The organism is Paractinoplanes tereljensis (assembly GCF_016862435.1).
GTDB classification, from domain to species: Bacteria; Actinomycetota; Actinomycetes; order Mycobacteriales; family Micromonosporaceae; genus Actinoplanes; species Actinoplanes tereljensis.
Genome location: NZ_BOMY01000032.1, coordinates 1 through 55,641 on the forward strand (window position 1 = coordinate 1; position 55,641 = coordinate 55,641).

A 55,641-nucleotide genomic window follows, 5' to 3' on the forward strand; every position below is an offset into this window, starting at 1 on the left:
GGCAGGTGCGCACCGCGCCCGCCGCTACCTTCGGACCGCTGCTGCTGCGGTTGCACTTCTACGCCGGGATCCTGGTTGCGCCATTCCTGTTGCTGGCGGCGCTGACCGGGCTCGCGTACGCGTTCTCCCCGCAACTCGACCGGGCCGTCTATGCCGACGAACTCGTCGTCGCCGACCCGGGTGGCTCGGTCAAGCCGCTCGCCGAGCAGATCGCCGCGGCCCGCGCCACCCACCCGGCCGGGGCCGTGACCGCCGTCCGGCCCGGCGGCGGTGCCGCCACCACCCAGGTCGACTTCTCGTCCCCGGAACTCGACTTCGAACACCAGCACACCGTGTACGTCGACCAGTACACCGGCGCGGTCACCGGCCAGCTCACCACCTGGTGGACCAGCACGCCGATGCAGACCTGGCTGGACGACATGCACACCAGCCTGCATCTCGGTCCGGTCGGCAACCTCTACTCCGAGCTGGCCGCCAGCTGGCTGGCCGTCATCGCCCTGGGCGGGCTCATTCTTTGGTGGCGCCGCCAGCGCGGACGCCGCATGCTGACCCCAGATCTAAAGGCCAAGAAGGGGGTACGCCGAACGCGCGGTTTCCACGCCGCGACCGGCGTGTGGCTGACCCTGGGACTGTTGTTCCTGGCGTTGACCGGTCTGACCTGGTCGCAGTACGCGGGCGCCAACTTCGGCGCGGCGGTGGACGCCCTGCACGGCAGCCGGCCGGCCGTGTCCACCGCGCTGGCCGGTGAACCGGCGGCATCCGGCGGCGGCCACCACGACATGGGCGCCGGCCCGGCGACCGCCACCACCGTCGATCTCGCGATGGTCGACGCGGTCATGAAGGTGGCGCAGGACAACGGCATCGACGGGCCGGTCTCCATCGCCGTCCCGGCCGACGCCACCACCGCCTGGTCGGTGACCGAGACCGGAGCCCACTGGCCAGTACAGCGGGACGCGGTCGCCATCGACTCCGCCTCCGGCGCGGTGACCGACCGGAGCGACTTCGCCGACTGGCCGTTCATGGCCAAGCTGACCCAGTGGGGCATCTACGCCCACATGGGCCAGCTGTTCGGCCTGGTCAACCAGCTGCTGCTGGCGGCCCTGGCGGTCGGCCTGATCTGCGTGATCGTCTGGGGGTACCGGATGTGGTGGCAGCGTCGCCCCACCCGAGCCGACCGCCGGGCACCGGTCGGCGCGCCACCGGCCCGCGGCGCCTGGCAGCAGCTGCCACCGTGGGGCATCGCGGTCGGCGTCCCGTTGGTGTTCGGGGTGGCTTGGGCGGTGCCGCTGTTCGGCATCCCGCTGGCCGCGTTCCTGCTGATCGACTTCGCCGTCGCCGCGATCCGCTCCCGTCGCCGGGAACCGGCCGTTCCGGTCTCCCCGGCGCCCGCCGGCCGCTGACCGGGCCCGGCAGCGCGAGTGGCAGGCGCTCATTACTGCTGCTCGCGCTGCCGCGCCCCGGGCTCAGATCCTGGTGCTGACCATGCTCGCGACCTCCCGCATGGTGGTCACCGGTCTCGGATTCTGGTTCGGCGTACCGCATCGCGGCGCCGTTCCTGCATTGTGGACAGCGCTTCCGCATTGCGAGCGCATCGCAGAGCGAAGAGCGCGATATTCCGTATATGTCCCCCGCTGTTGAGTCAGCTCAGCTGGATCTTGCGGACTTGCCGTGAGGAGATAACAGCAAGTCCGCAAGATCTGAAGCGGGCGCGAAAAGGCGCAGATCCGCGCCCGGTCAGCTGGCAGTTGCCCACGTCGGCCAGGGCTGCACGCATCGGTAGGCCGAGCGAAGCGAGTTAGTTGCGGTTGGCCTTTGGGCCGGGCGCGGGCGCGAGTAGCCGGGCTGGCTACGGCTGGGGTGGGCCGGCGGGGTCGCGGTGGTCGGGCTGGCTGCGGCTGGGGTTGAGCGGCGGGGTCGCGGTGGTCGGGCTGGCTGCGGCTGGGGTTGGGCCGGCGGGGCTGTGGGTGGTCGAGTCGGGTGCGGGCGCGGGTGATCGGGCTGCCTGCGGCTGATGTTCGGAGCGGCGGCGGTCGCGGTGGTCCGGCCGGCTGCGGTTGGCGTTTTGGCCGACGGTGGGTGAACCGGGCTGGCTAGGCGACGGGCTCGCTTTGGGGCGCGGTGCGCCGCTTCGCCGACAAATACAGGTAGACCGCAGCTGCGGCTAGCAGCAGTCCGGCGGCGCCCAGGCCGATCAGGACGCCGGTCGGCATGCCGCTGCTGGAGTCGGCCTCGGACGACGGCGGGGCGGCTGCCGCCGACGTTGCCGCTGCGGTGGTGGGCGTGGGCGTGGCCGAGGGGGACGGTTGGGCCGGGTCGGTGACGGTGAACGTGTAGGAGCCCTGCACGGTGTGGCCGTCGTTTGACACCACTCGGTAGGCGACCGTGTAGGTGCCGTTGGTCAGCGGCTGGCTGAACTCGAGGGTGCTGGTCGCCCGGTCGATGGCCGGGGGAGCGGCGGGGATGCGCTGCTTCGCGGCGTCGCTGACGACGATCGTGGTGAAGTCGGGGTTGAGACGCTGGCTGAAGGTCAGCGAGACCGCGGTGGGTGCTTTCGTGAGGGCCGCGCCCTTGGCCGGCACCGACGAGACCAGCGAGGTGTGCGCCCACGCGGGAACGCCGGGCAGCAGTACGACCGCCAACGCCACCACGGCCAGCAGCACTCTCCCGGCGCCGCCGACTCTCGCGCCGGCGACCCTCGTGCCGTCGGCCGGGGTTGCGTTGGCGGGCCGGGCTGCGCTGGTGAGTCGGATCCCGCTGGGGACTCGGGGTGTGGTGCGGGCCGACGGTGTGTGGGCTGGGTGGGTCAAGCCAGCAGGGTGGCGCCTATCCAGCTGCCGTCGGTGCAGCCGGGTGGGACGGCGAAGACGGCGGAACCAATTGGGGTTATCCATTCGTTCAGCAGGTCCTTGTCGGCTAGGCGTTGCTGGATGGGTACGTACTGGCGGGCTATGTCTTTCTGGTACGAAGCGAAGATCAAACCCGCATCGGGATGGCCGGCGGCGTCCGGCATGCCGTCATAGTTGTACGGGCGGCGCAGGATCTTCAGCGTCGGATCCGTTACGTGGGCTCGGGTCACGTGGGAGAAGTCCGGCATGGACGGCAGGCCGGAGGCGTCGACGGCGGTGAAGTTGGGCTCGTCGTGTTCCTGCTGGCCGCTCAGCGGGGCGCCGGACTCCAGGCGGCGGCCCACCGCGTTCTCCTTGTCCGAGACCGCGAGGATGTCCCACTTCTCGATCTCGGCGCGGATCCGGCGCACCACCAACGTCGTGGAGCCGTCCTCGTTCCACACGGCCGGGTCGATCTCGGCGGTCCCGCGCGGATTGGCGGTGCCGTCGAGCTGGCCCAGCACATTGCGCTGGGTGTGCTCGGGGGCCTGGACGCCGGGGCTGCGCCGGAAGCCCTGCTGCACCCAGCGGATCGCGGCGAACGGCCTCGCGTCCTTGATCAGCATGCGCTGGGTGTGCGCGACGGTCAGCGGGTCGTCGGCGCAGATCTGCAGCAGCAGGTCGCCGCCGGACCAGCGCCGTTCCAGCCGGTCGATCTTGAAGGCGGGCAGGTCCGCGACCGGCGACTTCAGGCCGGCGGCGCGGTAGAGGCCGGGACCGAAGCCGAACGTCACGGTCAGCCGGGCCGGCAACCCGGCCAGGGTGGCGTCGGTGTCGCCCAGCGCCGGCTCGCCCCGGGTGAGCCGGGCCGCGTCGTCGGAGAGCAACCGCAGCATCCGGCCCAGCGCGCGCCGGTCGGTGCCGGCCGCGAGGGTGAACGCCACGAACGCGGCGTGCGCGGGCGGATCCTCGGACACGCCCGCCTGGCGTGGGCCGTGGAACGCGACGGTGGCCGTACCGGTATCCAGATCGGTGGTGGCCGCGACCGGTGTCGCCGGGCCGGAAGGGCCGGAAGGGTGGGAAAGGCCGGAACGGCCGGAAGGGCCGGAAGAGCCGGAGCTGTCGGGAAGGGCGGCGACCGCCCCGGCTCCGGCCGCGGCGCCGAGGCCGGCGATACCGGCCCCGGCGAGCAGACGACGGCGGGTCGTCACGGCGTGGCGCTCCCCATCGGCATGCCGGGGGTCGGCATGCCGGAGGCGGGCATGCCGGAGGCCGGCATCGACATGTCCGGGGCGTAGCTCTCGCCGGCTCCGGCGAACGGCTTCGCGATCGCGGTGAACGGGACGGTCGTGCCGTCGGCGAGCTTCAGCGTGAACGTCACCTCGTCGCCGGCCTCGATCGCCTTGGCCGGGCTCATCAACATCAGGTGGTCGCCGCCGGGGGAGAGCTCGTGCGTGCCGCCGGCCTTGATCAGGAAGCCGCCCTCCTTGGGCTGCATGACCATCTTCCCGTCCTTCATGGTCATCTCGTGCAGCTCCATCGGCGACGCGGGCGACTCGGCCGAGACCACCGTGACGTCGGCGCCGGTGCCGTTGGTCAGCACCCCGAAAGCAGCGGTCATCTCACCGGCCGGGGCCGCCTTGACCCACGGGTCCTTGATCGTCAGGGAGGTGGCGGCGGCGGAGGGTGTTGCGGTCGGCGTACTCCCGGTGGCGGCATCGTTGCCGCAGCCGGCCAGACCGAGAGTGACCAGCAGCCCGGCCGTGGCCGCGATGCGCGTAAGCGTATTTTTCGTGATATCCACGGTCATTGGTCCTACGGTGTCGCCGAATAGTTCCCGCCAGTTTCTAGATAGTCGTCGAAACCGGCGGCCCGGTTCCCGGGTGAACCTTTCGGCCGGTCGGCGCGTACCTCGGGGTGTGACCGACGCCGACCCCCTGGCCGACCTGGCGTACGCGGCCGGGCGTGGCGACCGGGCCGCGCTCACCGACCTGATCCGCCTCACCCAGCGTGACGTGATGCGCTTCCTGTCCCCGCTGACCTCGCCGGGTGAGGTGGAGGATCTCGCGCAGGAGACCTACCTGCGGGCGGTGGGTGCGCTGCCGCGGTTCGCCGGGCGCTCGTCGGTGCGTACCTGGCTGTTTTCGATCGCCCGCCGGGTCGCCGCCGATCACGTCCGGTACGCGACCCGCCGGCCCCGCACCGCGCCGTTGCCGGACGGTGAGGCGCCGGCCGTGCCGGCCCGCTTCGAGGAACACCACGCCTTGACCGAGTTGGTCCGGGGCCTGGCCGCCGACCGCCGGGAGGCGTTCCTGCTGACCCAGGTGGCCGGCCTCTCGTACGCCGAGGCGGCCGAGATCTGCGACTGCCCGGTCGGCACGATCCGCTCCCGGATCGCCCGCGCCCGCGAGGACCTGGTCATCGCGATGCGCGTCCAGGAGTCCCGCAACGCGGGTTGATCAGCTCGTCTCCCGGAGTTGAACGGTGGCCCACCAGGACAGCGTGCCGGAATCGACGAGGGTGACGCCGCCGCGTGCGGCGGCCTGCAGCACCGGCTGGGTGAGCGGCTGGTCGGTCACCAGCACGGTCAGGTCGCCGCGCCGGAGGTAGCGGTTGGTCTCGGCGAAGCGGTGCACATCGGACGGCGCGAGCGGGGTCTGGTCGTGATGGCACCGGATCAGCCAGCGCCGGCCGTCGGCGCCGACACCGATCACGTCGGTGCCGAGATGGCCGAGGCCGGCGGTGATCGTCACCCGGCGCCAGCCGCCGGCCCGCATCAGCTCGGCGACACGTCCGGCCGACATCATCGGCGCCGGGTCTGACTTCCGGGTCCGTACAGATTGCCGCATGCCGATCACAGTGGCGCGACCGCGCCGGTTCCGCATCGGCCTCCGGCCGCGATCACCTGGCGAGTACGGGGTCTACGCAGCGATTTCATGCGATCGGGTACGGCCGATGGGGTTCACTGCGGCAGGACGCAGATGATGAAATCGGCGAAGGCGTGCGGGCCGGGGCGCCCGTCCACCTCGCCGACCGCCGTGCGGAGGTCGCGCAACTGCGATGTGGTCATCTGCAGCGGCGGCTCGTCGGGCTGGTACGTGGTGAAGACCGGATAGTCCACGCCCGGCTTGGTGGTCATCTCGATGTGGCAGCCGAGCACGTGGGTCACCGGCCGTGACTCGGCCAACTCGACCAGGCGGTCGACGGTGCGCCGGAAGGCCGGCCAGTCGGAGACGTAGAGCCGCCCCGGATAGACCGTGTCGCCGGTGAACAGCAGCCCGGTGTACCGGTCGTAGAAGGTGACCGCCGCCTCGTGGTGGCCGGGCGTGGCCACGCACTCCAGCACGCGCCCGCCGAGATCGACCTCGCCCGCGTCGCCGGGCTTGTCGAGGCCCAGGTAGGCCCACGCGGCCGCGCGGTTCGCCGCCACGACGCGGGTGTCGGGCCGGTCGGCGAACTGGCCGTCACCCGCGACGTGGTCGCCGTGCGCGTGGGTGTGCAGGACGAGCAGCTCGTAGCCTTCGCGCGGGTGGGTGACCAGCCAGCGCTCTACCAGCTCGTCGACGGTTCGCCGCAGCGGGAAGTGCTCGGCGGAGGCGGTGGCACCGGTATCGAGCAGCACGACCCGCTCGTCCCCGAACAGCAGGAACAGGAACGGCGCCTCGTAGTTGACCGCCTTGTTCTGACGCAGGGCGAATGTGTGCTCGTTGTAGGAGTGCACCTGGATGTCGGGATCGGTGTTGTGCTTGGCCGAGGACGACCCGTGGATCCACGTGACGTCCATCGTGCCGGGCACCGGCGTCGAGGTGGTGAAGTCGATGTGTGTGCCGATCATGATGCTCCCCGTGAGCCCGCGTTCCGCCGCTGACCGCGGCCGTTTCGAGGGTACGGGCTGCCCACCTGACTCAGGCGGCCGGTTTGTCACTCGCGGCGCGATGGCTACCAGAACGTGTGACCCCGGGTCCGGGGCGGCTCGGCGCGCCTAGCCTGGCCGTATGTCGTACGTTGCCGCAAGAGATGGGCGACGGCGCCGGAGCGCCGCCGACCGTGCCCCCGTGGTTCCCGCTCAGCTCGCCGATCTGCACGGCCACAGCGTGGGCCTGCTCGAGGTGCCGCATCACATGATCACCGGGCGTCGGAGCCGGCGCCGGTTCAACCTCGACGACCCGGCCGAGCAGCGCACCGCCTACCAGACCGTGCTGTGCCAGGCCGCCGACTGCTGCGAGGTCAACGACCTGCTCAACCCGAGCGTGCTGCGCCGGCTGTGGCGCAGCCTGCACCTGCCGCAGCGGGTCCGGGAGGCGTGGGAGACCCGCCACCCGGCCCTCTCCCGGCCGCCGTCGGCCGACGACATCAGCCTGACCGGCGCCCAGATGATCGCGGCGCGTACCGCCTCAGCCCGCTGACCCCACCGGCGTGGACAGGCCCAGGTTGTCGCGCAGCGTGGTGCCCTCGTAGTCGGTGCGGAGGGAGCCTCGCTCCTGCAGCAGCGGGACCACCCGGTCGACGAACTCGTCCAGGCCGGTGGGGGTCAGGTGGGAGCCGATGATGAACCCGTCGGAGCCCTCGTTCTGGACGAAATCGTGCAGGCGGTCGGCGATCTGGGTGGGCGTGCCGACGAACTCGACGTGGCCGAAGACGTGGATGGCCAGTTCGCGCAGGGAGTACTTGTTCTCCTCGGCGATGGACCGCCACTGCGCGATGGTGTCGGCCGGGTTCTGGTGGATGCGGGCGCGGCCCTGAATGATCGGCGGGCCGTCCGGGTCGGGGTCCACGTCCGGCAGCGGGCCGTCGGGGTCGTAACCGGAGAGGTCGCGGTTCCAGACGGTCTCCAGCAGGATCTGGGCGCCGCGGCCGGTGATCTGGGCGTGCGCGATCTCCCGGTGCCGTTCGATCGCCTCGGTCTCGGTGTCGGCCAGCACGAACGCCGCGCCGGGCAGGACCTTCACCGAGCCGGGCGGCTTTCCGTGGGCGGCCGCGCGCTGCTGGATCTCGCGGTAGAACGGCTGGGCCTCGGCGAGGGTGTGGTACGGCGAGAAGATCGCGTCGGGGCCACCGCCCGCGGCGAACTCGCGGCCCTCGCTGGACACACCGGCCTGCAGGATCACCGGCTGGCCCTGCGGGCTGCGCGGCACCGTGAAGCGGCCGCTGACGTCGAACTGCTTGCCGCTGAAGGCGAACTCGCCGGCGTCGGGGCGGCTCAGGAACCGGCCGGACTCCTTGTCGGCGGTGATGTCGCCGGCCGACCACGAGTCCCACAGCTGGCGGGCGACGGTGAGGAACTCCTGGGCCCGGACGTAGCGGTCCTCGCGGGCCAGGAAGCCGCCGCGGCGGAAGTTCCGGCCGGTGAAGGCGTCCGACGAGGTGACGATGTTCCAGCCGGCCCGGCCGCCGGACAGGTGGTCCAGAGTGGCCAGTTGGCGGGCCAGCTCGTACGGCTCGTTGAAGGTGGCGTTCAGGGTGGCCACCAGGCCGAGGTGCTCGGTCACCTCGGCCAGCGCGGCCAGGACGGTGAGCGTGTCGGGCCGGCCGATGACGTCCTGGTCGAAGATCTGGCCCTGCCGTTCGCGCAGGACCAGGCCCTCGGCCAGGAAGAAGAAGTCGAACTTGCCGCGCTCGGCGGTCTGCGCGGCGTGCTTGAACGAGGCGAAGTCGATCTGGCTGCCGGCGGCCGGGTCGGACCAGAGGGTCTGGTGGTTCAAGCCGCCGAGGTAGTGGCCGAGGATGATCTGCTTGGTCATCGGAGGGCTCCGGTCGTGAGGGGAGCGAGGCCGAGCCGCTCGCGCAGGGTCGATTCGGCGTACGAGGTGCGGAACAGGCCGCGGCGCTGGAGCTCCGGCACGAGCTGGTCGGTGATCGCGGTCAGGTCGGTGGGCAGCACGCCCGGCCGCAGCCGCACCCCGGCGTAGCCGAGCTGGTGAAGTTCCTCGATCTGGTCGGCGATCTGGCCGGCGGTGCCGGCGACGATCTTCGCGTCCGAGAAGAACGCCGGATCATGGCCGCCGAACAGCACGATCAGGTCGGCGAAGACCAGAGACGGCCGCCCGTCGACCTCGGCCAGGATGTCCCGGGCGCCCGCCGGGTCGTGCGGCGTCACGAACAGGACGTCGGCGGCGCGGGCCGCCAGCTGGTACGGCACGGTGCCGTGGCCGAGGGCGGTGACCACCGGCTGGCCCTGCGGCGGGCGCGGGGTGATGGACGGGCCGCGCACCGAGAACCAGCGGCCCTCGAAGTCGATGTAGTGCAACTTCTCCCGGTCGATGAACCGCCCGGTCGCGGCGTCGCGGATCTCGGCGTCGTCGTCCCAGCTGTCCCACAGCCGGCGGACCACCTCGACGAAGTCGGCGGCCTCGTCGAACCGCTCGGCGATCAGCTGCTGGATCGCCGGATCCTGCAGGTTGTCCAGGCTGATCGCCGGGAACTCGCGGCGGCCGAACAGCGCGGTCTCGCCGCCGAGTCCACCCACCCGGATCTGCACCCCGGCCCGGCCGGTGCTGACGTAGTCGAGCGTGGCGATCGCGGTGGACACGTGGAACGGCTCGGTGTGGGTGGCGGTCACCGTCGGCACGATGCCGATGTGCGCCGACGCCGGTGCCACCCGGGCCGCGATCAGGGTGGCGTCGAGCCGGCCGCGAACCTGGTCGACGCGGTCGTCCGGCGCGAAGTGGTCGGCCGACTGGATGGTGAGCGAGTCGTCGATCGTCACGAAGTCGATCAGGCCGCGCTCGGCCTCGGCGACCAGCCCTTTCCAGTAGCCGGCGGTGAACAGGTCCTGCGGGCGGGCGGCCGGGTCGCGCCAGGCGTCCGGATGCCAGCCGGCGCCGTCCAGAGCGACGGCCAGGTGCAGCTGTGTCATGGTTTTCCCCTTCCGGGAACGGGACTGCGCAGCGCCGAGAAGAGAACCTTCCGGCGCACCTCGAACCCGATCGACTCGTACAGCCGGATGGCGTTGATGTTCTCGGCCGACGCGTGCATGAACGGCGTCTCGCCGCGCTCGCGGATGTTGTGGGCAACCGCCCGGACCAGCCCGGACGCCAGGCCTTGCCCGCGGAAGTCCGGGTCGGTGCAGACCGCGCTGATCTCGGTCCAACCGGGTGGGTGCAGGCGCTCACCGGCCATCGCGATCAACGACCCATTCCGGCGTACGCCGAGGTAGGTGCCCAGTTGGTAGGTGCGCGGCGCGAACGGGCCGGGTTTGGTACGGGCCACCAGATCGAGCATCTCCGGAACGTCGGCGGCGCCGAGGACCACCGCCTCCGGGAACGGCTCGGACCGCAGCGCGCCGGTCGCGACCAGCTGGACGCCGTCGCCGGAGAACTCGACCGTCCAGCCGTCCGGCGGGGCCGAGATCTCGCCGGCCAGCAGCACCAGCGAGTCCGGCCCGACCAGCGCGAGCAGGTCGGCCCACACCTCGTCGTCCTGCACCGGCGGCACCGCCATGATCGGAGACACGTCGGCGGGGTAACGCAGCGCCCGCCCGGTGCCCTCGGCGAAGTGGGCGTGCGGGCCGGTCAGCGACTGCCAGGCCGCCTCGTCGATGACGGTCACCAGTTGCCCCGCCGCTTCCACTCCGCGGCCAGCAGCTCGTAGGACCGCACCCGGTCGGGATGGTCGTGGGTGATCGTGGTGATCGCCAGTTCGTTCGCGCCGGTGGCGTCGCGCAGCTGCTCGAGCCGGTCCGCGACGGTGCGCGGCGAGCCGACCAGCTGGGTCTCGATCCGGTCCCGGACCAGCTCGCGCTCCTCGGGCGTCCACTCGTGCGCGGCGGCCTCGGCGGGCGTGGGGAACGGAATCGCGCCGACGCCGGCCCGGATGCCGCGCACCCACAGGCCGTAGCCGGACGCCAGCTCGGCGGCTTCCTCGTCGGACGAGGCCACCACGACGTCGGCGGAGACCGCGATGTGCGGCTCGTCGAGGTACTTGGACGGGCGGAACGCCGCCCGGTACGCCTTGACCGCGTCCAGGACGGTGGACGGGCTGTGGTGGTAACCGGCCACGAACCGCAGCCCGCGCTCGCCGGCCACGGTCGCGCTGGAACCGCCGGACGCGCCCAGGATCCACACCTGGACCGGGGCGTCCTCGCCCGGGTAGGCGTGCACGGGTGCGCCGCCGGGGGAGACGTAGGTGCCGGCCAGGAAGTCGAGGATGTCGCTGATCTGGCTGTCGTAGTCGGGGGTGTACGCGCCCGGCTGCTGCAACAGGTCGAGGAACGCGGCCACCTTCCCACCCGCGGTCTTCAGCAGCGCGGTGAAGTCGTACTGCTTGGGCAGCAGCAGGCCGTTGTCGGCGCGCTTCTCGACGTCGTGTTCCCCGCCGCCGCGCAGCGCGGTGTAGGCGGAGACGGCCGCCTTGACGGTGGATCCGTCGGCCGGTTTCTGCCGCCCGATCGACCGGCCCACCCCGAGGTCGAGCCGGCCCGGGTAGGCGGCGTCGAGCAGCCCGAACTCCTCGACGGTGGCGAGGGGCTGGCGGTGTCCGAGTTGGACGCCGGCCGAGCCGAGCCGGATGGTGCTGGTGGCCGACCCGACCAGGGCGATCGACACGGCCGGGGAGACGCCGAGCACGCCGGGGTTGAGGTGGTGCTCGGCGAACCAGTAACGGTGGTAGCCGAAACGCTCGGTCTGCTGGGCGAGATCGATGAGGTTGCGCGCGGCCTCGGCGGTGCCGGTGCCGCTGCTGCGCGGTATGAGATCCAGTACGGACAGGGGCGTGGTGCTCACGGGAGTCCTCCTCATCGAGCGAAGGTGAAACGCGGATCTGGACGGGTCCCGTCGACGGCGAGGTCGGCGAGAACGCGTCCGATGGCGGGCACGAACTTGAATCCGTGCCCGGAGAAGCCGGTGGCCACCACCACGGGGCCGAGGCGGTCCAGGACGAAGTTGCTGTCGGGCGTGGTGGTGTAGGTGCAGCTGATCGGGGTGAAGTCGTCGGCGTCGACCCCGGGCAGCCAGGTGCGGGCGTAGTCGCGCAGCGCGGCCAACTGGTTCGGCTCGGGGGTGAAGTCGCGATGGTCGGGGTCGACCTCGGGCCCGATGCCGTGGAAGCCGACCTTGATGCCTTCACCCGGGGTGGCCAGGCCGTAGATGCCATCCGCGGAAGCGAAAATGTGGCCGAAGCTGGGCCAGCCGTCCTCGGGCAGCAGCGGGGCGAAGTGCGCGGGCTGCTCCTGGGTCACCCGCAGCGGCGGCAGCGGGACCAGGTCACCGACCAGTTTGGACGCCCACGCGTTGACCGCCGCCACCACCCGGCGGGCCGGATAGGAGCCGGAATCGGTGTGCACGACCACGGAGTCCTCGCCCCGCACCTCGATCGAGGTCACCGGGGTGGAGTGCCGCACCACCGCGCCCTCCTTGGCGGCGGCCTGCTGCAGGGCCGCGACGGCGTGATCAGCGTGCAGGCGGCCGCTGTCCGGGTGGAACAGGGCCCGGGTGTCGAAGCGGATGCCGGGCCAGCGCTCGGCCGCCTCGGCCGGGGTGAGCCAGTCGCGGCGCACCCCGTTGGCGGCGAGCCCGTCGGCCAGCAGGTGCAGATGCGGGTGGTCGCCGTGGTCGACGCCGCCGGTGACGGTCAGCAGCTGGGTGTCCGTGACGTCCTCGAGTTCCCGCCACCGCGTCTGCGCCTCACGAGCGAGTCCGATGTAGACGGAGTCGGGGTAGGAGAGGCGGAAGATCCGGGACGCGCCGTGCGAGGCGCCGCGGACGTGCCCCGCCTCGAACTGCTCCAGCAGCACCACGTCCAGGCCCCGGCGGGCCAGCTGCCAGGCCGCGGCGGAACCCATCGCCCCACCACCGACCACGACGACGTCGGTCATCGAATTACCTCCGTGCTCTTCAAGGTCGGTACCGCGGCCAGCAGGCTCTTGGTGTACTCGTGCCGCGGATCGTGGAAGATCTGCTCGACGTCGCCGGACTCGACGACCTTGCCGTCCTTCATCACCAGCACCCGGTCGCTGACGTGGTAGACGACGCCGAGGTGGTGCGAGATGAAGACGTACGAGATGCCCAGCTCCGCCTGCAGATCGGCGAGCAGGTCGAGCACCTGGGCCTGGATGGACACGTCCAGCGCCGACACCGGCTCGTCGCAGACGATGACCCGGGGCTCGGGGGCGAGCGCCCGGGCGATCGCGACCCGCTGCCGCTGGCCGCCGGACAGCTGGGCCGGCCGCCGATCGAGGACCTGCGCGCTCAGCCCGACCTGGTCGAGCAGCGCGACCACCCGGGCCCGGCGTTCGGCGCGCGGCACCCCGGCCACCGCCAGCGGCTCCGCGACGATCCGGTGCACCGGATAGCGCGGGTCGAACGAACTCAGCGGATCCTGGTAGACCACCTGGATCCGGCGGCGCAGCAGACGCTGCGACTTGGCGTCGATCTCGCTCCAGATGGTGCCGTCGACGTCGACCGTGCCGGAGTCGGCCGTTTCGAGGTCGAGCAGCAGCCGCGCGGTGGTGGTCTTGCCGGAGCCCGACTCGCCGACGATGCCGAGCGTCTCGCCGGACCGCAACTGCAGCGACACGTCATCGACGGCGGTGATCACGCCGTACGCCTTGATCAGGTTTTTGGCCTCCAGGACGATCTCCGGTCCGGTTTCCGGCCGCGGCTGGGCGACGGGCCCGCCGACGGCGGGCGACAGCCGGGTGCCCCGGGCATGAGCGACCGGCACGGCCGCAAGCAACTGCCGGGTGTACGGGTGGGAAGGGTCCTCGAGCACCTGCCGGGTCGGGCCCTGCTCCACGAACACGCCGTCCTTCATCACCAGCACGTAATCGGCCACCGTGGACACCACGGCCAGGTCGTGACTGATCAGCAGCAGCGCGGTGCCGGCCGCCCGGCGATGGGCGAGCAGCTGCAGGATCTGCGCCTGCACCGTCACGTCCAGCGCGGTGGTGGGTTCGTCGGCGATCAGCAGGGCCGGGTCGGCCGCGATGGCCGACGCGATGAGGGCTCGCTGCCGCAGGCCGCCGGAGAGCTGGTGCGGGTACTGCCCGGCCCGCAGTTCCGGCTGCGGCACCCCGACGTCCCGGAACAGGTCGAGCACCTTCGCGTCGACCTCGGCCCGGGGAACCGTGCCGTGCGTCCGCAGCGCCTCGCCGATTTCCGCACCCACCGTGCGGGCCGGGTCGAGCGAGACCAGCGCGTCCTGCAGCACGAACCCGACCCGCCGGCCGCGCAGCCGCCGCCACCGGCCCTCGGGCAGCCGGCGCGCGTCGGTGCCGTCGATGTCGAGGCGGTCGGCCCGCACGGTCGAGCCCCGGCCGGCCAGGCCGATCAGGCTGCGCGCGGTGACGCTCTTGCCCGACCCGGACTCGCCGACGATGGCCACGCTCTGCCCGGCCTCGATCCGGAACGAAATACCGCGGACGGCATGCACGGCCCCGAATCTCACGTCCAGGTTCGCCACGTCCACCAGCGCCGTCATGCCTGGGACCGTCCTTCCACCCGCAGCTGCAGGAACTGGCCGGCGACCGTGATCGCCAGCACCGTGGCGGTGATGGCCAGCCCCGGGAAGATCGCCGGCCACCAGGCGACCGTGAAGTAGTCGCGACTGCTGGACAACATCGCGCCCCACTCGGCGGTCGGCGCCTGCGGGCCGAGACCGAGGAAGCTCAGCGACGACCCGATGCTGATCGCCGCGCCGATGCCGATGGTGGCCAGCACCAGCACCGGCCCGAGCGCGTTCGGCACCAGATGACGCAGGACGATCTGCGGCCGGGACCAGCCGAGCGCCTTGGCCGCCTCGAGGTAGGCGGCACCGCGGATCCGGATCACCTCGCCGCGGACGACCCGGGCGTAGCCGGGGGTGGTGACCAGCGCGAGTCCGATGATCGAGTTGCGGACGCCCGGCCCGAGCACCGCGATGACCAGCAGCACCAGCAGCAGACCGGGGATCGACAGGAAGATGTCGAGCAGCCGGTTCACCACCGTGTTCAGGACCCGGCCGCCCTGCGCGGCCAAAACCCCGATGGCCGAGCCGGCGATCAGGGCCAGGGCCGAGGCGGTCACCCCGATCAACAGCGACAGCCGTACGCCGGTGACCACCCGGGCGTAGATGTCCCGGCCGTTCTGATCGGTGCCGAACCAGTGCTGTCCGCTCGGTGGGCTGAGCGTGCTCTGGATGTCGGCCGCGTTCGGGTCGGTCGCGGAGAACAGATGCGGCCAGATCGCGGCCAGGGCCAGCACGAACAGGAAGACGAAGCTGAGTACGACGCCGGGCCGCGACCTCATCGGACGACCTCCGGGGCTTTGCGCAGCCGCGGGTCCAGCAGCGGGTAGAGCGCGTCGACGGCCAGGTTGACCACCACGTACACCAGCGCCGAGATCAGCACGATCGCGGCGACCAGCGGGAAGTCCCGCTGGCTGATCGCGCCCACGGTCAGGTGCCCGAGCCCCTGCCGGGAGAAGACGCTCTCGATCACCACCGCGCCGCTGACGAACGCGCCCACCAGCCAGCCGGTCAGCGTGACCACCGGCAGCACCGCGTGCCGCAGGGCATGCCGCAGCAGGACCGCCGCCGACCGCAGGCCCCGGGCCCGGGCGGTGATGATGAACGGCTCCTCCAGCACCCGTTCCAGGCCCTGCCGCAGCACCTGGCTGAGCATCGCGGCCGGCGCCAGGCCGAGCGCGATCGACGGCAGCACCAGCCCGTTGAAGCCGTTCGCGCCGATCGCCGGGAACCAGTGAAGCCGGAACGAGAACACCGTCAGCAGCAGGATGCCGAGCCAGAACGACGGCACCGCGACGCTGACCACCTCGGCGGTGGCGGCCGGGCCGCGGATCCACCGCGGCCGGTTGGCCGTCGCCACCGCCACCACCACCGAGCCGACCAGGGCGAAAGCGACGCCGCCGAGCAGCAGCGCGAACGTCGACCCGGCCTGCTGTTCGAGGGCGGTGGAGACCGCCACCCCCTGGTTGTACGAGTGGCCGAGGTCGCCGTGCAGCAGTCGCCCGAGGTAGCCGAGATACTGCTGCCAGAGCGGCTTGTCGAGGGAGTAGTCCTGGATGATCTGGGCGCGGATCTCCGGGGTGACCCGGGACTGGCCGATGATCGCGTCGACGATGCTGCCCGGAATCAGGTGCAGGGCGAGGAACGTGACCGTCACCGCGCCCCAGAGCACCAGGACCGCGGAGGCGACCCGTCTCACGGGCGCTTCCAGGCGTCGTAGAAGGTCGGGAAGGCCTGCGGCTCGAACTGCACGTCCCGCACCTTGGTGCTGGAGCCGAGCAGGTAGTTGAAGACGTACACCGGGAAGACCGCGACCGCGTCGGTGATCCGGTGCTGGGCATCGCCGTACAGCTCGGCCTGTTTGGTCAGATCGGTCGTCGCGAGAGCGTCGGTGAAGTCCTTGTCGATCGCGGGATCGCTGGTGAAGGACAGGTTGGTGCCGAAGCCGCCCTTGGGCGCGTTCTCCGCGCCGAACAGGGTGCGCAGTGCGTCGGGGGAGGACCGCTGCCAGCTGAAGTCGGCCAGGTCGTAGTTTCCGGCGCCGACGTCGGCCAGGTAGGCGTTGATGTCCGGGTTGGTGTTGTCGACGAAGATGCCGATCTGCTTGGCGGCCGCCTGGATCTGGTCGGCCAGGGTGTCGCGCTGCTCCCGGGCGTACGCCTTCAGGAACGGATGCCGCACGGTCAGCCGGGCGCCGTTCTTGGTGCGGTAACCCTCGCCGTCCCGGCCGGTCCAGCCGGCCGCGTCGAGCAACTTGTTCGCCTCGTCGGCGTTGTAGGCGTACGCCGCCTCAATGGTCTTGTCGTAACCGACGGTGGCCGGCGACAGCGGCCCCTTGGCCGGCTGGAACTGTCCGAAGTAGAGCTTGCTGACGATGGTCTGCCAGTCGATGCCCTCGCGGAACGCCTTGCGCACGTTGGCGTCGGCGAACACGCCCTTGGCGGTGTTCGGGTAGTAGTTGTAGTTGCCGCCCGGGGCCGCGGCCGCCTGCACCGTGAAGCCCGGCGTGTTCTTCAGCTGCGCCACGTTGACCGGCGGCACGCTGGCGATCGCGTCGATCTGCCCGCTGGTCAGCGCGCCGTACCGGGACGCGTCCTCGGGCACCACCTTGATCGACAGCTGGCTCAGGTAGGCCGCACCGGTGTGCTTGGCGGTGCCCGGCGCCCAGTTGTAGGCGTCGTTGCGGGCGTAGTCGATGCCCTTGCCCTTGCTGTAGCCGCCGGTGCTGGTGAACGGCCCGGTCCCGACGATGTGGGTGCACAGGTCGGCGGGCGGCTTGGTCAGCGTGGACGGCGCCTCGATGCCCAGGTAGGCGGAGGCGAGGCTGGGCAGGAAGGCCGAGTTCGGCGTCTTGAACGTCACCTGCACATGGGTGGGGTCTGCCACCGTCGTACCCGCATAGGTCGCGATCGTCCCGGCCGCGAGCTGGGATTTCGTCGCCGGGGCGACGATGTGGTCGAGGTTGGCCTTCACCGCCGCCGCGTCGAACTTCTCGCCGTTGCTGAAGGTCACGCCGTCACGCAGGGTGAACGAATAGGTGAGCTGGTCGGCCGAGACCGACCACTCGGTGGCCAGCCACGGGTGGATCGTGCCGTCCGCGCTCAGCGAGACCAGTGAGTCCAGGATCGGGCGGGAGAACAGCCCGTCCACGTCGGCCGGGCTCTGGTGCGGATCGAGGCAGGAACCGTCGGTGTTGACCGCGAAGGTGAGGCTGCCGCCGCTGACCGGAGTGCCGGTGCTCGCCGTCGGCGAGTCACCGGCCTCGGCCCCGGAGCAGGCGGTCAGCAGAAGGGCGGGAAGGGCCAGGGCCCACAACTTTCGAGAAGAAGAAGGCATGGGGGTGTCGCTCCTAGTGCCTGAGAAGCCGCGGTTACCGCACAGCCGTTGTGCGGTCGTGTCTTCACCCGGGGCACCCCGTCGCGAGGAGGGTTGCCGGCCAACAAGCCGGGGCTGAGCGCTGGCACTCGTAACACGCCGGTTCGTTACCGGTAACACCGACACTAAGTCGTTGCGCCATCAAAGTCTATAAGACCTATAGGATTACTATCCGTGAGAGCGGATGGCGGCGGCACCGGACTCGGCCAGCCAGTCGTCGAGGGTGCGCAGTCCGGGGCGCGGGCCGACGCGCCGGTGTCGGATACAGTCACGATTCGGAATGGTCCACCCGTTTTGGCGCCGGCAAGGATTGCGTGACATGACGACCAGGGTTGACGCGCGTCGCAATCGGGAGCTGGTGCTGCGCGCCGCGGCGCAGGTGCTGGCCGAGGACGGGCGGGAGGTTTCGCTCAGCCGGATCGCCCGGCGGGCCGGGGTCGGCGCGGGCACCGTCTATCGGCACTTCCCCAGCAAGGAGTTCCTGGTCGAGGCGGTGTTCGCCGAGCAGATCGACGGGTTCGTGGCGGCCGCCGACCGGTGGACCGCGCGGGCCGCGCCCGGTGACGCGCTGTTCGGGTTCCTGTTCGAGGTGATCGACAAGTCCACCGGGACCAAGCCGGTCTGCGACGTGATCACCGCCGACCGGGGCTGGCCGCACGCCCTGCTGACCGCGGCGGTCCAGCGGTTCCGGGACGCCCTCGACCGGATGCTGGCCCGGGCCAAGCAGGCCGGGGCGGTCCGGGCCGACCTGCGGGCCGACGACCTGGCCGCGCTGATCGCCGGCGGGGCGGCGCTGCGGGCGGCGCACCGCAACCGGGCCCGCGGCACCCGGATGGTCCGGCTGCTGCTGGAGAGTCTGCGTACCGAATCCCGGGAGTTTCGTGACATCGAGCGTCACGAAACGTGTGCCGAGTGCGGCACCGGGCTGCCGATCCGGGCCACCGGGCGGCCGGCCCGCTTCTGCGGACCGACCTGCCGTCAGCGGGCCCGCCGCCGGGTCACCGCCCGCTAGGCGGGGCGCCGCCGCCGGACGGGGTCGTGGTGGTGTCCACCCCGGCGGTCAGCGAGGCGGCGTAACCGGCGCTGACGCTGCCGGTCACCGTGGCCAGCTGGGAGACGCCCGAGTCGTCGCTGAACACGTTGTCGGTGGCCAGGGTGACCTGGGCGAGGTTCTTGACCGAGGCCTCGTAACCCGTGGTCGCGTACACCGTGTCGCAGTCTGATTTCGGCATCGCGACCTGGGAGGTGGCGATGGCGTTCGAGGCGCTGGTGGTGCTCGCCTGGTCGGGGTAGACCTCGAAGTGGATGTGCGGCCACCGGCCGGAATAGCAGGCCGGGAAGATGCTGGTGAACTTCACCTGGCCGGCGCTGTCGGCGATCTGCACGCCGCGCAGGTAGTTCTCGTCGGTGATGCCGGTGGAGTACATCGAGTACTCGCCGGAGCGGGTGCAGTGCCAGACGTACACCGCCACCCCGGCGAAGGCGGCGCCGTCGTTGGCCAGGTCCTTGATGGTGAGGGTGAGCGTCATCGGCACGCCCTCGGCGGTGCCGCTCGCGTCGCCGAAGCTGGACGTGATGTCGCTGCGCACGATGCCGCTCTCGGCGAGCACGTTCGGCCCGTTCGACCCGTCCCCGGGGTAGGGGCCGGCGGTCTCGTCCGGGATCTCGGTGGTGGAAGTAGACGCCGACGTGGTGGTCTCCACCACCGAATCATCGGATGAGGATGAGGAAGAACCGCAGGCCGTGAGACCGAGACCGAGAGCCCCGGCTCCCACGGCCCGCAGCAGGCCACGACGGCTCAGCAACGTGTCGAGATCGAAGCCGAGGCCCTGGTCGAACACCTCTTCGTCGGGCCGGGGCAGGGGGCGTCCTTCAAACTGAGCCATTTGACCAGTTTGAAGGTAAATCAGGAGGTTCGGACCAATTCGGCGGCTTTGGTGATCGTGGCGCGGTCGTAGTCGAAGTACTGGCGCAGCGGCTCCGGCGCTGCCGTCCGTCCCCACTGGTAGATCAGCCGCTGAGTCTCCATCGACCCGTCGTGCCACCGGCGCAGCACGTCGTGCAGATTGAGCGGCGACGGTGACGCCTCCCCGTCGCCGAGGATCCAGGCCAGCTCCGGCACGGCGTCGGTCGGCGTCAGCTCACCCCGCTTGACCCGCAGCATCACCTCGAAGCACGCCTCGAACTGCTCCTGCGCGCTGGGCAGGTCGGGGCAGAACGAGCCTGGCACCGCCCCCTGGTGCAACCGCTCCAGCAGGGCCGGCTCGTTGGTCTCCAGGTACTGGTAATAGGTGCCGGCGACCCGGATCACGCCCAGGTTCCACGCCAGGTACCACATCTTCGACCAGGCCCGCCACAGGTCGAAGTCGCGGAACGCGATGTACGACCCGGCGATCAGCTTGTCGTTGTTGTCGAGGATGTTCTGGTTGAGCGTCTCGATGTAGTCGAACCGCGCAGCCGAGTAGTCACCGGCCTCCCGAGCGGCCAGGAACCGCGGCACGAACGCCTCGATGACCGCCATGGTGTTCGCCATGCCCCGGCTGAACAGCGCGTCGATCGCCCCGGCCGCGTGGCTCATCAGCACCCAGCGGTCGCCGACCGTGCGAGAGGAGGAGAACTGGGTGCGCCCGGTGGAGATCCAGCGGAACGCCGAGGTGGCCCCCTTGAACTGCCGCGCGATCGCCGGGAACCGGTCGAGGAAGTCGGTCCACTCCTGTTCCGGGGTGACCCCCTCGGGCTTGGGGAACTTGTCGACGTCCAGGCTGAGCCCGACGCTGACCAGGTCGGACTCGCTGCCCTCGCGGTTGTCGAACGGGATGACCCAGAGCCAGCCGCCGTCGAACAGGTGGTGCAGGGTGCCCTCGTGCCACAGGTTGGGCTGGCCGCTGGACTCCTCGACCGAGTCGAACGGCACCACGCCGCGCATGTGCGTGAAGATGGTCCGCGAGTTGGTCTCGAACCGGCACGGCTCCTCGCGCAGCCCGAACACGTCGGCCAGCACCGAGGTGCGCCCGGTCGCGTCGATGACGTAGTCGCTGTGGAAGATCTCCCCGTCGTCGAGGACGACGACGGCCTCGTCCGCGCCGATGTCGACCGACTGGACGCGGACGCCTTCCCGGGCCACGGCCCCGTAACGAACAGCAGCCTGGAAGAGGTACTGGTCGATGTCGGCGCGCATCAGGTGCGACTCCGGGCCGTACGGGCCCTCGGAGACGCTGCACTGGGTCACCTCGAACGGATCGTGGTCCTGACCCGCGGTGTGGTAGACGAAGCCGAAGTTGGTCTTGATGCCGCACCGCCGGCTGGCGTGCTCGGCGATGCCGCCGCTTGTCGACACGTGGGCCAGCTCCGGCACGTCGTAACGAGCGGCCAGCAGCCGCAGCAGGAACGACGTCTCGCCGATGGTGGACTCGCCCAGGGCGAACCGCGGGTGCCGGGCCCCGTCCACGATGGCGACCGAGACGCCGAGCTTCGCGAGAATGGCGGCCACGGTGCTGCCACCGATGCCGCTGCCGAGGACGGTTACGTCGACGCGGGTGTCCATGATTGATCCTTCCGGTTCACAGATTTCCGGTCGCTGCGCTCGATCAGCGAGAGCAGGGGACCGGTCGCCAGAGTGGTGATGACCGCGTTGATCACCAGAACGGTGTAGAGCGTGGTGGTGAGCAGGCCGGCCGCCGCGCCCACGCTGAGCACGACGAGCTCGGTCAGGCCGCGGGTGCTCAGCAGCACGCCGAGGGTCAGCGAGTCGCGATGGGACAGGCCGGTGAGCCGGGCCGGCCCGGCGGCCCCGGCGATCTTGCCGATCATCGAGACCGCCACCGCCGCGACCAGGACTCCGGCGTCGCGCCACCCGAGCGCGGTGACGTCGACGCCCATCCCGGCCACCACGAAGAAGGCCGGCAGCAGCAGCCCACTGCTCAGGTCGGCCGCGCGGGTGGTGATGACGTCGATGACCGACTCGACCCGGGGCAGCGCCAGACCCAGGATGAACGGGCCGAAGATGCTGTGCAGGCCGATGCTCTCCGTGAACCAGGCGGCGAGCACGGCCGCCACCAGCGCGGCGATGAGCAGGGCCCGGGGCGAGATCCGGTCGAGAGCGCCGCGCCGCTGGGCCGCCGCCAGCCCGGGCCGCACCACCAGGAGCATCAGCAGAACGAACCCGATCACCAGCGCCGGCGTCACCCACGGCGGACGGCCGCCATGGCCGGCGAGTGCGATGACGCCGGCCAGCGCCAGCCAAGCGGCCACGTCGATCATCGCGGCGCAGGCGAGGGCGATGCTGCCCATCCGGGTGCCGGACATACCGCGGTCGCGCAGGATGCGGGCCAGCACCGGGAACGCGGTGATCGCCACCGCCACCCCGACGAACAGCAGGAACGGCGTGCGGCCGGCGTCCACCGTGTACCACGGCCAGATGACCACCGCGAGCAGCAGGCCGAGCAGGAACGGCAGCAGGGTCGCACCCAGCGTGACCGCCCCGACGGTGCCGGCCCGCCGGCCCAGCGTCGCGGTCTCCACCTCCAGCCCGACGACCAGCATGAAGATGACCAGGCCGAGCTGGGCGAGCATGTTCAGGTAGGGCTTCGCGTCGGCCGGCAGCAGCAGATGGCTGACCTGCGGCGCGATCAGGCCGAGCAGCGACGGGCCGGCCAGGATGCCGGCCACGATCTCGCCGACGACCGGCGGCTGGCCGGCCCGCTCGAAGAGAAACCCGCCCAGGCGGGCCAGAGCAACGACAAAGGCCAGGCTCAGGAGTACGTGCGACAGCACCTCGCTGGTCACGGCTACGACGCCCGCCGGCGCTCGGCGACCTCGTGCGAGTACTCCACCCCCGCCTTTGCCTGTGCGGCGGCCATCATCCGGCGTGTTCGGCCGTCGGTCTGCAGTTCCGCCTCGTAGGCCGCCAGCCGGGGCCAGCTCGCCGCGGTGAAGTAGGGGATCACCCGGCGGGCGAACAGCTCCAGCGACCGGCGGGTGGCGTGCGGGTCGGCGATGTCGGACTGCTCGATCAGGAACGTGCCGAAGCCCCCGCTGAGCTCCCACATCTTCTCGATGTGCGCGATCGCCTGCTCGGGCGTGCCGATCACCGCGGTGCCGGTGGTGGTCAGCACGTCCACGATCGCGTCCGGGTCGTCCAGGTCGACCGGCACGTTCATCGGCAGGATCTGCCGGATGTATTTGGTGTACGCGGTCAGGCCGTACCGCACCTCGGCCCGGGCCTGTTCCTCGGTGTCGGCCAGGTGCACCAGGCTCATCACCGACCACCGGTTGCGGTCGAACCGGAGGCCGGCCTCCTTGGCCTCTTTCGAGGCGATGCCGGCCGCGGTCCTCAGCGGATTTTCCGAGCCGGTGCCGAGCGAGGCGGAGGCGCCGAAGGAGACCATCCCGGCGCCGAACTTCCCGGCCAGCCGGGGCCCGGCCGGCGACTTGAACGCGGCGACCCGGATGTCGAACGGCCACCGGTACGGCCGCAGGTGCAGGGTCGCGTTGTCCAGCTCGAACCAGTCGGTCTTGCGGGTGACCGGTCCGTCGTACCGCAGCAGTGCGGTTATCGCCTCGAGGGACTCCTCCATCATCCGGCGCGCCTGCATCGGATCGTGGCCGATCATGGTGGCGTCCAGCGTCAGCGCGCCCGACCCGACCCCGAAGATCAGCCGCCCGCGGGTCAGGTGATCGAGCTGGATGATGCGGTCGAGCAGCATGAACGGGTGGTGGTAGGACAACGTGGACACACCCGTGCCGAGCCGGATGCGGCGGGTGCGCTGGGCGGCCGCCGCGATCATCAGCTCGGGCGCGGCGATGATCTGCCAGCCGCCGGAGTGGTGCTCGCCGAACCAGAACTCGTCGTAGCCCAATTGGTCGCAGTGCTCGGCCAGTGCGAGATCACCCTCGAGCTGCAGGGTCGGATCTTCGGCCGGGTGGTGGAACGGAAACAGCAATGCACCGAATTTCATGACACGCCCCCCGCGAGTCCCGGTCTTCGGATCATCGCAGTCCGGCGCAACTACGCCAATCGTGGATGTCTATGCCGGTGCGAAATGCGGGGAAAGTGAGAGTGTGATCCGCATCACTATGATCGAAGTGTCCACGGACTGCCAGGAAGACTTTCAAAGCTGGCATCACGCGAGGCCCGAGGCGTAACGTCCGAGAAACTCGTCGTGAATGGAAGGATCCGTTGACCTCGATCTTTGGGACGGCGCCCGGGGCGTTCTCCGACCTCGAGGTGATCTCGCAGCTCGGGCGTGGTGCCGAGACGGTCGTCTACCGTGTCCGCCGACACGGCGACGAGTACACGTTGAAGGTGCTGACCTCGGCCGATGCGAAAAAGGCCCTGGCCACGGTGCGGCGCGAGGCCGCCCTGCTCGGCTGCGTGGGCCACCCGTTGCTGCCCAAGATCTTCGAGGTCGGCGAGACCGCCGCCGGCCCGTACCTGATCCTCGAGTACATCGACGGCTCCCCGCTGTCGCACCGGCTGCGCCAGGAGCGGCTGGACGAGCCGGCCGCGGTGCGGCTCGCCATCGACCTGGCCGGGCCGCTGGCCGCCGCGCACCGGGCCGGCCTGGTGCACCGGGACGTCAAACCGGACAACGTGATCATGGAGCCGGCCGGCACCGGCCGGCTCATCGACTTCGGACTCGCCGCCCGCCGCGGTGCCCCCGACGACCGGGTGGCCGGCACGCTTCTCTACAGCGCCCCGGAGCAGACCGGCATGCTCAAACGGCCGGTCGACGGCCGCTCCGACCTCTACGCGCTGGGCGTGCTGCTGCACGAGTGCGTCACCGGCCAGGTGCCCTACCAGGCCAAGGACGCCGGCGAACTGATCCGGCTGCACGCCACCGCCCCGGTTCCGGACGCCCGCGACATGCGGCCCGACCTGTCACCCACGATGGCCGCGATCATCGCCACCCTGATGGCCAAGGACCCGGACGACCGCTACCAGAGCGGCGAGAGCCTGCTGAACGACCTGCGCCGGCTGGCCGAGGACCCGGGCACCCGGTTCCCGGTGGCCGCCGACCAGCGGACCGTCCAGCCGATCGGTCCGCATCGTCTGGTCGGCCGCGACCAGGAGGTGATCGCGCTGGCCCACCGCTGGCTGCGGGCCCGCGAGGGCGGCGGGGGAGCGGCCGTGGTCGAGGGCCCGGCCGGGGCCGGCAAGACCCGCCTGGTCCGGGAGCTGACCGACGCCGTCGTGGTCGACGGCGACCTGGTGCTGTACGGCAAGTGCGTGCCCGACGACCCGGTGCCGCTGGCGCCGCTGCGGGGCGCGGTCGAGCGCTACCTGAAAACCGTGGAACGGCTGCCGACGGCCGAGCGGGACGACGCCATCCAGCGGCTGACCCGGGCGGCCGGGCGCGGCGGCCCGCTGCTGCGCACGCTGTCGCCGCTGCTGGCCGACCTGGTGCAGGCGCCCGAGATCGGCGAACTCAACCACCACGAGCAGTTCGTCAACGCCGTCGCGTCGTTCCTGATCGGGCTGGCCGACGAGTTCCAGGGTGCCGTCCTGCACATCGACGACGTGCAGTGGCTCGACGGGCCGACCCGGCGGGTGCTGCGGCACGTGACCAGCCGGCTGACCGGCACCCCGCTGCTGGTCATCGCGACCAGCCGGGACGACGCCGCCAGCACCGCCGCGCTGACCCGGTTCGGCATCGACATGGATGCCACCCTCGACACCCGCATCCCGCTCGGCCCGCTCGACTCGGACGCGGTGGTCGAGCTGGTCGCCGAGCATCTGGGCGCGGTCCGGCTGCCGGCCGAGCAGATCGGCGAACTGGCCGTCCGGGCCGGCGGCAACCCGTTCACCGTCGGCGAGTACGTCCGGGCCGTCTTCGACGCCGGCCTGATCACCCCGTCCTGGACCGGCTGGCGGCTGGTCCAGTCCGGACTGGACCGTCTCGAACCGTCCGGCGACGCGATCGAGCTGGTGCTGCAGCGCATCGACACCCTCGGCCTGCAGAGCCGCCAGCTGCTGGCGGCCGGCGCGGCCGGCGGGCGCTACTTCCCGACCGAACTGGTGGCGCAGGTCTGCGACATCGATCCGCGGCAGGCCCGGGCCATGCTCACCGAGGCCGAGTCGCGGCGGCTGGTGACCGCGGCCGGGCCGGACGCGTTCCGCTTCCTGCACGACCGGATCCGGGAGGCGCTGCTCGCCACCCTCGACGTGGCGTCGCTGCGCCGGCTGCACCAGCGCATCGCCGAGGTGCTGGAGGCGTCCGCGCCGGACGACCGCCGCTTCGTCTACTCGATCGCCCGGCACTACGCGCTGGGCGAGACCGAACGCCGGCCGCATCGGGTCTACCTCAGCGGGTTCGCGGCCGGCCGGCTGGCGCTGGCCGAGCACGCCCCGGCCGAGGCGCGCGAGTTCCTGCAGGTCGCCGCGAGCGCGGCCACCGCGGCCGGGGTCACCCCGCAGCCCGACTTCCTGCTCGCCCTGGGCACCAGCTGCGCCCGCTCCGGCCGGTTCGCCGAGGCGCTGCGGCACCTGGACGGCGCGCTGCGCGGCGAACCGGACCGGCTGCACCGGGCCGAGATCCTGGCCCAGGTGGCGCTGGTGCACAACAGCGCGTGGAACCCGGACAAGGCGTTCGAGGCGGTCCGGCGCGGTCTGGCCGAGGTTGGCGCGCCGCTGCCGAACAGCAAGTTCGCCCTGATCATGAGCACCGTCTGGTCGATGCTTGTCGGCCTGATCGTGGGCCGCACCCGGCTGGGCTTCGGTTCGGCCCGCGGCCGCGCCCGCCAGCGCTTCCGGGTGCAGGCGGTGCTGTGTGACATCGCCACCTTCGCGCTGTCCATGCGGATGCGCCGGGCGATGCGCGCGACGATGAGCTTCCGCGCGATCTACCCGATCAACCGGCTCGGCCCGGGCCGGGAGTACGCCCAGCACATGGCCGGTCTCGGGGTGATCGCCGACGTGGCCGGCCGGGCCAAGCTGGCGACCGGCCTGTTCGACCGGGCCGCCGCGGTGGCCGCCGACATCGGCGACCCGGAACTGGTCGGCTACGTCGAATGGAAGCGCGGCGCCGGCAGCCACCTGGGCGGCCACGACGACGAGGGGCAGGTCTGGAGCCGGGTCCTGCTCGAGCACGAGCGGTGGCTGGAGCTCGGCGACTACCTGACCGGCGTGTCGACGGTCGCCATGCAGTACTTCAAGCGCGGCTGCACCGCCGAGGCCGAGGCGTGGTACCAACGCGGCCGGGCCCGGCTCGGCCCGGGCGCGCAGGCCGAGGGGGCCGCGATCGGCGCGGTCGCGGTCGTTCTCGCCGCGCAGCGCGGCCGGCCCGAGGAGGCCGCGGCCAAGCTCGAGACGATGCAGCGCTTCCAGAAGGCCAACCCCGAAAACCCCATGCAACAGATCAATGTGTACGGGGCCCGGATAGTCGCCCTGGTCGAGGAGAGCGTGCTCGGCGAGCCGTTCGAACGGTGCACCGCCGAGTTCGCCGCGCTCGGCCTGAAACCCCAGGCGATGGTCCCGGAGCAGCGGGTCTACTACGTCTTCGAGGCGCTCGGCCGGCTGGCCCGGTGCCATCAGGGCGGGTCCGACCGGGCCGCCGCCGAGGCCGCCGTGGCCCGGTTGGCGACGATGGCCGACACCAAGCCGCTGCGGGCCTGGCACCTGGTGACCCGGGCCGACGTCGAGGTGCTCAACGGCCGTCCGGACGACGCGATCCGCACGCTGTCGGCCGCCGAGGCCGAGCTGGTGCCGCTGGACGCGCCGCTGATCGGCTACGAGGCGGCCCGGGTGCGGGCCCGCGCGCTGGGCGCCCTCGACCAGCCCGCCCCGGCCGCGCACCACGCCAAGCTCGCCCAGATGATCGCGATCGACCAGCGCTGGCCGCAGCGGGTCCGCTGGATCACCGACGAGTTCCGGATCGACGAGCTCACCTCGACCAACCCGGGCACCATCACCACCACGACCAACCACAGCGCCGAACCGCACAACCCGACCCGCTACCAGCGCCGCCTCGAAGCGTTGCAGCAGGTCAGCCTGGCCTCGGCGACGGTGCTGGACCCGAGCGCGCTGGCCCGGGTGGCGCTCGACGAGACGCTGCGCATCATGGGCGCCGAGCGGGCCTTCCTGTTCCTGCTCGACCGCGAGCGCAACCAGCTGGTGCCGCACGTCGGCCGGGACGGCCAGGGCAACGACATCCGCGAACTGACCGGGTACAGCTCGACCCTGGTCGAGCGGGTGCGGCGCTCGGGCGAGCCACTGGTGGTGACCGGCAGCGAGGAGGGCGTGGCGCTCGGCTCGCAGAGCGTGCAGGTCCATGGCCTGCGTAGCATCCTGATCGCCCCGCTCCAGCTGGACGGCCGGCTGCGCGGCGTGGTCTACCTGGACAGCCGGGTCGCCAAGGGCGTGTTCACCGCCGACGACGTCGACATCCTCAAGGCCATCACCAACCACATCGCGGTGTCGCTGGAGACCGCCCGGGCCGCGCAGCTGGAGGTCGCGGTGCAGACGGCCCGCCGGCAGCGGGACGTGGCCGAGACGCTGCGCGCGGCGATGGCCGACCAGAGCTCGTCACTCGACCCCGACGAGGTGATGGAACGCCTGCTCACCAGCCTGGCCGGCACCCTGCGCGGGGACACCGCCGCGCTGCTGACCTGGGTGGACCGCGACCGGCTGACGGTCGCCGCGACCTACGGCGTCACCGCGCCGGTCGGCACCGAGGTGCACCCGCTGCCGCGGGAGCTCTACGAACTGGCCGGCCCGCGGGTGCGCACCGTGTTCCCGGGCGACCGGCCGCCGTTCGCCGGCGTGCTCGGCGCGCTGCGCTGCTGGTGGGCGATCCCGGCGGTGCAGGGAGCCGAGCCGTTCGGCGTCCTGCTGGTGGGGGCGACCGCCGAGGACGTGATGACCGAGGCGCAGATCCAGATGGCCGCGGCGATCGCCGGGCAGGGCATGACCGCGTACGAGAACGCCCGCCTGTTCAGCCAGGTGCGGGCGATGGCCACGATGGACGGGCTCACCGGCCTGTTCAACCGCAACCACTTCTTCGCCGAGGCCGAGGGGCAGCTGGCCGCCGCCCGGGCCGAGCGGCGGCCGATCGCCGCCATCATGGTCGACATCGACCACTTCAAACGCATCAACGACACGTACGGGCACCCGGTCGGCGACGAGGTGATCCGGGCGGTGGCGTCCCGGCTACGCGACGGCCTCGCCGACGGGGACGTGGTCGGCCGGTACGGCGGCGAGGAGTTCGCGGTGGTCACCCCGCGGGTGCCCGCGGTCGAGCTGGCCGAGCGGCTGCACCGGACGGTGTCCGGCGAGCCGATCCCGACCACGGTGGGCCTGCTGCCGGTTACCATCAGCGTCGGCGTGGCCGCGCTGGACGGCGGTGACCAGGACCTGCGACAACTGCTGGCGCACGCCGACGGTGCCCTCTACCAGGCCAAGCGCACCGGCCGCAATCGAGTCTGCACCTACGCCTGAGCAGGCTGCCCACCCAGGCAAAGAGCATTGACACATTTGCCTGTGTCGATACAGCCTGGCCTGACATCGTTGTCAGAGGAGGAGTCCGCCATGCTCCGCACTCGTGTCCTCGCCGTTCTCGCCGGCCTGGCCGTGACCATTCCGATCGGAACGGTGGCGCCGGCCGCTGCCGCCCCGCCCGATCTCGCCGCCCTGGTCAATCCGTTCATCGGCAGCACCAACCTGGGCAACGCCTATCCCGGCGCGGTCCGGCCGTTCGGCATGCTGGCCTGGAGCCCGCAGACCTCCCGGGGCAATCAGGTGTCCACCCCGGCGCCCGGCGGCTACCAGTACACCGCCACCAAGATCCGCGGGCTGAGCCTGACCCACCTCAGCGGCGTCGGCTGCTCCGGCGCCAACGGCGACATCCCGATCATGCCGCTGGCCGGCGCGATCGCCGGCTCGCCCAGCGCCGACACCACCGACGCCGTCTACGCGAGCACGTTCGCGCACACCAACGAGGCGGCCGAGCCCGGCTACTACCGGGTCGGCCTGGACAGCGGGGCCGGGGCCGAGCTCACCGTCACCGACCGCACCGGGATCGGCAACTTCACCTTCCCCGCCGACAAGCCCGCGAGCCTGCTGTTCCGCACCTCGATGTCGGAGACCGGCAGCGCCGACGCGAGCGTGCACCTCGACCCGGCCACCCGCACGATCACCGGCTCGGTAAGCGCCGGGAACTTCTGCGGGCCGCAGAGCACCGACAACACCCACGCGTACTACACGCTGCACTTCGTCGCGACCCTCGACCAGCCGTTCGCGGCCGTCGGCACCTGGAAAGACGGCACGCTCACCCCGGACAGCACCGACGCGACCGGTGGCAGCGGCTGGACCAGCGCCGGGCGGCCGGTCGCCGGGAAAGGCTCGGGCGGTTACGTGACGTTCGCACCGGGGACGACCGCGGTCACCATGCGGGTGGCCATCTCGTACACCTCGCTGGCCGGCGCCGAAGCCAATCTGGCCGCGGAGTCACCGGCGGAACTCGGCTTCGCTGAGGTCCGGGCGAATGCCCGGGCCGCCTGGAACACGCGGCTGGCCAAGGTCCGCATTGATGGCGGCACCGCGGACCAGCGCACCACGTTCTACACCGCGCTTTACCACTCCGCGCTGGAACCGACCCTGACCAGCGACGTCGACGGCAGCTACTACGGCGCCGACTCGCAGGTTCACGTGATCAAGAAACCGCAGAAAGCTCAATACGGCACCTTCTCCGGCTGGGACGTCTACCGGGCCCAGGTGCAGCTGCTCGCGCTGCTCGACCGGCGGCAGGCCAGTGACTATGCGCAGTCGCTGTTCAACTACGCCACCCAGCGCGACGGCGAGTGGGACCGCTGGCTGTTGCAGCACGGCAAGACCGCGGTGATGTCCGGCGACCCGGCCGCGGCCACCATCGCCGCGATCTACGCGTTCGGGGCCCGCGACTTCGACGCCCGTGGCGCCTTGAAATCCCTGGTGCACGCGGCGACCGTGCCCACCGCCAACGACGAGAGCGACCTGGGGTGCCCGGTCGAGTGCTTCGGGCAGCGGCCGTCGCTCGAGGAGTACATGTCGCTCGGCTACGTGCCGGCCGACGACTGCCACTGCTGGGGCGGCGCCGCCGAGACCCTGGAGGACGCGGCCGCCGACTACGGCATCGCCCAGCTGGCTCTCGCGCTCGGCGACCGCTCGACCTACCGCACCTTCCTGGCCCGCTCGCTCAACTGGCGCAACGTCTTCGACCCGCAGGCCACCGCCGATCCCGGGCTGGCCCACAACATCCGCGAGCACGTCACCGCGATCACCGCGAGCGGCGAGAACCCGCCCAGCGAGGGTAAGGCGCAGGCGCTCGACGGCGACAAGGGCACCAAGTGGCTGACCTTCGCCACCACCGGCTGGGTCGCCGCCCAGCTGGACGCGCCGCTGACCGTCGACCACTACGCGCTGACCTCCGGCAACGACGAGCCGGGCCGCGACCCGGTCGATTGGGAGTTGCAGGGCTCGGCCGACGGCAGCACCTGGACCACGCTCGACGCCCAGACCGGGCAGAAATTCGACAAGCGTGGGCAGACGGCCGAATATGCCGTGGCGACGCCGCAGCCCTATGCGAATTACCGCCTGAACGTCACGAAGAACGGCGGCGAGGACATCGTGCAGCTCGGTGAGCTGGAACTGGCCGACCCGGCGGTCGCCACCCCGGCCCCGATCGACAGCCCGTACGTCGGCTGGATGCGCGATCGCTACCGCGACGGCACCTGGGCCGAGGGGTTCACCCCGTCCACCCAGACCGGCTTCGTCGAGGGCAGCAGCGCCCAGTACACCTGGATGGTCTACTCCGACGTGCTTACTCTCGCCGAGCGGATGGGCGGGCTGGACGTGGCGACCGAGCGGCTCGACGCGTTCTTCCGCAACCCCGACGGCACGTTCGACCTCAGTGCCAAGAAGGCCACCCGGTTCGACGCCACCAACGAGCCGGACATCCAGACGCCGTACCTCTACAACTACTTCGGCGCCGCCTACAAGACACAGGAGACCGTGCGGGCGATCATCGACACGAAGTGGAGCAACGGCACCGGCGGCATTCCCGGCAACGACGACGCCGGCACGATGAGCGCCTGGTACGTGCTGTCCGCCCTCGGCCTCTACCCGACCGTGCCCACCCGGGCCGAGCTCGCCCTGACCACGCCGCTGTTCCCGCACGCCTCGGTGCGGCTGGGCGGTGGCGGCAAACTGACCATCGATGCGGCGGGCACCGGACCGTACGTCCAGGGCCTGACGGTCAACGACCGGGCGACCACGAAGGGCTGGTTGCCGGCGCGCACGGTCCTCGCCGGGGGCCACCTCGCGTACACCCTGGGCACGTCACCCAGCGCGTGGGGCAGCGGCCCCGGCGACGTACCCCCGCAGAACTGAGCTTCGGTGAGCGGCGCGCTCAGCGCGCCGCTACCGTAAGCGCCATGAGTTTGGAAAAGGTCGTCTTCGGCTTCTTCGTGCTGCTGGCGGCCACGCTGAACTTCGGCTTCTTCATCGGCGACATCTCCAGCCCGGAGCTGCACAACGTCTACGAGTTGTTCGCGGCGGTGGTGGTCAGCCTGATCGCCACCGTGCTGAAGTTCGGCGACCGCACCCAGATCGGCGCGGTCCACCTCGCCACCAGCCTGGTCGCCGACCTCCAACTCATCGCGGCCGCTCTGATGTGGGCGTACGCCACGCAGATCTCCTCGGCCGGGCTGGACGCCGAGGCGATGGCCGGCGTCGTGTCGCTGTCCGGCGGCGCGCTGCTGGCCAACCTCGTCTCGGTCGCCCTGCTGGTGATCGAGACGACGACGTTCCACCGCCGATGAAGGCCCGGCGCCGCCACTTCTCGGCGCGTTACGCCGAACAATCGCCGACGATCTTCCTGATCCTGCGGCGGATGCGCGCCCCGCTCATCCTGCTGATCACCAACTTCGCGGTCAGCGTCCTCGGGCTCACCCTCATCCCGCCCCGGATGAGCTTCTTCGACGCGTTCTACTTCATGAGCTACACGGCCACCACCATCGGGTACGGCGAGCTGCCCCAGCCGTTCAACGGCGCGCAGCGCCTGTGGGTCATGGCGACGATCTATCTGACCGTGGTGGGCTGGGCTTACACCATCGGCTCGCTGCTGGCCCTGCTCCAGGACCGCACGTTCCGGCAGGCGCTGGCCCTGCGCCGATTCAGCCGTACGGTGAATCGCCTGCGCGAGCCGTTCCTGCTGCTCGTGGGCTTCGGGCAGACCGGTCAGATCCTCGGCCGGGCACTCGACTCGCTCGGCCGCCGGCTGGTGGTGCTGGACCTGTCGGCCGAGCGGGTCGACGCCCTCGACATCGACTCGTACTACGCCGACGTGCCCGGCCTGGTCGGCGACGCCGCCGACCCGCGCACCCTCGACCTGGCCGGCCTGGAACACCCGCAGTGCGAGGGCGTGCTGGCGCTGACCGACAACGACGAGGTCAACCTGGTCGTCGCGATGACCGCGGCGCTGATCCGCCCGGACGTGCCGGTCATCGCCCGCACGGTGTCCCCGGCCACCGAGCACCGGATGCGGGCGTTCGGCTCGCCGACCGTGGTCAACCCGTTCGACCGGTTCGGCGACCACGTCCGGCTGGCGCTGCACGCCCCCGCGTCGTACCAGTTGATGTCCTGGCTGGCCGGCGGCCCCGGCGCGGAACTGCCGGAGCCCGGCCGGCCACCCGCCGCCGGGCACTGGGTGGTCTGCGGGTTCGGCCGGTTCGGCCGCAAGTTCGTCGAGGACCTGCGGGCCGACGGCCTCGAGGTCACCATCATCGACCTTCTCGAACAGGAGGACGAGCCGGGCCTGATCGTCGGCGACGCCTCCGACCCGGCCGTGCTTCGCCGTGCGCGGCCGGCCGACGCGGTCGGCTTCGTCGCCGGCACCGACAACGACACCACCAACCTCTCGCTGATCGCCGCGGCCCGCCGCCTCAACCCCGGCCTGTTCATCACCGCCCGGCAGAACCACCGGGCCAACGCACCGCTGTTCGCGGCGCTGAACGTCGACTGGACCCTGGTCGCGGCCGAGGTGGTGGCGCGCGAGATCTACGCGCAGCTGAGCTCGCCGCTGCTGTGGCGGTTCCTGCAGGACATGCCGGCCTGCGGCAACGACTGGGCAACCGACCTGCTGGAACGGCTGGAGGCGCACTGCGGCAGCCGGCTGGGCAGCGTCTGGAAGGTGACCCTGAACGACCGGGAGGCGCCGGCGCTCGGCCCCTGGCTGGACCGCGGTGACGCCCGGCTGGGCGACCTGGTGCGCAGCCCGCAGGACCGGGACCGGCAGGTGGCCGCGGTGCCGCTGCTGCTGCTCCGCGACGACGAGGCCACCCTCGGCCCGGCCGACGACGTGACTTTGCAGTCCGGCGACCAGCTCCTGTTCGTCGGCCACCCGATGGCCCGCCGCGCCCTGATCGACACCATGATCAACCGAGCGACCAGCGAGTACGTCCTCAACGACCGCACCGTCGCCGCCGGCTGGCTCTGGCAACGCCTTTCCCGGCGCCCGTAGATTGTCCCGGTGGACGTTCTGAAGCCACTGACCACCGTGGTGCCGTACGTGTTTCTCGCGCTCCTGGCGGCGGTCACCGTGGTGGCCGGATTCGACCCGGTCAACCTGACGCTGTGCGCGCTGGCCGCGCTCTGGATTCTGGCGATGTACACGTTGCGCCCGGCCCGGCGGGACAGTCCCCGGCAGATGGGCGTCTTCCTGGCCGGCCTGCTGCTGATCACCCTGGTCCTGGTCCTGCGCGACCCGTGGTACGCGCTGTTCACCCCGGCCTGCTACTTCTACGCCTTCCGGATCATCGGCTGGCCGGCCGAGCTGTACTTCATCGGCGGCACCGCCGCGGTGGCCGGCATCGCCCAGGCGTCCGGACTCGACCCCCGCACGCCGGCCGGCCTGACCGGTTACGCGGTGACGGTGCTGGCCAACGCGGTGCCGCTGTGCGGCCTGGCCTGGCTGATCCGGATCAGCGAGCGCCGCGAACGCGAGCGGGAGGCGGCGCTGGGCGAGGCGCGAGCGGCCAACGAGCGGCTGGCCACCGCCCTGGCCGAAAATGCCGACCTGCAGCAGCAGTTGCTGACCCAGGCCCGCACGGCCGGCGTGCTGGACGAACGCCAGCGAATGGCCGGCGAGATCCACGACACCGTGGCCCAGGGCCTGATCGGCATAGTCACCCAGCTGCAGGCGGCCGCCCAGGCCCCCGGCGAGGATTGGCGGCGCCACCACGACGCGGCCACCGACCTGGCCCGCGAGAGCCTGACCGAGGCCCGCCGCTCGGTGCACGCGCTACGCCCCCGCGAGCTGGAGTCCGGCCGCCTGGACGAGGCCCTGGCCGAGGTGGCCACCCGCTGGTCGACCCGCCTGGGCCTCACGGTCGAGTTCACCACCACCGGCACGTCCCGCCCACTGCCCCCGGAGGCCGAGGCGGTCCTGCTCCGAACCGCCCAGGAGGCCCTGGCCAATGTCTCCCGGCACGCGTCCGCGACGAGAGTCGGCATCACCCTGTCGTACCTGGACCACGACGTGGCCCTGGACGTCCGCGACGACGGCCGAGGCTTCGACCCGACCGCCCCACGCCCGCCAACAGCGACGACCGGCGGCTTCGGTCTGGTAGCCATGCGCCGGCGCATAGAGGGCCTGGCCGGCACCCTGGCCATCGAGTCCGAACCAGGAGCCGGCACCGGCATCTCCGCCTGTCTCCCGGCCGCCGCCTAGTGCGGTGTCCGCAAGTTCGTTTCCGGTACCCCACCGACGTGGTGATTCACCAAGTCTTCCTGAGGCCAGCTGGTCTCAGTCAGGCGGTCGATAATTGCGTCGCTCGCCCAGCTCTCGCTTCCACTCTGCCCAGCGTTCACCGGGGACCGCGGGAACAGAACCTTGCTGTGGCCTTCCCGGTAATGGCCCACCTGCACCAATGGTGCCTGCTTGTTGTTGATCCTGGATGGAAATTGATCGACGTGAACTGGGGACAGCACGGATCAGCACCTCGAGGAGGCCGCCGCCAGCAACACCGAGTAGGGCGCCGGCGATGAACAGGTGGCTTTCCCGGGCACGGGACAACTCGCTGTCCGAAATCAGCAGCGACAACCAGCCTAAGGATGTGCTCGCGCTCTCTGGGTCAGCCTTCTCATCCCATCTTATAAGTGATGGAGAGGTCAGCGGCGGGCTTACATTAATGACCGTCTGACCCGCAGCAAGGGCCCCGCCGAGCACTGAGCACCCGCCAAAGTCCGGGCCACGGGTAGAGCAAGTCGGATAAGACATCGCCAACAACCCGCCGCCGACTGCGCCGATAGGGCGCAGCATCGTCCAAGAAGCACTTACCCCTAGCCCGCCCCTGAAGTCCTTCGGAACGGTGATCGTTATTTGATCGCCATGTTGGGAGAAGCTTTCGCCCGGCTGATCTTCGACCGGTATAATAGGCGAACCTAGATCCCGTCCTAGCGCGATCGGATCAGTGGGCCTAGCATCTTCCCAAGCGGTAATACTAATCTTCTTGCCGCGCAAGTCGCCCATTTCGCCGTATATCAAAACGCTGATCCTGTCTTTTAGGTCGTGGCGGCGCGCCCCGCTAAAAGTGGGATCGTAATTATCTGAATCTACCGAAACATTGAAGTAGAAGTGCGGCTCGGGCGGCCTTACCGAATCTCCGCCGTCGTCGTCTGCAAGCTGGGCTGACACGTGGCCGAAGAAATGGGAGATCGGAGTGGGCGCATTCGCTATTTGGTATTGCCACGATGCGACACCGAACGCTATGCCTGTGAACACGGCAAGGACGACTAACTCACGCCAGCGATTTCCCTGCAGGTTACCGGGCTGTGGTGAACGTGCTCGCATGTACCGTCCACTCCCCTCGGCGTCAGCCAGGATGATCGCATTCGATTGCGGAAGGTGCCAGCGGGGTGTGGCAGAAGGCTGGCGGCTAATCCGAAGCCCACCTCCGAAGGGCGAGCAGTGGGACTCACCCCCGGTGCCACGGGACCGGACGCATCGCGTACGGAAAAGAAAGCGCGAGAGGACGACGCTGCTTACCATCGGCGGCGTGATTCCGAAAGGGGACCATCGGGACGTCGAGGCGGCGCTGCGGGCCGATGGGTGGACGCCGTGTGGCGCCGGGGACTGGGCGATCGCGCTGCGGTCGCCGGATGGCACGCGGGCGGCGCGGATCACCCCGTTCGATCCGACCGGGCCCTATGCGGCGACGCTCTACCGCGAGGCCGCGCACACCCGCCAGGTGCCTGAGCTGTTCGACCACCGGCGGCTGACCGGCGGGGGTGACCTGCAGGTCATGGAGTTTCTGCGGCCGGTCGAGGAGGCCGAGGCGGTCGCGTTTCAGTCGGCGATCGGCGCGCGGGCGGCCGAGGTCGCCGAGTTGGCCGACATCGTACGCCGGGTCCACGAACGAGCCCGCCGGGAACTGCCCTGGTGCGGACCGCTCGACGCGAACCCGGCCAACGTCATGCGCGCCGCCGACGGGCGGCTGGTGGTGACCGACCTGTTCTACGCGGATGGGCCGAACCTCTACACCGCCGATCCCGCCCTGATCGTGGCGCGGATCCCGGAGGGCGAGCGGCGGTTCATGGCCGACATCCCGTTCGCGTCGACCGGCCCGTGGAAGCCCGGTGAGCAGGAAGCGCTGCGGGCTGGGATCGAGTCAGCTCAGCGGGATGCTGATGCCGGTTGAGGTGGTCGACTCGCTCAGCACGATCTTGGTGAGCGTCGCGGTCTTCGGGACGTCGTAGATCAGGTGGTCGTCGATGGTGGCGCCGCCGGCCAGGTCGTCCAGGAGCAGGGAGCCGCTCTGGATCTGGGCCAGCGCGTCGGCCAGGTAAGCCGTGCCCGCGCTGTCGTACGCCTTAGCGAACGAAATGCCCGGCTTGCGGGCGGCGATGGTGAGGTTGTGCACCGTGAGGCCGACGGTGCAGAACGTGCCCTTCGGGGTCTCGCCCTTGATCGCCGCGGGGTCGCACTTCAGCGAGGTCACCGTGTATTCGAAGGTGCCGTCCTGGGTCACCGCCGCACCCATCGTCCCGCTGGTCACCGTCACGGCCGGCGCCGCGACATCAGCCGCGACATCGGAGGCGCACCCCGCGAGCAGGACCACCAGGGCGAGGGCGAGCTTCTTCATGCCGCCTTGTTTCGGCAGCCTGCGCCCGGCAGTCAAAGGTTCCGCCGATACAGTGCGGAGGTGACGGACCTGAGGAAGCACATCCTGGCCGAGCTCGGCGTCAACCCGGCGATCGTGCCGGCCGACGAGATCCGGCGGCGGGTCGACTTTCTCAAGGACTACCTGCGGTCCACCCCCGCGCAGGGCTTCGTGCTCGGCATCAGCGGCGGCCAGGACAGCTCGCTGACCGGCCGGCTGTGCCAGCTCGCCGCCGAGGAGTTGCGGTCCGAGGGCCGCGCGGCCACGTTCGTCGCGGCCAGGCTGCCCTACGGCGTGCAGGCCGACGAACACGACGCGCAGATCGCCCTGGAGTTCATCAAGCCCGACCGGTCCATCGCGGTGAACGTCAAGCCGAGCGCCGACGCGGTCTCCGCCGAGTCGGCCCTGGGCCTGGGCGAGTTGCTGGGCGAGGAGCCCCGGCTGCGCGATTTCGTGCGCGGCAACATCAAGGCCCGCGAGCGCATGGTGATCCAGTATTCGATCGCCGGCCAGCTGAACCTGCTGGTGGTGGGCACCGACCACGCCGCCGAGGCGATCACCGGTTTCTTCACCAAATATGGCGACGGCGGCGTGGACATCACCCCGCTGACCGGCCTGACCAAGCGCCAGGGCGCCGCCCTGCTGCGTGAGCTGGGCGCCCCGGACAGCGTCTGGCAGAAGATCCCGACCGCCGACCTGGAGGACGACCGCCCGGCCCTCCCCGACGAGGTGGCGCTGGGCCTGACCTACGCCGAGATCGACGACTACTTGGAGGGCGTGGACGTGACCCCCGAGCTGGCCGCCCGAGTCGAGTCGGTCTACCGGGCAACCCGCCACAAGCGCACCGTCCCGGTCACCCCCCTGGACGACTGGTGGCGCAACTGAGGCGTGACCTTGGCCGATCCCGGGTAACGCTGTCCGCATGATCCCGAACCTGATCCGACGCTTCGTCATCATGGCGGTCGCCGTGCCGCTGGCCGCTGCCGGCGCCCGCAAACTCAGCGAAAAGCTGGAGGCCAAGCGCGGCTCAACCCGCGCGACCCGCCTCCTGCGTCAGGGCGCAGACGCCCTGGGCGGCATGCGCCCCCAGAAAAAACGCCGTTTCTCCTTCCGCTAGGCGAAGCTCTCGCGCCTTTTTCAAGTACGCGGCGCGGCCGGTCCCGTGGCACTCAGTCCCGCTGAGCGAGACTCACCCTCCGCGCGCCCGTTCCGGGCGGGCCCGCCACCGCTTGGGATCGGCCCCGCGCCGGGGCGAGGCGCGGGGCCGATCGTCTAGGGCCGGCGTATCAGGGTGCGGCGCTCCCTGACCCCCGTAGCCGGCGACTCGTAGAGTGTCGAGGGTCGATACCCGGGTGCGGGTGGAGTCTGGACGAATTTGGACGGCGATCGGATCGGGGGGTCCATGCCGGCGGAGCTGCCCGATCCGGCTCCGGCCGGCTCCGTGGAGGAGCTGGTCGAACGGCTGCGGCTGCTCAAGGTCGGCGCCGGTGACCCGTCCTACGAGACCCTCAAGGACCGGGTCAACGCGGCCTGGTCGGCGGCCGGTCGCCCGGCGGGCGAGCTGACCCGGCGGTCCACCGTCGCCAACTGCTTCCAACCCGGCCGCCGCCGGATGAACACCGACCTGGTGCTGGCCGTGGTCGAGGCGCTGCACCCGGACCCGGCCTATGTGAACCGATGGCGCCAGGCGCTGCGGGCGGTCGGCGGCGAGAGCGAGGCGGTGTCCCAGGTGCGGGTGCGGGACACCCTGCCGCAGGACCTGCCCGGCTTCACCGGCCGGGTCGAGGTGCTCAGCCGGCTGTCGCGCAGCCGGGTCGCCACGATCGAGGGGATGGCCGGGGTGGGCAAGACCCAGCTCGCCATCCACGCCGGACACCGGCTGGTCCGGGCGAACGCGGTCGACCGGGTGCTGTTCGTCAACCTGCGCGGCTTCGACCCGGAACGGCCGCCGGCCGACCCGGTCGCGGTCCTCGACGGCTTCCTGCGCCTGCTCGGCGTGCCCAGCAACCGGATTCCGCACGGCCTGCCCGCGCTGACCGCCGCCTACTCCGCCCGGCTCGGCGGCGTCCGGGCCCTGGTGGTGCTGGACAACGCCGCCACCGCCGCGCAGGTCCGGCCCCTGCTGCCGGCCACCCCGGGTTCGGTGGCGCTGGTCACCAGCCGGCGCCGCCTGGACCTGGAGACTGTGACCCACCTCGGCGTCGGCGTCTTCGCGACCGGCGAGGCCGAGTCGTTCCTGGCGGATGCCCTGGCCGGCGTCCCGGTCGGCGCCGACCCGGACGCGGTGGCCCGGATCGCCCGGCGTTGCGGCCGGCTGCCGCTGGCGTTGAGCCTGATCGCCGGCCACATCCGGCAGACACCGGGCTGGACGCTGACCGACCACGCCGATCGCCTCGACGAGCGGCACCGCGACCGGCGCCTGGACACCGCGGTCGAGCTCGCTCTCGACCTGTCCTACCGGCATCTGCCGGCCGATCAGCAACGATTGCTGCGCCTGGCGGCGCTGTACCCAGGCCACGACCTTGACGCGTACGCCGTGGGAGCGCTGGCCGGCATCGCGGTGGACGCCGCGCGCGAGGGCCTGGCCCGGCTCGGCGCCGATCATCTGCTGGAGCCGGCCGGTCCGGGCCGGTACACGTTCCACGACCTGGTCCGGGTGTTCGCCGCGGTCCGGGCCGGTGAACAGGAGCGGCCGGGCGACCGGCGCGCCGCGCTGACCCGGCTCCGCGACCACTACCGGGCCGCGACCGCCACCGGCGACCCCGTCGAGCAGGCCCGCGCCCACACCGGCCTCGGCCACGCCAGCCGCGCGCTGGGCGATCCGGTGCGGGCCCGGGCGCACTACGAGCAAGCCCTGACGCTGTGCGCCGGGGCCGATCTGCCGCAGGCCGGCGAGGTGCGCGCACACCTCGCCGGCCTGGACTCCGATCAGGTCAGCTTCCGGTGACCACACCGGTCACCGGCGCGCCGTCGTAACCCTCGACGAAGTGCAGTTCCACCAGTTCGTCCGGCTCGGTGAGACCGTCGGTGACGGTCGGCACGGTCAGCTCGGCGGTGGTCACTCCGGGTTCGAAGAAGACGTACGGCGTCAGGTACGTCGACGAGAGCGGCCGGGACGGCTCGACCGGCTCGTAGGCGTTCTGCTCGAACCACTCCGGGTCGACGTCGGTGGTGGACAGCTCCACCCCGGTGGCCGGCGCGTGCGGCTCGGTGACCAGGTACAGCCAGGTCTCGGTCGGCGCCGACAGGGAGACCTTCCAGGTCAGCGTGCCGCCCTCGGCGACCCGGTCGGCGACCGGCTCGACCGTGACGACCGGCTCCGGGTCGTCGTTCTGCACCTCGAGGCCGCCCAGGTAGTCGCCGATGACCAGGCCCTTCTCGGCCTTGGCCAGGATGTACTGGTTCTCGTCGTAGCCGAAGAGAGTGTCGCCGACCACGTCGACCGGCACCTGGATGCTGTGGTCACCCGGGCGCACGGTGGCCAGCCAGGACGTCGACTCGTAGGTGTTGCCGTCGAGCCGGAACAGCCGCACCACGCCACCGCCCTTGCCGGTCACCTTGACCGGCACCTGGTAGGTCTTGGTGCCCGAGTTACCCTCGGCCACCACCAGGCTGCCAATGTCGATGCGCGGCAGGCTGCTCTCCCGCGGGTCGGGGGTGCCGGGGTTCCAGCCCCACGCGTCCAACAACCAGGCACTGCCGGCCGCCGTACGCGGAGTGAGCTCGACCGCCGTCACCGTGCGCGTGCCGTTCAGCGGCACCCGCACCTCCTGACCCCAGTACGAGGTGGTGAGCTGGGTGCCGGGCAGCCCGTCGATCCGCACGTCGCCGAGGGCGGTGCGCCGGCCGTCGGGGCCGACCGCGGTCACCCCGAAGCGGGTGCCGACGCTGTTCGGCGGCACGATCACCCGCAGCGCGAGCGCCTTGTCGCCGGCCACCGACACCGGCCGGGCCGGGGTGAGCCGGATCGGGGTGCCGGCCGCCGACCAGTTCAGCGCGGCGGCGTACCGCCCGGGCTCCGGATTGACCGGCCCGAACCAGGTGAAGTGCCCGGTGCTCGAGTTGATGTCGTCGGGGTTGACGCAGGACGCGGCGGCGTCCGGGGTGACCTGCTCGCAGATCCGCCCGCCGGCCGACACCCGCACCGTCGGGTCGGGGGTGAGGACCGCGTCGCGGCGGGCACCGAGCGCGTGGCTGAGCACCCGGGCCGGGTCGGCCGAGCGGGCCCGCGCGCCACTGCCGTCGAGCAGCGGCCGCACCCGGTCGTCACCGGCCACGAACAGCCGGGCGGCGGCCGCGATGTAGGTGGCGCCCACGTTCTGCTGCTGCGGCGCGCTGAGCCGGGTCGCGGTGCCGGGCGAGCAGACCGGGTCGGGCTCGTCGCCGCTGAAGAAGTCGTCGAACGACGGCGCGGCCGACTGCCCGGGCGTCCACTCGGTGTTGAAGAAGTTGTGGTTGGCGCCGATCACGTAGAGCGCGCTGTGCAGAGCCTTCCCGTGGCTGACGCCTCGGGTCTCGTCGATGAACATCTGACCCTGCAGGTCGAAGACGTCACCGTCACAGCCGGGCAGGATGGTCGCCGACGGCACGTCCGGCACCGGGTCGTGGCCGAAGATGGTCGGGCCGATCAGCAGCAGGCCGCGGATCGTCCAGCGGACCTTGCCGTGGTAACCGTCCTGGGCGGCCGGCGGTGGGGTGAGCGTGTCCATGGCGGCCCGGCTGACGCCCTCGCCGCCGCGGGAGTGCCCCATCAGGAACACCTTGGTCAGGTCGGCGCGCGGCGCGGCCCGGACGATCGCGGGCGCCCCCGCCCGGCCGGATCCCGCCCAGTCGGCCCACTTGGCCAGGTGCAGCCGCACCAGCGAGGACCGGGCCTGGGCGCCGCCGTCGTCGACCGCGAAGTCCTGGCCGTTGATCCCGTTGGCCGAGATCGACACGGTCACGTAGCCCTGCGACGCCAGCAGCTGCTGCGCCTGCAGGTAGCCCCGGTAGCTGGGGACCGACTCGGTGCCGGCCGGGCACGGCCACTCCTGCGGCACGTCCTCGTCGGTGCCGCGGTAGCAGACGGTGTGCCGGCCGTGCAGGAACAGGGCGAGCGGCCGCGCACCCGGCGCGCCCTGCGGGGCCACCACCTCGGCCCGCATCTCGACGTTCGCCGGGAAGTCGGGCAGCTTCACCCCGGGCAGGTCGTACTCCCCGGAGATCGTGCGGAACGGGCCCTTGGCGCCCGGGTCCACCGGGTTGGCGGTGCCGAGCGCCGGGGCGGCCGCGACCGCTGCCCGCTTCGCCGTGGTCGCGGGCGGTGTCTCGTCGAGGCGTTTGCCGCCGGCCCGCACCGACAGGTCGCCGAGTTTGGCCCGGTCGAGGTCGAGGCGGAAGGTGCGGCCGTCGGCCTGCGGCTTGGGCCGGCCGAGGAGGGTGTCCCCGGACCAGAATTCGACCGCCGCGTCGCCCATCGGCACCCGCTGGTCGGACTGCCAGGTCAGCTTGCCGTCGGTGACCGACCAGTTGCCGGTCCGGTCGGATCGTTGCGCCGGGGGAGCGGCCGACACCGGGCCGGCGGCTCCCGCCACCATCACCATCGCCGTCGCCAGTAGGCTCGGCATGAGGAGTCTTCGCATGCGGCCCTGTCTATCGAACCCATGCAAGATGACCGATCCACGACGACGGGAGTCGCCGCGGAGGTCCGGGCTGGTTACTGTTGCCTGATCAGCCGGGTGGTGAACACCAGCCGGGAAGTGGAGGTCGCCCGATGAGGTCAGGTGCGGCCACCGGGCATGTCGGCTATTTCCACGAGGCTGCCTGCTACGGAACCGACGACGAACTGCTCGCCCTGGCCCTGCCGTTCCTGCTGGACGGGGTCGCCGCCGGCGAGCCCGCGGTGGTGTCGCTGGGCGAGCACGGCGCCGAGGTGGTGCGGGCCGCGCTGCCGGCCGGCAGCGGGGTCACCTTCGTCACCGGCGGGGCGATCTACGCGCGCCCGGCCGCGGCGATCCGGGCATACCGGAAACTGCTCGCCGACTACGTCGCCGGCGGCGCCGGCCAGATCCGCATCATCGGCGAGGTGTGGCCGGGCAATGTCGGCGCGACCTGGGACTCGTGGGCCCGCTACGAATCGGCCATCAACCACGCCTACGACGATTTCCCGCTGTGGAGCATGTGCGCGTACGACACTCGGCGGGTGCCGGCGCACGCGGTGGAGGACGTGTTGCGCACCCATCCGCGCACCGCGCTGCCGGACGGCCGGCACGTCGACAACGCCGGTTTCACCGAGCCGATGACCTACCTCGGCGAGTCCCGCGAGCCGGCCCCCGACCCGCTGCAGCACACCGAGCCGATGGCCGACCTGATCGATCCGGCCCTCTCCGACGCCCGCGCCGCGGTGCGGGCCGCCGACCACGGCCAGGTGCCGGCCGACGAGGCCGACGACTTCGTGGTGGCGGTCAGCGAGGCGGTGGCCAACGCCCAGCTGCACGGCGTCGGCCCGGTGCGGATGCGGCTGTGGAGCGGCCCCGACCGGATCGTCGCGACGGTCACCGACGCCGGTCCCGGTCCCAAGGACCCGTTCACCGGCCTGCTGCCGGTCGGCAACGGCGCCGACGGCGGTCTAGGCCTGTGGATCGCCCATCAGACCTGCAACCACGTCGTCCTGCACCGGCATGCCGACGGTTTCACCATCCGGCTGACCGCCGGAAACCCGCAGCACTGAGGTCAGCGCCTCGGCCGAGAGCGGCCGGGCGTAGTGGTAACCCTGACCGCTGCGGTAACCGAGCAGGGTCAGCTCGGTGGCCTGGGCCGGCACCTCGATGCCCTCGGCCACGGTGTCCAGGTGCAGGGCCTGGGCCAGGCGGATGACCGCCTCGGCGACGGCCGAGCCCTGCGGTTCGCCGTTGAGCTCGGAGACGAAGCAGCGGTCCAGCTTGAGGATGTCGATCGGCAGCCGGGTCAGGTAGCGCAGCGACGAGTAACCGGTGCCGAAGTCGTCGACGGCGATCCGGATGTCGGCGCGGCGCAGTGCCTCCAGGATGGCGGCGCCCTCGCTCTCGTGCACCAGGGCGCTCTCGGTCAGCTCCAGGACCAGATCGTGCGGGTTCAGGCCGGTGACCGCGAGGGTGCCGAGCACGGCGTCGGTGAGGCCGGGGCTGGGGAGTTGGTAGGGCGACAGGTTCACGCTGACGTACAGCCGGCGGCCGAACTCGTCCTGCCAGTGCCGGGTCTGCCGGGTGGCGGTCTCCAGCACCCACAGGCCGAGGTCGTCGATGGCGCCGGTGCGCTCGGCGGCCGCGATGAACGCGTCCGGCAGGAGCGTGCCGCGCTCCGGGTGCTCCCAGCGGACCAGCGCCTCGACGCCGGTGATCTCGCCGGTGGCCAGCGTGACGATCGGCTGGTAGGCGAGCCGGAGCTGGCCGGCCGCGGTGGCCGCGAGGATCTCGGCGTCGAACGTGTCGGCCGCGCCGGTCGCCGACTCCAGGCCGGGGTGCCAGAGCTCGGGGCGGCCCAGGCCGGCCCGCTTGGCGGCGTACATGGCCATGTCGGCGCGGTGCCGGACGGTGACCACGTCGGTCTCGGGGTCGGTCAGCACCACGCCGATGGCGGCCCGGATCGGGGTGGGCGAGCCGGCCGCGCGGTCCAGGATGCGCTGGGCCACGGCGAGCGCCTGGTCGGCGTCGCCGGGGCGGTCCAGCACCACGACGAACTCGTCGCCGCCGACCCGGGCGGCCACGTCGACGCCGCGTACGGCCGAGCGCAGCACCTCGGCGAACGTCACCAGCAGGGCGTCCCCGGCCTCGTGGCCGAGGGTGTCGTTGATCTTCTTGAAGCCGTTGAGGTCGATCACCAGGACCGCTGACGCCACGCCGGTCTCCCGGTGCCGGCGGACGGCCGCCTCCAGGGCCGGGGCGACCGACAGCCGGTTGGCCAGGCCGGTCAGGTGGTCGCGGACCACGAGACCGTGATTTTCCCGCATCGCCACGATCTGCCGGAGCACCACGGCGCCGGTCATCACGATGATCCCGACGGCCAGGCCGGCCCACGGGTACAGGTTGCCCTCGCGCGCGGCCGCGACAAGCAGCAGGACGTAGCCGGCGAGCAGTGCGACGTACGGCAGGTAGGCGATCTTCGACTGCTCCTGATCCTTCGGGCGGGTGCCCTCGCCGGGCCGCATGATCTGCATGGCGGCGGCGGTCGCCATGATCAGGTCGGCGCCGTTCAGCGTCACCGACAGCGGGGTCGTCCAGGTCATCGGGCCGTTCCCGATGAGGTGGGCGTAGGTCACGTCGCCGGCCAGGTAGGTGATCAGCCCGGCCAGGAACAGCGGCAGCGGGCCGCGCCACGAGGTGAGGCCGTTGCGCATCAGCAGTGCGCAGACACCGAAGATCAGGGCCAGGTCGGTGACCGGGAAACCGATCACGATCAGCGCGTCCGGGCCGATCCGGCCGTTCTGCAGGGCCGGGCCGAGCTGGAAGTACCAGGAGACGACGAAACCGCCGCCGATCACGGTGGTGAGGTCGGCGATGAACCGGGTCCGCGCCCGGCCGGTCAGAGACTTCATCGGGAACATCAGGAGGCCCACCAGCACCAGCGGCGCCCAGGCAAGCCGGCCGGTCAGCGCGGCCAGGATCCCGGACAGGGGCAGTTTCCCCTCGTGCGTGGCGGCCATGACGACCGAGTACGGCTGGGGGAGCAGCATCGCGGTGAACGCGATGGCGATCCAGCGCCACGGCCGGCGGGCCGCCGCCGGACCGCGGAAGGCGGCGATCCAGCAGAAGGTGGTGGTGAGGATCGAGGTCAGCAGGTACGACCGGAAGAACTCGGCGCTGCGGTCGTCGCCCTGCGGATCGGTCACGATCCGCACGCCGACCGTCGCCATGGCGGCCAGCCCGATGATCATCAGCAGCCCGTGCGCGCGTATCCAACGAGCGGTCCGCACCACTCACCACCTCCCGTCCTCCTGATCGGCCCTGCTCATAAGCAGACCCAACATTTCGGCGGGTGAGGTTCGGTTGCGGAAATTCGGCCGGCCGCCGGGCGCTGGGACGCCCGGCGGCCGCCGGATCAGTTGGCCGGCAGGACCAGTACCTGGCCGGGGATGATGCGGTCGGGGTTGGTGATGATGGCGCGGTTCAGGGTGAAGATCTCGGGCCAGCGGTTGGAGTTGCCGAGCTTGGCGGCGGCGATGCCGCTGAGCGTGTCGCCGAGCGACACGGTGTGCAGCCGCGGGATGGTGCCGACCGGCTGCTTCGGCGGCAGGACGAAGACCTGGCCGGGGAAGATGCGGTCGGGGTTGCGGATCAGGGCCTGGTTGAGCGCGTAGATCTGCGGCCAGCGGTTGGCCGCGCCGAGCTTGGCCGCGGCGATGCTGCTGAGCGTGTCGCCGGCCTGCACGGTGTAGGTCGCCGGCGTCTGGGTGCCGGCCAGCACGCCGGCCAGGCGCAGGATGTCGGCCAGCTCGAAGTGGCCGGGCTTCGCCGCCGGCAGCGACGGGGTCCAGCCGGGCTGGGTCAGGATCGAGTCGGTGCTGCGCCGCACCAGGCCGACCAGGACCTCGGCGACCAGGGTGCTGCCGACCGGGCCCAGGTGGGCGCCGTTGTGGAAGTGCCGGGCCTCGGCCAGGACGTAGAACCACAGCGGCGTACGGAACTGGAAGCCGCCCGCCTCCAGGGCGATGCGCTGCTCGTCGCTGATCGCGGCGGCCAGCACCTCGTCCTTGGTGAGCACCGGCACGCCGATGTGCTCGGCGACGGCCTGCCCGGTGGGCAGCCGCAGGCGGTAGCCGCGCAGCAGGTTGCGCACCGCCAGCCGGGCGGCCAGGTCGGGTGTCTCGGTGGCGCCGGTCAGGTTCTTCAGGGCGAACAGCGCCGCGAAGTTGTTCTGCTTGAACGTGGCGAGACCCGGGTCGAGCCGGCGGGTCTTCATGACCTCCGCGCCGTCGCCGATGATGTTCTGCCACTGGATGATCCAGTTGTCCGGGAGCGTCTCGAAGTCGCGGATGTCGCCGCTGAGCGCGGTGAAGGTGAACAGCAGCTCGAGCGAGGCCGGGATGGCACCGAGGTTGAAGTTGCTGTTGAAGTCGTACTCCGCGCGCACCATCGTGTGCCCGAACCGGTAGCCGGCGACGGAGAACTCGAGCGGCATGAAGTTCGGCTCGGAGAGCGGGTCGAACCAGCGGTTGCCGTTGGTCACCACGTCGTCCACGATCGCCGGGTCGGCGACCCGCTTGAGGAAGTCGTGCACCACCACGTGCTGGTAGTGCTGCCGCAGCACCCGCCGGGCCTCCTCGAACGACAGCCCCTGGTCGACCAGGGCGTTGTGCGCCCGCAGGAAGGCCACGTGCAGCTGCGAGATGATCAGGTTTTCGTCGTTGCGCGGGTCGCCGATCACCGCGGCCCGGTCGTGCTCGATGTTGCCGGCGTCGCGCGGCTCCCGCGGCAGATCGTGGAAGTCGTCGGCCTCGGTGCCGGCCGGGCGCGCGGTCGGCGGGGTGGTGCTGCCCAGCAGCTGAACGGTGCCCAGCTGCATCTTGTTGCCGTCGGCCGGGTCGTGCGGGGCCGGCAGGCCGTACACGCTGTCCAGGTCGAGCGTCGGCGTGCGGTGGTTGAGCAGCGCGTTGCGGATCGCCGCGAGGTTGAGCGGCGTCATGGCCGGGTCGAGCAGCTGGGCCATGGTGGCCGAGCCGAAGCCCTGCTGGATCTCCAGGGTGATGTCGTGATCGACGAACTGCCCGAAGTACGTGTACGCCGCCGGGATCGGGCTGTCCTCGCCCGCCGCGTCGGTGTCCACCATGGACGAGCCGAGGTTCTTGAGCAGTTCCGGAGTGTTGGCGCCCTGCGGTAGAAGGTTGGCCTCGTCGTCCTGCAGGCTCGGGAACAGGAAGTCGAAGCTCTGGCTTCCCGCCGGCGTGGTCAGTGCGAACGCTGCGGCCCTGGTGATGCCGACCTCGGCGAATCCCGATTCGGCGGCTTGGATGTCGTTCTCGGTGATGGAACGGCCATGTCCGAGACGCGGCATGTTCGATCACTCCCCCCCCATGAAGTGGTGAACGGCCGGTATTCAGTTGCCGGTGACGATAGGTAACCGACGCAACTCGAACAGGCAGCAATCTGACACTTTGTCCTAATCGGAGTCGCTGACCGCGAAGCCTGTCCGATAGGCGACCACGACCGCCTGAACCCGGTCGCGCACGCCGAGCTTGGTCAGGATGCGGGCGACGTGCGTCTTCACCGTCGTCTCGGCCACCACCAGCTCGCCGGCGATCTCGGCGTTGGACCGGCCGCGCGCGATCAGCCGCAGCACGTCCAGCTCCCGCTCGGTCAGCGCGGCCAGCTCGACCGGCCGCCCGACCGGCTGAACCGGGGCGGCAAACCGTTCGACCAGCCGCCGGGTGATCGACGGCTCGATCAGCGAGTCACCGGTGGCGGCGGCCCGCACCGCGGCGATCAACCGGCTGGACGGCGCGTCCTTGAGCAGGAAACCGGCGGCGCCGGCGTGCAGTGCGCGGTAGACATATTCGTTCTGGTCGAACGTCGTCAGCACCACGATCGTGGGCGGATCGGGCTGCCGGAGGATCTCCTCGGTGGCCGCCAGACCGTCCATTTCGGGCATCCGGATGTCCATCAGGATGACGTCGGGCGTGGCCAGCTGCGCCTGCCGGATCGCCTCGGTGCCGGTGGCCGCCTCGGCCACCACCTCGATGTCGCCATCCGCCTCCAGGATGACCCGGAAGCCGGTGCGCACGAGCGTCTGATCGTCGGCGACCAGGACCCGGATCTTCGGCACGCCCTCGATTCTCCCGCCCACGGCGTCGTCCCCGGGTCCTCCCTGCGGAGGATGGCGGCCCCGACAATCGTCCTTGCGGAAGACGAGGGCTACACCCGCCGATCCCTAGCGTCATGGGCATCAATTCACTCCGGGATGGGAGAACGACATGACCAAGATCCGGCCCCTCGACTATCTGCTCGCCGCCCTGATGACCGCCGCCGGCGTCTTCCTGATGTGGGGGAACATCACCGCCGGCGACGACCCCTCGCTGATCCATCCGGCGTCGACCGATTCCTGGCTGATCGTGCCGGCCTTCCTGCTGGTCACCGTGCCGATCCTGTGGCGCCGGTGGAACCCGGCCGCGATCGCCGGGATCACCGCTGTCGCCACCGGCCTGCACGTGCTGGCGTTCGGCTGGCTCACCCGCTGCGGCGTGGTACTACCGCTGGCGTTCGCCCTCGCGTACGCCATCGCCCGCTACGCCCGCGGTCGCCGCGATCACCTGCTCGGCCTGGCCGCGATCGTGGTCCTGCTGGTGATCACGCTGTTCCGGGACTCGTCGGCCGACCTTGCCGGGGCGTTGCCGATCGCTCTTCCGGGCGCCGCCCTCTTCTACGGGGCCGGGTGGCTGGTACAGACTCGAGTCAGCAAGAAGCAACCGGTGACCGTGTGAGGGAGCCGACCATGGCTGGCGTCAAGGGCCGCGACTGGCTGCTCGCAGGAGTCCTGACCGCGCTCGGCGCGCTGCTGGCCGTGATGAACGTCGTCTCGTCCGACGCCGAGACCGCGCGCGAGGTCGCGGCCGGCGCGATGGCCCACGCCACCGACACCCATTCGTGGTGGCAGGTGCCGGTGTTCGCGGCGGCGTTCGTGCCGGTGCTGTGGTGGCGGCGGAGCGTGCTGGTCGCGGTGAGCGTCTCGCTCGGCGTCATGGTGCTGCACGACCTGCTGTTCGGCTGGGTGACCCGGTGCGGGGCCGCGCTGCCGCTGGCGTTCGTGTTCGCGTTTCTCGGGGCGCTGTCCTATGCCCGTACCAAAGCCTTGGTCTCTGGTCTTCTGGCCGTTTTTCTGACCGTCGCGGTGCTGGTGGTGGACGCGTCGGCCGGGCCGGGCGCGCTGGTCCTGGCGCTGCCGGTGTTGTTGATCGTGTTCGGGGTGGGCCGGGCCGCGCGGCACCGGTCGGCGCTGAACCGGCAGCTCAAGGCCCGCGACGAGGAGCTGCGGCAGCTGCGCGACGACCGGGCCGCGCTGATCGTGGCGGACGACCGGGCCCGGCTGTCCCGGCAGCTCGACGGCCTGCTGCAGGAGCGCCTCGACGAGCTGACCATCGCGGCCGAGGCGGCCCTCGACCTGCCGCCGGAGGGAAGGCGGGCCGAGTTCCGGTCGATCGAGGAGGGTGGCCGGCGGACCATGGACGACATGCGGGAGATCGTCGGGCTGCTGCGCGGCGGCGAGGTCGCGCTGGCGCCGGCGCCGACCGTCGCGCACCTGGACGCGCTGCTGGCCCGGCACCGCTCGCCGCAGTCCCGGCTCTCCGTGACCGGCGACCCGCGATCGCTGCCGGCCGCGGTCGAGCTCTCCGCCTACCGCATCGTCGAATATCTGGTGACCGCGCTCGACGAGCGTCCGGTGCAGGTGGCGGTGCGGTTCGCGGACGACGCGCTGGAGATCCGGGTGCAGGGCTCGGTCGGGCGGGGCGCCGACATGCGGGCCGCCGTGGCCCGGGTGCGCGAGCGGGCGAAGCTGCACGCCGGCTCGGTCGACGTGAAGCTCGCGCGCGGCGCGGCCCGCGTGGTGGCTCAGCTGCCCGTCCTGGGGTGAGCGGCGTGGCGATCCTGCTGGTGCTGCTCGTGGTGGTGCTGCCGACCGCTTGGCACGGCTGGCCGCCCACGATCACCGGAAACCTTCTCACCGCCTGCTTGATCGCGAGCGGGCTGGCCCTGCGATGGTGGCGCAGCCACCCGCGGGCCGTGGCTCTGACCGGCGGCGCGCTGTGGCTGGCGGGCGCGGCGGTCGCCGGTCAGGGCTGGTTCCCCGATTCCGCGTTCGTGCTGCTGGCGCTGCTGTCCACGGTCGCGGCGCTGGGTTTCCGCAGCCCGTGGGCGGGCGCGGGTTTGGTCGGCTATCTGGCCGCGCTCTATCTGACCGCGGGGGCGACCAACCCGGTCCCGCTGATCATGTTCGGGGTGCCCGGGTTTCTGGCCGGCACGATCCTGCGGCTGCGCAGAGAGACCGCCGACCAGCTTGCCGAGCGCAACCGGGAACTGGAGGAGGAGCGGGAGCTCTTCGCCGAGCTGGCCCTGCACCAGGAGCGAGCCCGGATCGCCGCCGAGCTGCACGACATCATCGGCCACGCGATCAGCGTGATGATCATCCAGGCGGCGGCCGGGCAACGGCTTGTCGACCGCGACCCGGCCGGGGCCCGGGCCGCTCTCGAAGCCATCGCCGAGTCGGCCCGGCAGGGTCGCGGCGACCTGCGGCGCCTGGTCGACCTGCTCGGCGGCACCGAGGTGGGCGGGCCCGACCTGGCGCTGATCGAGGAGGTCGTCACCCGGGCGGCCCGCAGCGGTCTCGACGTGTCGTGCCGGTTCGAGGGGTCCCGCGACGGGGTGGCCGGGCCGGTCGCCCACCTCGCGTTCCGGGTGGTGCAGGAGAGCCTGACGAACGCCCTGCGCTACGCGCCGGGCTCGGCGGTGCGGGTCACGGTGAGCGGTTCGGAGCGGCATTTGGCGGTACGCGTGGAGAACGACCCCGCCGCCGCGGAACCATCCGGAGTGCCCGGCACCGGCCGCGGCCTGACCGGTCTGCGCGAGCGGATCCAGCAGCGCGGCGGCCAGTTCACCGCCGGGGCGACCGAGCGGGGCGGCTGGCTGGTACGAGCGAGCCTCCCGAGTGATATGCCGGATAAACGCGGTTTAACCGGATAATCTGACCGAGTGCATCTGATCGTCGAGGTCGGCAGCCGGCTCGAATCGGACGTCAGTTGGCCGGAGGGCGCCGCCCTGACGATGTTCTCGGGCGAGCCGGTCCAGCTGATGATCTTCTTGAGCCGGCCGCATCCGCTGGAAGTCCAGGCCGTGTCGGCGGAGCCCACCCAGTTCGCCTGGGTCGACGGCGAGGACGCCGGCGTGCTGCTCTATCGCCTCGGCCCGGTCCTGGGCTGGTCCCAGGTGCCGTACTCGCCGCACCTGTTCGATCCCGAGGACGGCCTGCCCGGGGTGGACGTCGACCCGGTCGTGCAGATCGTCCTGGTCGACCGGGACACCAACACCGTGCAGGCGATGCACCGGGTGAGCTGGCCGGAGGAGTTCGCCGGGCAGGTCCGCGCGTCGGTGGTCCGGATGCGCGACTCGTTGCACACCCAGGCCGCTTACGAGCACGCCCTGGCGGCGCTGCAGCGCCGCTTCCCGTCGCCGGAGGACCTGGTCACCGACCGCGCCGACGCGCACTGCACGGCTACTCCCCGTTAAGCTGCATTCAGCAGATCAAGGGCGCTGTGCTGGCAGCCGTGGTTGGTGCCGCGGAACGGGCCGGCCCAATGTGACCCGTACGCGTCAAGGGTGTCTCTGTCGTTGTTGAAAGCGCTGTCGGCGTTGCGCTGCAGGTAGGCGTTGTAGGCGCCGCCGGTCGCGGCGTTGAGCACGCCCAGCCCGCGGATCGCGGCGCCCTTGAACGAGACCCCGTCGCCGCTGCACGCGTCCGGCTCGTTCGGTTCCCGCAGGATGCCGCCGGGGGAGAGGTAGCCGCTGGTGGTCATCGCGTCGCCGATCCGGCGCGCGGTGGCGAGCGCGGCGGCATCCCCGGTCAGCCGATTCAGTTCGACCAGGGCATTGATCAAAACCCCCTGGTTGTACGTCCATGTCACGTCACCGTTGTTCGCGCAGGTCGTCAGGTTGATGCCGTCGTTGACCAGGTTCTGGCCGTTCAGCATGCCGGTGCCTTGGAACCAGTTCCACCCCGCCTGGGCCCGCTGCCGATAGACCGTGTCGCCGCCGATCCGCCGGCTCAGCGCGGCGTTGAGCTGGATGTAGAGGCTGTTCGGGATGGCGTTCTTGACCGTCCGCGAGGTGTTCCAGTAAACGCCGCCGCCGCAGCGGGTGTCCCAGTACGCGTACATCCAGTCGGCGTCGGCCCTCGCGGTGTTCAGGTAGCGGCTGTCCCCGGTCAGGTCGTAGGCCGCCACCCAGGCCAGGCCCCACCAGCCGGTGTCGTCCAGGTACTCGTTGCGGAACTGGCCGAGCGCCGCGTTGACCTGCTTGTCGTAGGTGCTCGCGATCGCGTACCGGTAGCTGTTCATCCCGCTGCGCTGGATGTTGCCGATGATCGCGGTTAGCGCGTTCGCCCCGGTCCACCAGCCGTTGGTGTCGAACAGCCCGGTGCCGCGGTCGAAGCGCATCATCAGCGCGGTGGCCGCCGCGGTCCGCCGGTCCCAGGCGTTCCAGGTGCTGCGGGTCCAGGCCGTGCAGGCGATCTCGGCCCGGTCGCCGGCCTTGCCGCAGGCGCGCAGCGCGCCGACCCCGTTGGTGCCCCAGTCGTCGACGTTGAACTGCCCGGTCCGCCCCGCGGTGGTGTATCCCAGCTTGGAACCGCCGGCCCAGCCGCGCCCGCCGTCGAACGACCGGTCCAGCCACACCTCGTCGCCGGCCTGGCCGTTCTCGATCGAGGCCCAGCCCATCGCGTCGGTGTCGTTGACGTGCACCTTGAGGACCCGGCCGTAGATGCTCGCGGTGACCGGCACCCGGTCGGCCGGGGCGAGCGCCGGATCCCGCCCGTCGCAGTACCGATTGCACACGACGGCCGCCGCCGCAACCGGCGTGACCAGGGACGCGGCCGCGACCAGGGCGGCAACTCCGGCGCTGAGGAACATAAAGTTAACAAACCTATTAGATTGTTGCCTGTCAATGCGCTGGGGCACCGGCTGCCTCAATGGGCAATCGATACTTCCCGGATGTCTCCGCAGATTTAAGGCTTCTTTATGACAGCCCTCGATACCGTCCTGCGATCAAGACGGATGACGAGTCGATCGAGGTTTCTGATGGTGTCAGTCATGGCTGAACGACGTCCGCGGCAGCTCGACGCGCTGACCGGCCGGAAGCTGGAATACGTGCGACTCGACTCGACGGTGGTGCTCGGCCTGTCCGGCGGCGGCCAGATAGTGATCGAAACCCCGGCCCTGCTGGTAAGCCCCGACGGCCCGTTCGCCGTGCTCCCCGGCGTAACGTCCTCAGACGCCCTGGCCACGCTGCTGGGCGACGCCGTGACCAGCGCCCGAGCCCGCGAAACCGGCGAACTGGAGATCACCTTCGCCAGCGGCGCCCGCCTGCTGGTAGGCGCCGACGACGACTACGAGTCCTGGGCGGTAATAGGCCCCACCGGCCTGCTGATCGTCTGCCTGGCCGGCGGCGAACTAGCAGTCTGGGGCTGACCACCCACCCAACACGCAGGCCCACCCATCCCAAACAGAAACCCCACAACCCCGACCCGGCCCGCCGACCCGGCCGCCCGCGCCGGCCCGCCGCTCCGGTCGCCCGCGCCGACCCAAGGCGCGATCTTGTGGGGTTTGCCGCGCGGCCCGTACAGAATTTCCACAACCTCGGCCGGCCGCGCCGTGTCGGCCGCGTCTCGTGATCGTTGAGCGCAGCTCGCGCTGCGCCGCCGACGCGATCTTGTGGTTCTGCTGCACGGCCCGGACAGGATTTCCACAACCTCGACCAGCCATGCGCCGTCGCCGCCGCCGACCCACGCTCGTGTCTCGCCGAAGGCGCGATCTTGTGGCTTTGCTGCACGGCCTGGACGGGATTTCCACAACCTCGACCAGCCATGCGGCGTCGGCTCTACCGACCCGCGCCCGCGTCTGGCCGAAGGTGCGATCTTGTTGGTCCGCTGCGCGGTCCGCACAGAATTTCCACGACCTCGGTCGGCTGCGTCTCGTGCCGGCTGCGTCTCTTGCCTGTTGCTCGCGCTCGCGCCGCGCCCCGGCGCGATCTTGTGGGTCCGCTGCGCGGTCCGCACGGGGTTTCCGCAACCTCGGCCGCGCCGTACCAGCCGCGTCTCGTTGCTCGCGCTCGCGCCACACCGTGCGGCGCGATCTTGTGGGTTTGTTGTGCGGCCC

The 55,641-nt window shown here is 71.2% G+C and carries 44 protein-coding genes and 1 riboswitch; of the genes, 19 read left to right on the forward strand and 25 right to left on the reverse strand.

Annotation, left to right across the window (positions count from 1 at the left end; genetic code table 11):
• Positions 1-5 precede the first annotated feature (5 nt).
• Complete coding sequence (locus tag Ate02nite_RS22600) at positions 6-1,400, forward strand: PepSY-associated TM helix domain-containing protein (RefSeq protein ID WP_203808814.1); 1,395 nt, start codon at positions 6-8, stop codon at positions 1,398-1,400.
• A gap of 690 nt (positions 1,401-2,090) precedes the next feature.
• Here Ate02nite_RS22600 and Ate02nite_RS22605 read toward each other — a convergent pair.
• From Ate02nite_RS22605 to Ate02nite_RS22615, 3 genes are all read right to left on the reverse strand, one after another.
• A complete protein-coding gene (locus Ate02nite_RS22605; RefSeq protein WP_438871240.1) occupies positions 2,091-2,660 on the reverse strand; it encodes a copper resistance CopC family protein in 570 nt (189 codons plus the stop codon).
• Positions 2,661-2,803: 143 nt separating this feature from the next.
• On the reverse strand, positions 2,804-4,036 hold the full coding sequence (locus Ate02nite_RS22610) for a Dyp-type peroxidase (protein ID WP_203808742.1): 1,233 nt from the start codon (positions 4,034-4,036) through the stop codon (positions 2,804-2,806).
• The gene (locus tag Ate02nite_RS22615; RefSeq protein ID WP_203808744.1) at positions 4,033-4,635 is read right to left on the reverse strand and encodes a copper chaperone PCu(A)C; all 603 of its coding nucleotides are present in this window, start codon (positions 4,633-4,635) and stop codon (positions 4,033-4,035) included. Before Ate02nite_RS22615 ends, Ate02nite_RS22610 begins: the two co-directional genes overlap by 4 nt.
• A gap of 109 nt (positions 4,636-4,744) precedes the next feature.
• Between Ate02nite_RS22615 and Ate02nite_RS22620 the strand changes: the two genes are divergently transcribed.
• On the forward strand, positions 4,745-5,284 hold the full coding sequence (locus tag Ate02nite_RS22620) for a sigma-70 family RNA polymerase sigma factor (protein ID WP_239147605.1): 540 nt from the start codon (positions 4,745-4,747) through the stop codon (positions 5,282-5,284).
• Here Ate02nite_RS22620 and Ate02nite_RS22625 read toward each other — a convergent pair whose 3' ends face one another.
• Both Ate02nite_RS22625 and Ate02nite_RS22630 read right to left on the reverse strand, forming a co-directional pair.
• The gene (locus tag Ate02nite_RS22625; RefSeq protein WP_203808746.1) at positions 5,285-5,674 is read right to left on the reverse strand and encodes a restriction endonuclease; all 390 of its coding nucleotides are present in this window, start codon (positions 5,672-5,674) and stop codon (positions 5,285-5,287) included.
• Positions 5,675-5,787: 113 nt separating this feature from the next.
• On the reverse strand, positions 5,788-6,660 hold the full coding sequence (locus Ate02nite_RS22630) for an MBL fold metallo-hydrolase (RefSeq protein WP_203808748.1): 873 nt from the start codon (positions 6,658-6,660) through the stop codon (positions 5,788-5,790).
• Between the two features lie 220 nt (positions 6,661-6,880).
• On the opposite strand from Ate02nite_RS22630, the gene Ate02nite_RS22635 reads away from it, so the two are divergent.
• Positions 6,881-7,231 carry a hypothetical protein gene (locus tag Ate02nite_RS22635; protein ID WP_203808750.1) on the forward strand — a complete coding sequence of 117 codons (351 nt, stop codon included), beginning with the start codon at positions 6,881-6,883 and terminating at the stop codon, positions 7,229-7,231.
• Here Ate02nite_RS22635 and Ate02nite_RS22640 read toward each other — a convergent pair.
• The 9 genes from Ate02nite_RS22640 to Ate02nite_RS22680 are packed head-to-tail and all read right to left on the reverse strand — an operon-like array spanning position 7,220 to position 17,600.
• Positions 7,220-8,566 (reverse strand): NtaA/DmoA family FMN-dependent monooxygenase, encoded by a 1,347-nt coding sequence (locus Ate02nite_RS22640; protein ID WP_203808752.1) that lies wholly within the window; start codon positions 8,564-8,566, stop codon positions 7,220-7,222. The two genes, Ate02nite_RS22635 and Ate02nite_RS22640, sit on opposite strands and share 12 nt — an antisense overlap.
• Positions 8,563-9,681 carry an LLM class flavin-dependent oxidoreductase gene (locus Ate02nite_RS22645; protein WP_203808754.1) on the reverse strand — a complete coding sequence of 373 codons (1,119 nt, stop codon included), beginning with the start codon at positions 9,679-9,681 and terminating at the stop codon, positions 8,563-8,565. The genes Ate02nite_RS22640 and Ate02nite_RS22645 overlap by 4 nt, the downstream gene beginning before the upstream one ends.
• The gene (locus Ate02nite_RS22650; RefSeq protein ID WP_203808756.1) at positions 9,678-10,373 is read right to left on the reverse strand and encodes a GNAT family N-acetyltransferase; all 696 of its coding nucleotides are present in this window, start codon (positions 10,371-10,373) and stop codon (positions 9,678-9,680) included. The genes Ate02nite_RS22645 and Ate02nite_RS22650 overlap by 4 nt, the downstream gene beginning before the upstream one ends.
• The gene (locus tag Ate02nite_RS22655) at positions 10,370-11,545 is read right to left on the reverse strand and encodes an LLM class flavin-dependent oxidoreductase (protein WP_239147606.1); all 1,176 of its coding nucleotides are present in this window, start codon (positions 11,543-11,545) and stop codon (positions 10,370-10,372) included. The genes Ate02nite_RS22650 and Ate02nite_RS22655 overlap by 4 nt, the downstream gene beginning before the upstream one ends.
• An 11-nt stretch (positions 11,546-11,556) precedes the next feature.
• Entirely contained in the window at positions 11,557-12,636 is a 1,080-nt protein-coding gene (locus tag Ate02nite_RS22660; protein WP_203808760.1) for an FAD-dependent oxidoreductase, read from the reverse strand.
• Entirely contained in the window at positions 12,633-14,240 is a 1,608-nt protein-coding gene (locus Ate02nite_RS22665) for a dipeptide ABC transporter ATP-binding protein (protein WP_203808762.1), read from the reverse strand. The genes Ate02nite_RS22660 and Ate02nite_RS22665 overlap by 4 nt, the downstream gene beginning before the upstream one ends.
• Positions 14,237-15,046 carry an ABC transporter permease gene (locus Ate02nite_RS22670; RefSeq protein ID WP_203808764.1) on the reverse strand — a complete coding sequence of 270 codons (810 nt, stop codon included), beginning with the start codon at positions 15,044-15,046 and terminating at the stop codon, positions 14,237-14,239. The genes Ate02nite_RS22665 and Ate02nite_RS22670 overlap by 4 nt, the downstream gene beginning before the upstream one ends.
• Entirely contained in the window at positions 15,043-15,963 is a 921-nt protein-coding gene (locus Ate02nite_RS22675; RefSeq protein WP_239147607.1) for an ABC transporter permease, read from the reverse strand. The genes Ate02nite_RS22670 and Ate02nite_RS22675 overlap by 4 nt, the downstream gene beginning before the upstream one ends.
• A complete protein-coding gene (locus tag Ate02nite_RS22680; RefSeq protein WP_203808766.1) occupies positions 15,960-17,600 on the reverse strand; it encodes an ABC transporter substrate-binding protein in 1,641 nt (546 codons plus the stop codon). The genes Ate02nite_RS22675 and Ate02nite_RS22680 overlap by 4 nt, the downstream gene beginning before the upstream one ends.
• A gap of 25 nt (positions 17,601-17,625) precedes the next feature.
• Positions 17,626-17,736: riboswitch (SAM riboswitch) on the reverse strand.
• 222 nt (positions 17,737-17,958) lie between these two features.
• Between Ate02nite_RS22680 and Ate02nite_RS22685 the strand changes: the two genes are divergently transcribed.
• Positions 17,959-18,651 carry a TetR/AcrR family transcriptional regulator gene (locus Ate02nite_RS22685; RefSeq protein ID WP_203808768.1) on the forward strand — a complete coding sequence of 231 codons (693 nt, stop codon included), beginning with the start codon at positions 17,959-17,961 and terminating at the stop codon, positions 18,649-18,651.
• Here the strand turns inward: Ate02nite_RS22685 and Ate02nite_RS22690 are convergent.
• The 4 genes from Ate02nite_RS22690 to Ate02nite_RS22705 are packed head-to-tail and all read right to left on the reverse strand — an operon-like array spanning position 18,638 to position 23,596.
• A complete protein-coding gene (locus Ate02nite_RS22690) occupies positions 18,638-19,525 on the reverse strand; it encodes an intradiol ring-cleavage dioxygenase (RefSeq protein ID WP_203808770.1) in 888 nt (295 codons plus the stop codon). The two genes, Ate02nite_RS22685 and Ate02nite_RS22690, sit on opposite strands and share 14 nt — an antisense overlap.
• A 20-nt stretch (positions 19,526-19,545) precedes the next feature.
• The gene (locus Ate02nite_RS22695) at positions 19,546-21,183 is read right to left on the reverse strand and encodes an NAD(P)/FAD-dependent oxidoreductase (RefSeq protein WP_203808772.1); all 1,638 of its coding nucleotides are present in this window, start codon (positions 21,181-21,183) and stop codon (positions 19,546-19,548) included.
• Positions 21,162-22,424, reverse strand: coding sequence for a cation:proton antiporter (locus tag Ate02nite_RS22700; RefSeq protein ID WP_203808774.1), 1,263 nt, complete (start codon positions 22,422-22,424; stop codon positions 21,162-21,164). Before Ate02nite_RS22700 ends, Ate02nite_RS22695 begins: the two co-directional genes overlap by 22 nt.
• A gap of 2 nt (positions 22,425-22,426) precedes the next feature.
• A complete protein-coding gene (locus tag Ate02nite_RS22705; RefSeq protein ID WP_203808776.1) occupies positions 22,427-23,596 on the reverse strand; it encodes an LLM class flavin-dependent oxidoreductase in 1,170 nt (389 codons plus the stop codon).
• Positions 23,597-23,817: 221 nt separating this feature from the next.
• Here Ate02nite_RS22705 and Ate02nite_RS22710 point away from each other — a divergent pair, with 221 nt between their 5' ends.
• From Ate02nite_RS22710 to Ate02nite_RS22730, 5 genes are all read left to right on the forward strand, one after another.
• Positions 23,818-29,073 (forward strand): diguanylate cyclase, encoded by a 5,256-nt coding sequence (locus tag Ate02nite_RS22710; protein WP_203808778.1) that lies wholly within the window; start codon positions 23,818-23,820, stop codon positions 29,071-29,073.
• Positions 29,074-29,163: 90 nt separating this feature from the next.
• A complete protein-coding gene (locus Ate02nite_RS22715) occupies positions 29,164-32,001 on the forward strand; it encodes a GH92 family glycosyl hydrolase (protein ID WP_203808780.1) in 2,838 nt (945 codons plus the stop codon).
• A gap of 44 nt (positions 32,002-32,045) precedes the next feature.
• Positions 32,046-32,432, forward strand: a complete 387-nt coding sequence (locus Ate02nite_RS22720) for a DUF6394 family protein (protein WP_203808782.1) — start codon at positions 32,046-32,048, stop codon at positions 32,430-32,432.
• On the forward strand, positions 32,429-34,132 hold the full coding sequence (locus tag Ate02nite_RS22725) for a potassium channel family protein (protein WP_203808784.1): 1,704 nt from the start codon (positions 32,429-32,431) through the stop codon (positions 34,130-34,132). The genes Ate02nite_RS22720 and Ate02nite_RS22725 overlap by 4 nt, the downstream gene beginning before the upstream one ends.
• A gap of 9 nt (positions 34,133-34,141) precedes the next feature.
• A complete protein-coding gene (locus Ate02nite_RS22730; protein ID WP_239147608.1) occupies positions 34,142-35,341 on the forward strand; it encodes a sensor histidine kinase in 1,200 nt (399 codons plus the stop codon).
• Positions 35,342-35,416: 75 nt separating this feature from the next.
• On the opposite strand, the gene Ate02nite_RS22735 is transcribed toward Ate02nite_RS22730, so the two are convergent.
• Positions 35,417-36,463 carry a hypothetical protein gene (locus Ate02nite_RS22735; protein ID WP_203808786.1) on the reverse strand — a complete coding sequence of 349 codons (1,047 nt, stop codon included), beginning with the start codon at positions 36,461-36,463 and terminating at the stop codon, positions 35,417-35,419.
• Positions 36,464-36,668: 205 nt separating this feature from the next.
• On the opposite strand from Ate02nite_RS22735, the gene Ate02nite_RS22740 reads away from it, so the two are divergent.
• Positions 36,669-37,310, forward strand: a complete 642-nt coding sequence (locus Ate02nite_RS22740; RefSeq protein ID WP_203808788.1) for a hypothetical protein — start codon at positions 36,669-36,671, stop codon at positions 37,308-37,310.
• On the opposite strand, the gene Ate02nite_RS22745 is transcribed toward Ate02nite_RS22740, so the two are convergent.
• Positions 37,281-37,754 (reverse strand): DUF4352 domain-containing protein, encoded by a 474-nt coding sequence (locus Ate02nite_RS22745; protein WP_203808790.1) that lies wholly within the window; start codon positions 37,752-37,754, stop codon positions 37,281-37,283. The two genes, Ate02nite_RS22740 and Ate02nite_RS22745, sit on opposite strands and share 30 nt — an antisense overlap.
• A gap of 60 nt (positions 37,755-37,814) precedes the next feature.
• Between Ate02nite_RS22745 and nadE the strand changes: the two genes are divergently transcribed.
• The 3 genes from nadE (at position 37,815) to Ate02nite_RS22760 (ending at position 40,719) form a co-directional block, all read left to right on the forward strand.
• Positions 37,815-38,657 (forward strand): NAD(+) synthase, encoded by an 843-nt coding sequence (gene nadE / locus Ate02nite_RS22750; protein ID WP_203808792.1) that lies wholly within the window; start codon positions 37,815-37,817, stop codon positions 38,655-38,657.
• 37 nt (positions 38,658-38,694) lie between these two features.
• The gene (locus tag Ate02nite_RS22755; RefSeq protein WP_203808794.1) at positions 38,695-38,889 is read left to right on the forward strand and encodes a hypothetical protein; all 195 of its coding nucleotides are present in this window, start codon (positions 38,695-38,697) and stop codon (positions 38,887-38,889) included.
• A gap of 285 nt (positions 38,890-39,174) precedes the next feature.
• A complete protein-coding gene (locus tag Ate02nite_RS22760) occupies positions 39,175-40,719 on the forward strand; it encodes a hypothetical protein (protein ID WP_203808796.1) in 1,545 nt (514 codons plus the stop codon).
• Here the strand turns inward: Ate02nite_RS22760 and Ate02nite_RS22765 are convergent.
• On the reverse strand, positions 40,706-43,378 hold the full coding sequence (locus tag Ate02nite_RS22765; protein WP_239147609.1) for an alpha/beta hydrolase family protein: 2,673 nt from the start codon (positions 43,376-43,378) through the stop codon (positions 40,706-40,708). The two genes, Ate02nite_RS22760 and Ate02nite_RS22765, sit on opposite strands and share 14 nt — an antisense overlap.
• 146 nt (positions 43,379-43,524) lie before the next feature.
• Between Ate02nite_RS22765 and Ate02nite_RS22770 the strand changes: the two genes are divergently transcribed.
• Positions 43,525-44,481, forward strand: coding sequence for an anti-sigma factor RsbA family regulatory protein (locus tag Ate02nite_RS22770; RefSeq protein ID WP_203808799.1), 957 nt, complete (start codon positions 43,525-43,527; stop codon positions 44,479-44,481).
• Here Ate02nite_RS22770 and Ate02nite_RS22775 read toward each other — a convergent pair.
• The 3 genes from Ate02nite_RS22775 to Ate02nite_RS22785 all read right to left on the reverse strand — a co-directional run bounded on the left by Ate02nite_RS22775 (position 44,380) and on the right by Ate02nite_RS22785 (position 49,568).
• The gene (locus Ate02nite_RS22775) at positions 44,380-46,701 is read right to left on the reverse strand and encodes a putative bifunctional diguanylate cyclase/phosphodiesterase (RefSeq protein WP_203808801.1); all 2,322 of its coding nucleotides are present in this window, start codon (positions 46,699-46,701) and stop codon (positions 44,380-44,382) included. The genes Ate02nite_RS22770 and Ate02nite_RS22775 overlap by 102 nt on opposite strands.
• A 125-nt stretch (positions 46,702-46,826) precedes the next feature.
• Positions 46,827-48,779, reverse strand: a complete 1,953-nt coding sequence (locus Ate02nite_RS22780) for a peroxidase family protein (RefSeq protein ID WP_203808803.1) — start codon at positions 48,777-48,779, stop codon at positions 46,827-46,829.
• Between the two features lie 105 nt (positions 48,780-48,884).
• A complete protein-coding gene (locus Ate02nite_RS22785; protein WP_239147610.1) occupies positions 48,885-49,568 on the reverse strand; it encodes a response regulator in 684 nt (227 codons plus the stop codon).
• A gap of 127 nt (positions 49,569-49,695) precedes the next feature.
• On the opposite strand from Ate02nite_RS22785, the gene Ate02nite_RS22790 reads away from it, so the two are divergent.
• The 4 genes from Ate02nite_RS22790 to Ate02nite_RS22805 are packed head-to-tail and all read left to right on the forward strand — an operon-like array spanning position 49,696 to position 52,999.
• The gene (locus tag Ate02nite_RS22790) at positions 49,696-50,202 is read left to right on the forward strand and encodes a hypothetical protein (RefSeq protein ID WP_203808805.1); all 507 of its coding nucleotides are present in this window, start codon (positions 49,696-49,698) and stop codon (positions 50,200-50,202) included.
• Positions 50,203-50,213: 11 nt separating this feature from the next.
• Positions 50,214-51,350 carry a sensor histidine kinase gene (locus tag Ate02nite_RS22795; RefSeq protein WP_203808807.1) on the forward strand — a complete coding sequence of 379 codons (1,137 nt, stop codon included), beginning with the start codon at positions 50,214-50,216 and terminating at the stop codon, positions 51,348-51,350.
• Positions 51,351-51,355: 5 nt separating this feature from the next.
• On the forward strand, positions 51,356-52,456 hold the full coding sequence (locus Ate02nite_RS22800) for a sensor histidine kinase (protein ID WP_203808808.1): 1,101 nt from the start codon (positions 51,356-51,358) through the stop codon (positions 52,454-52,456).
• A gap of 9 nt (positions 52,457-52,465) precedes the next feature.
• Entirely contained in the window at positions 52,466-52,999 is a 534-nt protein-coding gene (locus Ate02nite_RS22805; RefSeq protein WP_239147611.1) for a hypothetical protein, read from the forward strand.
• Here the strand turns inward: Ate02nite_RS22805 and Ate02nite_RS22810 are convergent.
• Positions 52,996-54,396, reverse strand: coding sequence for a glycoside hydrolase family 76 protein (locus Ate02nite_RS22810; protein ID WP_203808810.1), 1,401 nt, complete (start codon positions 54,394-54,396; stop codon positions 52,996-52,998). The two genes, Ate02nite_RS22805 and Ate02nite_RS22810, sit on opposite strands and share 4 nt — an antisense overlap.
• Before the next feature lie 180 nt (positions 54,397-54,576).
• On the opposite strand from Ate02nite_RS22810, the gene Ate02nite_RS22815 reads away from it, so the two are divergent.
• The gene (locus Ate02nite_RS22815) at positions 54,577-54,954 is read left to right on the forward strand and encodes a DUF6188 family protein (RefSeq protein WP_203808812.1); all 378 of its coding nucleotides are present in this window, start codon (positions 54,577-54,579) and stop codon (positions 54,952-54,954) included.
• Positions 54,955-55,641 lie beyond the last annotated feature (687 nt).

Bases quoted from the DNA above. Each gene is read 5' to 3' on its own strand.
- Ate02nite_RS22765 (WP_239147609.1), bottom strand. From the start codon at position 43,378: ATGCCGAGCCTACTGGCGACGGCGATGGTGATGGTGGCGGGAGCCGCC.
- Ate02nite_RS22790 (WP_203808805.1), top strand. From the start codon at position 49,696: ATGACCAAGATCCGGCCCCTCGACTATCTGCTCGCCGCCCTGATGACC.
- Ate02nite_RS22640 (WP_203808752.1), bottom strand. From the start codon at position 8,566: ATGACCAAGCAGATCATCCTCGGCCACTACCTCGGCGGCTTGAACCAC.
- Ate02nite_RS22705 (WP_203808776.1), bottom strand. From the start codon at position 23,596: ATGAAATTCGGTGCATTGCTGTTTCCGTTCCACCACCCGGCCGAAGAT.
- Ate02nite_RS22630 (WP_203808748.1), bottom strand. From the start codon at position 6,660: ATGATCGGCACACACATCGACTTCACCACCTCGACGCCGGTGCCCGGC.
- Ate02nite_RS22760 (WP_203808796.1), top strand. From the start codon at position 39,175: ATGCCGGCGGAGCTGCCCGATCCGGCTCCGGCCGGCTCCGTGGAGGAG.
- Ate02nite_RS22735 (WP_203808786.1), bottom strand. From the start codon at position 36,463: ATGCGAGCACGTTCACCACAGCCCGGTAACCTGCAGGGAAATCGCTGG.
- Ate02nite_RS22690 (WP_203808770.1), bottom strand. From the start codon at position 19,525: ATGGCTCAGTTTGAAGGACGCCCCCTGCCCCGGCCCGACGAAGAGGTG.
- Ate02nite_RS22625 (WP_203808746.1), bottom strand. From the start codon at position 5,674: ATGCGGCAATCTGTACGGACCCGGAAGTCAGACCCGGCGCCGATGATG.
- Ate02nite_RS22780 (WP_203808803.1), bottom strand. From the start codon at position 48,779: ATGCCGCGTCTCGGACATGGCCGTTCCATCACCGAGAACGACATCCAA.
- Ate02nite_RS22665 (WP_203808762.1), bottom strand. From the start codon at position 14,240: ATGACGGCGCTGGTGGACGTGGCGAACCTGGACGTGAGATTCGGGGCC.
- Ate02nite_RS22695 (WP_203808772.1), bottom strand. From the start codon at position 21,183: ATGGACACCCGCGTCGACGTAACCGTCCTCGGCAGCGGCATCGGTGGC.
- Ate02nite_RS22670 (WP_203808764.1), bottom strand. From the start codon at position 15,046: ATGAGGTCGCGGCCCGGCGTCGTACTCAGCTTCGTCTTCCTGTTCGTG.
- Ate02nite_RS22685 (WP_203808768.1), top strand. From the start codon at position 17,959: ATGACGACCAGGGTTGACGCGCGTCGCAATCGGGAGCTGGTGCTGCGC.
- Ate02nite_RS22645 (WP_203808754.1), bottom strand. From the start codon at position 9,681: ATGACACAGCTGCACCTGGCCGTCGCTCTGGACGGCGCCGGCTGGCAT.
- Ate02nite_RS22715 (WP_203808780.1), top strand. From the start codon at position 29,164: ATGCTCCGCACTCGTGTCCTCGCCGTTCTCGCCGGCCTGGCCGTGACC.
- Ate02nite_RS22615 (WP_203808744.1), bottom strand. From the start codon at position 4,635: ATGACCGTGGATATCACGAAAAATACGCTTACGCGCATCGCGGCCACG.
- Ate02nite_RS22725 (WP_203808784.1), top strand. From the start codon at position 32,429: ATGAAGGCCCGGCGCCGCCACTTCTCGGCGCGTTACGCCGAACAATCG.
- Ate02nite_RS22795 (WP_203808807.1), top strand. From the start codon at position 50,214: ATGGCTGGCGTCAAGGGCCGCGACTGGCTGCTCGCAGGAGTCCTGACC.
- Ate02nite_RS22770 (WP_203808799.1), top strand. From the start codon at position 43,525: ATGAGGTCAGGTGCGGCCACCGGGCATGTCGGCTATTTCCACGAGGCT.
- Ate02nite_RS22660 (WP_203808760.1), bottom strand. From the start codon at position 12,636: ATGACCGACGTCGTCGTGGTCGGTGGTGGGGCGATGGGTTCCGCCGCG.
- Ate02nite_RS22815 (WP_203808812.1), top strand. From the start codon at position 54,577: ATGGCTGAACGACGTCCGCGGCAGCTCGACGCGCTGACCGGCCGGAAG.
- Ate02nite_RS22745 (WP_203808790.1), bottom strand. From the start codon at position 37,754: ATGAAGAAGCTCGCCCTCGCCCTGGTGGTCCTGCTCGCGGGGTGCGCC.
- Ate02nite_RS22720 (WP_203808782.1), top strand. From the start codon at position 32,046: ATGAGTTTGGAAAAGGTCGTCTTCGGCTTCTTCGTGCTGCTGGCGGCC.
- Ate02nite_RS22755 (WP_203808794.1), top strand. From the start codon at position 38,695: ATGATCCCGAACCTGATCCGACGCTTCGTCATCATGGCGGTCGCCGTG.
- Ate02nite_RS22680 (WP_203808766.1), bottom strand. From the start codon at position 17,600: ATGCCTTCTTCTTCTCGAAAGTTGTGGGCCCTGGCCCTTCCCGCCCTT.
- Ate02nite_RS22810 (WP_203808810.1), bottom strand. From the start codon at position 54,396: ATGTTCCTCAGCGCCGGAGTTGCCGCCCTGGTCGCGGCCGCGTCCCTG.